Origin of the sequence: Rubrivivax gelatinosus, from assembly GCF_004340905.1 — a bacterium.
GTDB lineage: Bacteria > Pseudomonadota > Gammaproteobacteria > Burkholderiales > Burkholderiaceae_C > Rubrivivax > Rubrivivax gelatinosus.
This window is the reverse complement of sequence record NZ_SLXD01000014.1, coordinates 111,735-167,767: the sequence shown is the minus strand read 5'-3', so window position 1 is coordinate 167,767 and position 56,033 is coordinate 111,735. Positions and strand designations below refer to the sequence as shown.

Annotated in this window: 51 protein-coding genes (2 of these 51 cut by a window edge); 28 read left to right on the top strand and 23 right to left on the bottom strand. The window is 73.0% G+C overall.

Going from position 1 to position 56,033, the window contains the following annotated elements:
* A protein-coding gene (locus EV684_RS20270; RefSeq protein WP_132649162.1) for a vWA domain-containing protein crosses the window boundary here: on the top strand, positions 1-1,028 show its 3' portion. It extends 331 nt beyond the left edge of the window; 1,028 of the gene's 1,359 nt are visible here — the last part of the coding sequence; its start codon lies off the left edge, out of view; it ends in the stop codon at positions 1,026-1,028.
* On the opposite strand, the gene EV684_RS20265 is transcribed toward EV684_RS20270, so the two are convergent.
* The 7 genes from EV684_RS20265 to EV684_RS20235 all read right to left on the bottom strand — a co-directional run bounded on the left by EV684_RS20265 (position 1,029) and on the right by EV684_RS20235 (position 8,669).
* A complete protein-coding gene (locus EV684_RS20265; RefSeq protein WP_132649161.1) occupies positions 1,029-1,367 on the bottom strand; it encodes a thioredoxin family protein in 339 nt (112 codons plus the stop codon).
* A gap of 13 nt (positions 1,368-1,380) precedes the next feature.
* Positions 1,381-2,169, bottom strand: a complete 789-nt coding sequence (locus EV684_RS20260) for an SDR family NAD(P)-dependent oxidoreductase (RefSeq protein ID WP_132649160.1) — start codon at positions 2,167-2,169, stop codon at positions 1,381-1,383.
* 19 nt (positions 2,170-2,188) lie between these two features.
* Positions 2,189-3,094, bottom strand: coding sequence for a DMT family transporter (locus tag EV684_RS20255; protein WP_132649159.1), 906 nt, complete (start codon positions 3,092-3,094; stop codon positions 2,189-2,191).
* Complete coding sequence (locus EV684_RS20250) at positions 3,094-4,731, bottom strand: gamma-glutamyltransferase family protein (protein WP_132649158.1); 1,638 nt, start codon at positions 4,729-4,731, stop codon at positions 3,094-3,096. Before EV684_RS20250 ends, EV684_RS20255 begins: the two co-directional genes overlap by 1 nt.
* A gap of 61 nt (positions 4,732-4,792) precedes the next feature.
* Positions 4,793-6,385: an MFS transporter gene (locus EV684_RS20245; RefSeq protein ID WP_132649157.1), complete on the bottom strand. Its 1,593-nt coding sequence runs from the start codon at positions 6,383-6,385 to the stop codon at positions 4,793-4,795.
* Positions 6,386-6,679: 294 nt separating this feature from the next.
* A complete protein-coding gene (locus EV684_RS20240) occupies positions 6,680-8,194 on the bottom strand; it encodes a tripartite tricarboxylate transporter permease (RefSeq protein ID WP_132649156.1) in 1,515 nt (504 codons plus the stop codon).
* A gap of 13 nt (positions 8,195-8,207) precedes the next feature.
* Complete coding sequence (locus EV684_RS20235; protein WP_132649155.1) at positions 8,208-8,669, bottom strand: tripartite tricarboxylate transporter TctB family protein; 462 nt, start codon at positions 8,667-8,669, stop codon at positions 8,208-8,210.
* A gap of 210 nt (positions 8,670-8,879) precedes the next feature.
* On the opposite strand from EV684_RS20235, the gene EV684_RS20230 reads away from it, so the two are divergent.
* The 7 genes from EV684_RS20230 to EV684_RS20200 all read left to right on the top strand — a co-directional run bounded on the left by EV684_RS20230 (position 8,880) and on the right by EV684_RS20200 (position 15,270).
* Positions 8,880-9,839 carry a LysR family transcriptional regulator gene (locus EV684_RS20230; protein ID WP_132649154.1) on the top strand — a complete coding sequence of 320 codons (960 nt, stop codon included), beginning with the start codon at positions 8,880-8,882 and terminating at the stop codon, positions 9,837-9,839.
* Positions 9,840-9,956: 117 nt separating this feature from the next.
* Entirely contained in the window at positions 9,957-10,931 is a 975-nt protein-coding gene (locus EV684_RS20225) for a TRAP transporter substrate-binding protein (RefSeq protein WP_165908550.1), read from the top strand.
* 23 nt (positions 10,932-10,954) lie between these two features.
* Positions 10,955-11,461 (top strand): TRAP transporter small permease, encoded by a 507-nt coding sequence (locus tag EV684_RS20220; RefSeq protein ID WP_132649153.1) that lies wholly within the window; start codon positions 10,955-10,957, stop codon positions 11,459-11,461.
* Positions 11,462-11,486: 25 nt separating this feature from the next.
* A complete protein-coding gene (locus tag EV684_RS20215; protein WP_132649152.1) occupies positions 11,487-12,785 on the top strand; it encodes a TRAP transporter large permease in 1,299 nt (432 codons plus the stop codon).
* Positions 12,786-12,791: 6 nt separating this feature from the next.
* Complete coding sequence (pxpB, locus tag EV684_RS20210) at positions 12,792-13,511, top strand: 5-oxoprolinase subunit PxpB (RefSeq protein ID WP_132649151.1); 720 nt, start codon at positions 12,792-12,794, stop codon at positions 13,509-13,511.
* The gene (locus EV684_RS20205; RefSeq protein ID WP_132649150.1) at positions 13,508-14,512 is read left to right on the top strand and encodes a 5-oxoprolinase subunit C family protein; all 1,005 of its coding nucleotides are present in this window, start codon (positions 13,508-13,510) and stop codon (positions 14,510-14,512) included. Before pxpB ends, EV684_RS20205 begins: the two co-directional genes overlap by 4 nt.
* Positions 14,509-15,270, top strand: a complete 762-nt coding sequence (locus tag EV684_RS20200; protein ID WP_132649149.1) for a LamB/YcsF family protein — start codon at positions 14,509-14,511, stop codon at positions 15,268-15,270. Before EV684_RS20205 ends, EV684_RS20200 begins: the two co-directional genes overlap by 4 nt.
* A 7-nt stretch (positions 15,271-15,277) precedes the next feature.
* On the opposite strand, the gene EV684_RS20195 is transcribed toward EV684_RS20200, so the two are convergent.
* The 5 genes from EV684_RS20195 to EV684_RS20170 form a co-directional block, all read right to left on the bottom strand.
* Positions 15,278-17,056: a GspE/PulE family protein gene (locus tag EV684_RS20195; protein WP_132649148.1), complete on the bottom strand. Its 1,779-nt coding sequence runs from the start codon at positions 17,054-17,056 to the stop codon at positions 15,278-15,280.
* Positions 17,053-17,835 carry a class I SAM-dependent methyltransferase gene (locus tag EV684_RS20190; RefSeq protein ID WP_132649147.1) on the bottom strand — a complete coding sequence of 261 codons (783 nt, stop codon included), beginning with the start codon at positions 17,833-17,835 and terminating at the stop codon, positions 17,053-17,055. The genes EV684_RS20195 and EV684_RS20190 overlap by 4 nt, the downstream gene beginning before the upstream one ends.
* An 8-nt stretch (positions 17,836-17,843) precedes the next feature.
* Positions 17,844-20,627, bottom strand: coding sequence for a DUF3857 domain-containing protein (locus tag EV684_RS20185; RefSeq protein WP_132649146.1), 2,784 nt, complete (start codon positions 20,625-20,627; stop codon positions 17,844-17,846).
* A gap of 74 nt (positions 20,628-20,701) precedes the next feature.
* Positions 20,702-21,199: a DNA-deoxyinosine glycosylase gene (locus EV684_RS20180; protein WP_132649145.1), complete on the bottom strand. Its 498-nt coding sequence runs from the start codon at positions 21,197-21,199 to the stop codon at positions 20,702-20,704.
* Positions 21,196-22,098 carry a TatD family hydrolase gene (locus EV684_RS20170; RefSeq protein WP_165908549.1) on the bottom strand — a complete coding sequence of 301 codons (903 nt, stop codon included), beginning with the start codon at positions 22,096-22,098 and terminating at the stop codon, positions 21,196-21,198. Before EV684_RS20170 ends, EV684_RS20180 begins: the two co-directional genes overlap by 4 nt.
* Positions 22,099-22,186: 88 nt before the next feature.
* Here EV684_RS20170 and EV684_RS20165 point away from each other — a divergent pair, with 88 nt between their 5' ends.
* From EV684_RS20165 to EV684_RS20150, 4 genes are read left to right on the top strand one after another with little or no spacing between them, the layout of a single operon-like run.
* Entirely contained in the window at positions 22,187-23,119 is a 933-nt protein-coding gene (locus tag EV684_RS20165) for a S1C family serine protease (RefSeq protein WP_132649143.1), read from the top strand.
* A 58-nt stretch (positions 23,120-23,177) separates the two neighbouring features.
* Complete coding sequence (locus tag EV684_RS20160; protein ID WP_132649182.1) at positions 23,178-24,155, top strand: AAA family ATPase; 978 nt, start codon at positions 23,178-23,180, stop codon at positions 24,153-24,155.
* Positions 24,148-25,101, top strand: coding sequence for a DUF58 domain-containing protein (locus tag EV684_RS20155; RefSeq protein WP_132649142.1), 954 nt, complete (start codon positions 24,148-24,150; stop codon positions 25,099-25,101). The genes EV684_RS20160 and EV684_RS20155 overlap by 8 nt, the downstream gene beginning before the upstream one ends.
* On the top strand, positions 25,098-26,129 hold the full coding sequence (locus EV684_RS20150; RefSeq protein WP_132649141.1) for a VWA domain-containing protein: 1,032 nt from the start codon (positions 25,098-25,100) through the stop codon (positions 26,127-26,129). The genes EV684_RS20155 and EV684_RS20150 overlap by 4 nt, the downstream gene beginning before the upstream one ends.
* A 15-nt stretch (positions 26,130-26,144) precedes the next feature.
* Here the strand turns inward: EV684_RS20150 and EV684_RS20145 are convergent, their stop codons facing one another.
* The 4 genes from EV684_RS20145 to EV684_RS20130 form a co-directional block, all read right to left on the bottom strand.
* Positions 26,145-26,915 carry a lysozyme gene (locus tag EV684_RS20145; RefSeq protein WP_132649140.1) on the bottom strand — a complete coding sequence of 257 codons (771 nt, stop codon included), beginning with the start codon at positions 26,913-26,915 and terminating at the stop codon, positions 26,145-26,147.
* Between the two features lie 67 nt (positions 26,916-26,982).
* Entirely contained in the window at positions 26,983-28,062 is a 1,080-nt protein-coding gene (locus EV684_RS20140) for a PQQ-dependent sugar dehydrogenase (RefSeq protein ID WP_132649139.1), read from the bottom strand.
* Between the two features lie 49 nt (positions 28,063-28,111).
* The gene (gene recJ / locus EV684_RS20135) at positions 28,112-29,821 is read right to left on the bottom strand and encodes a single-stranded-DNA-specific exonuclease RecJ (protein WP_132649138.1); all 1,710 of its coding nucleotides are present in this window, start codon (positions 29,819-29,821) and stop codon (positions 28,112-28,114) included.
* Positions 29,818-30,753 carry a hypothetical protein gene (locus tag EV684_RS20130; RefSeq protein ID WP_132649137.1) on the bottom strand — a complete coding sequence of 312 codons (936 nt, stop codon included), beginning with the start codon at positions 30,751-30,753 and terminating at the stop codon, positions 29,818-29,820. Before EV684_RS20130 ends, recJ begins: the two co-directional genes overlap by 4 nt.
* 52 nt (positions 30,754-30,805) lie before the next feature.
* On the opposite strand from EV684_RS20130, the gene EV684_RS20125 reads away from it, so the two are divergent.
* The 7 genes from EV684_RS20125 to EV684_RS20095 all read left to right on the top strand — a co-directional run bounded on the left by EV684_RS20125 (position 30,806) and on the right by EV684_RS20095 (position 39,906).
* A complete protein-coding gene (locus tag EV684_RS20125; RefSeq protein WP_132649136.1) occupies positions 30,806-32,062 on the top strand; it encodes a lipoprotein-releasing ABC transporter permease subunit in 1,257 nt (418 codons plus the stop codon).
* A complete protein-coding gene (locus EV684_RS20120) occupies positions 32,055-32,729 on the top strand; it encodes an ABC transporter ATP-binding protein (protein WP_132649135.1) in 675 nt (224 codons plus the stop codon). The genes EV684_RS20125 and EV684_RS20120 overlap by 8 nt, the downstream gene beginning before the upstream one ends.
* Positions 32,730-32,760: 31 nt before the next feature.
* The gene (locus tag EV684_RS20115) at positions 32,761-33,618 is read left to right on the top strand and encodes a 3',5'-nucleoside bisphosphate phosphatase (protein ID WP_132649134.1); all 858 of its coding nucleotides are present in this window, start codon (positions 32,761-32,763) and stop codon (positions 33,616-33,618) included.
* A 58-nt stretch (positions 33,619-33,676) separates the two neighbouring features.
* Positions 33,677-34,600 (top strand): DMT family transporter, encoded by a 924-nt coding sequence (locus EV684_RS20110; RefSeq protein ID WP_132649133.1) that lies wholly within the window; start codon positions 33,677-33,679, stop codon positions 34,598-34,600.
* Between the two features lie 76 nt (positions 34,601-34,676).
* Complete coding sequence (locus EV684_RS20105) at positions 34,677-35,957, top strand: sensor histidine kinase (RefSeq protein WP_132649132.1); 1,281 nt, start codon at positions 34,677-34,679, stop codon at positions 35,955-35,957.
* A gap of 11 nt (positions 35,958-35,968) precedes the next feature.
* Complete coding sequence (locus EV684_RS20100) at positions 35,969-36,733, top strand: LytR/AlgR family response regulator transcription factor (RefSeq protein WP_132649131.1); 765 nt, start codon at positions 35,969-35,971, stop codon at positions 36,731-36,733.
* 104 nt (positions 36,734-36,837) lie between these two features.
* Positions 36,838-39,906 carry a PAS domain-containing hybrid sensor histidine kinase/response regulator gene (locus EV684_RS20095; RefSeq protein ID WP_132649130.1) on the top strand — a complete coding sequence of 1,023 codons (3,069 nt, stop codon included), beginning with the start codon at positions 36,838-36,840 and terminating at the stop codon, positions 39,904-39,906.
* Positions 39,907-39,928: 22 nt separating this feature from the next.
* Here the strand turns inward: EV684_RS20095 and EV684_RS20090 are convergent, their stop codons facing one another.
* Both EV684_RS20090 and EV684_RS20085 read right to left on the bottom strand, forming a co-directional pair.
* A complete protein-coding gene (locus EV684_RS20090; protein WP_243651230.1) occupies positions 39,929-42,004 on the bottom strand; it encodes a M3 family metallopeptidase in 2,076 nt (691 codons plus the stop codon).
* Positions 42,005-42,012: 8 nt separating this feature from the next.
* Entirely contained in the window at positions 42,013-42,723 is a 711-nt protein-coding gene (locus tag EV684_RS20085; RefSeq protein ID WP_132649128.1) for a hypothetical protein, read from the bottom strand.
* A 163-nt stretch (positions 42,724-42,886) separates the two neighbouring features.
* Between EV684_RS20085 and EV684_RS20080 the strand changes: the two genes are divergently transcribed.
* From EV684_RS20080 to EV684_RS20065, 4 genes are read left to right on the top strand one after another with little or no spacing between them, the layout of a single operon-like run.
* Complete coding sequence (locus EV684_RS20080) at positions 42,887-43,444, top strand: YaeQ family protein (protein WP_132649127.1); 558 nt, start codon at positions 42,887-42,889, stop codon at positions 43,442-43,444.
* Positions 43,445-43,457: 13 nt separating this feature from the next.
* Positions 43,458-45,569, top strand: a complete 2,112-nt coding sequence (locus EV684_RS20075) for a prolyl oligopeptidase family serine peptidase (RefSeq protein ID WP_132649126.1) — start codon at positions 43,458-43,460, stop codon at positions 45,567-45,569.
* Between the two features lie 11 nt (positions 45,570-45,580).
* Positions 45,581-46,318, top strand: a complete 738-nt coding sequence (gene aat / locus EV684_RS20070; RefSeq protein ID WP_132649125.1) for a leucyl/phenylalanyl-tRNA--protein transferase — start codon at positions 45,581-45,583, stop codon at positions 46,316-46,318.
* Between the two features lie 27 nt (positions 46,319-46,345).
* On the top strand, positions 46,346-47,074 hold the full coding sequence (locus EV684_RS20065; RefSeq protein WP_132649124.1) for an arginyltransferase: 729 nt from the start codon (positions 46,346-46,348) through the stop codon (positions 47,072-47,074).
* Here EV684_RS20065 and EV684_RS20060 read toward each other — a convergent pair.
* A complete protein-coding gene (locus tag EV684_RS20060) occupies positions 47,026-48,702 on the bottom strand; it encodes an MBL fold metallo-hydrolase (protein WP_132649123.1) in 1,677 nt (558 codons plus the stop codon). The two genes, EV684_RS20065 and EV684_RS20060, sit on opposite strands and share 49 nt — an antisense overlap.
* Entirely contained in the window at positions 48,699-49,070 is a 372-nt protein-coding gene (locus tag EV684_RS20055; RefSeq protein WP_132649122.1) for a thioredoxin family protein, read from the bottom strand. The genes EV684_RS20060 and EV684_RS20055 overlap by 4 nt, the downstream gene beginning before the upstream one ends.
* Positions 49,071-49,197: 127 nt before the next feature.
* Between EV684_RS20055 and EV684_RS20050 the strand changes: the two genes are divergently transcribed.
* Positions 49,198-49,971, top strand: a complete 774-nt coding sequence (locus tag EV684_RS20050; RefSeq protein ID WP_132649121.1) for a ferredoxin--NADP reductase — start codon at positions 49,198-49,200, stop codon at positions 49,969-49,971.
* Between the two features lie 112 nt (positions 49,972-50,083).
* On the opposite strand, the gene petA is transcribed toward EV684_RS20050, so the two are convergent.
* The gene (gene petA, locus EV684_RS20045; RefSeq protein WP_132649120.1) at positions 50,084-50,698 is read right to left on the bottom strand and encodes a ubiquinol-cytochrome c reductase iron-sulfur subunit; all 615 of its coding nucleotides are present in this window, start codon (positions 50,696-50,698) and stop codon (positions 50,084-50,086) included.
* Between the two features lie 195 nt (positions 50,699-50,893).
* Between petA and EV684_RS20040 the strand changes: the two genes are divergently transcribed.
* Positions 50,894-52,246 carry a sigma-54 interaction domain-containing protein gene (locus EV684_RS20040; protein WP_132649119.1) on the top strand — a complete coding sequence of 451 codons (1,353 nt, stop codon included), beginning with the start codon at positions 50,894-50,896 and terminating at the stop codon, positions 52,244-52,246.
* On the top strand, positions 52,243-53,298 hold the full coding sequence (locus EV684_RS20035) for an RNA methyltransferase (protein WP_132649118.1): 1,056 nt from the start codon (positions 52,243-52,245) through the stop codon (positions 53,296-53,298). Before EV684_RS20040 ends, EV684_RS20035 begins: the two co-directional genes overlap by 4 nt.
* On the opposite strand, the gene EV684_RS20030 is transcribed toward EV684_RS20035, so the two are convergent.
* Together EV684_RS20030 and EV684_RS20025 are read right to left on the bottom strand one after the other, a co-directional pair.
* Positions 53,299-54,486: an NnrS family protein gene (locus tag EV684_RS20030; RefSeq protein WP_132649117.1), complete on the bottom strand. Its 1,188-nt coding sequence runs from the start codon at positions 54,484-54,486 to the stop codon at positions 53,299-53,301. It abuts the gene before it with no gap.
* Positions 54,483-54,950 (bottom strand): RrF2 family transcriptional regulator, encoded by a 468-nt coding sequence (locus tag EV684_RS20025; RefSeq protein ID WP_132649116.1) that lies wholly within the window; start codon positions 54,948-54,950, stop codon positions 54,483-54,485. Before EV684_RS20025 ends, EV684_RS20030 begins: the two co-directional genes overlap by 4 nt.
* Positions 54,951-55,145: 195 nt before the next feature.
* Between EV684_RS20025 and EV684_RS20020 the strand changes: the two genes are divergently transcribed.
* Positions 55,146-55,580: a Fur family transcriptional regulator gene (locus EV684_RS20020; RefSeq protein WP_132649115.1), complete on the top strand. Its 435-nt coding sequence runs from the start codon at positions 55,146-55,148 to the stop codon at positions 55,578-55,580.
* A gap of 51 nt (positions 55,581-55,631) precedes the next feature.
* Positions 55,632-56,033: the 5' portion of a GFA family protein gene (locus EV684_RS20015; RefSeq protein ID WP_132649114.1), read on the top strand. Its footprint extends 114 nt past the window's final position; the window shows 402 of its 516 coding nt (coding positions 1-402); it begins with the start codon at positions 55,632-55,634; its stop codon lies off the right edge, out of view.

Sequence of the window (56,033 nt, the reverse complement as noted above, 5' to 3'; positions counted from 1 at the left end):
ACAGCACGCTCAGCCACCTGAGCTGGCTGGAGCTTGCGGCCGGCGCGGTGACGCTGGATCGGCTGCTCGCCACCTCGCTGGGCATCGAGACGACGCTGGAGAAGGCGCTGCTCGAATGGGACGTCGAACGCCTGTACCGCGAGATCGACGATCGCCGCCAGGACGGCCGCGACGGCAGGCGCCAGGGGCACAAGCAGCAGGAAGGCGGCGACGACGGCAAGGCCTCCAGACGCAGCAGCGCCACGTCCTCGAAGGAGAGCGAGGACGGCCGCGGCGAACGCTCCGACGGCCCGCGCTCGGGGCGTGCACGCGCGCTGGCGCGCGGCCTGGTGCCCGACCTGCTGCCCGGCCGCCACGGCGCCGGCAGCCCCGAGGACGAGGCCGAAGCCTCGCGCGAGTGGCGCGAGCGCCTGACACGCGCCCACGCCGGCGACGGCGCGCACTCGATGCTGCGCACGCTGCTGGCCGACCTGCCCAAGACACGCACGCCCTGGGAGCAGGTGCTGCGCATGCAGCTCGGCCGCGCGCTGGCGCCCAGCGCCGAGACCTCGTGGTCGCGCCCCTCACGCTCCTACATCGCCAACCAGGGCCGCATGGGCTCGCGCCGCATGCCCTTCGAACCCGGCCGAGCGCAGAGCAAACGCGTGCCGCGGCTGGCGGTCGTCGTCGACGTCTCGGGCTCGATCGAGGACGCGCTGATGGAACGTTTCGCGCGCGAGATCGAGGCCATCACGCGGCGGCTGGAAACCGGGCTGGTGCTGATCGTCGGCGACGAACGCGTGCAGCGTGTCGAACGTTTCAAGCCCGGCCAGTCGGACCTGCGCAGCATCGAGTTCCAGGGCGGCGGCGGCACCGACTTCACGCCGCTGCTGGAAGAGGCCGACAAGCACCTGCCGGACATCGGCGTGGTGCTGACCGACCTGGACGGCCCGGCGCGTTTTCGCCCGCACTGGCCGGTGGTCTGGGCGGTGACGGCCAAGGACGCGCACGCCCAGGCGCCGTTCGGCCGCAAGCTCGTGCTCGACTGATCAGGCTGCCGCGTCGGCCAGCGCCTGCCAGGCGCGGCGCAGCTCGTCCTCGGCTTGCGGGCGCACGACCCGCGCCACCTCGCGGCCGCGGTGCAGGAACACGAGCGTCGGCCACAGCTTGACGGCGAACGAGCGCCCCAGCGGCCGGCCGCGGCCGTCTTCGACCTGGCGGTGGGCGATCTGCGGGAACTCGGCGCGCACGGCGCCGATGGCCGGCTGCGCGCCCAGGCAGTGCGGGCACCAGCCGGTGCCGAACTCGAGCACGACGGGTGCATCCAGCGCGTCGACTTCGGCGCGTGTCGGTTCACGGTCGACGGGCAGGGTGTCGGGGGTCGTCATGGTGGCTCGGGGCTCAGAACGTGCCCGGGTAGGCGCCGCCGTCGAGCAGCAGGTTCTGGCCGGTGAAGAAGCCGGCCTGGGCGCTGCAGACGAAGGCGCAGAAGGCGCCGAACTCGTCGGCGCTGCCGAAGCGCCCGGCCGGGGCCTGGCGCCGGCGGGCCTCGATCACGGCCTCCAGCGGCTGGCCGCTCTTGGCGGCGCCGGCGGCCAGCGTGCCACGCAGCCGGTCGGTGTCGAAGGCGCCGGGCAGCAGGTTGTTGATCGTCACGTTGCGCCCGGCCAGCGCCGGCTGGCGCGCCAGCCCGGCGACGAAGCCGGTGAGGCCCGAGCGGGCGCCGTTGGACAGGCCCAGCACGTCGATCGGCGCCTTCACCGCGCCCGAGGTGATGTTGACGACGCGGCCGAAGCCGCGCTCGGCCATCGCGTCGACGGTGGCGCGCATCAGCGCGATCGGCGCCAGCATGTTGGCGTCGATCGCGGCGATCCAGGCCTCGCGCTCCCACTGGCGGAAATCGCCCGGCGGCGGCCCGCCGGCGTTGTTGACGAGGATGTCGACCTGCGGCGCAGCGGCCAGCGCCGCGGCGCGGCCGGCTTCGGTGGTGATGTCGCCGGCCACCGCGCGCACCTCGACCGCCGGGTTCAGCACGCGCAGTTCGGCCGCGGTGGCCTCCAGCACCTCGGCGCCGCGGGCGGTGACGACGACGTTGACGCCCTCGCCGACCAGCGCGCGTGCGCAGCCCTTGCCCAGCCCCTTGCTGGCGGCGCAGACCAGCGCCCAGCGTCCTGCGATTCCCAGGTCCATGTGCTCTTCCTTCCCAAGTTCAGCGTGCGCGTGCCAGCAGCGTGATGCCGGCCAGCACCAGCGCGGTGCCGGCGACGATCCAGCCGTTGAACGGCTCGTCGAGCAGCACCACGCCCATCAGGATCGTCGACAGCGGCCCGATCATCCCGGTCTGCGCCGTCAGCGTCGGGCCGATGCGTTCGATCGCCATCATCACCATCAGCACCGGCGCCACCGTGCAGGCGGTGGCGTTGAGCACCGACAGCCACAGCACCGCCGGCGCCACCTCGGCCGCCGACAGCGGCCGCAGCACCAGGAACTGGGCGATGCACAGCACGCAGGCGACGCAGCTCGCCAGCCCGGTGAGCCGCATCGCGCCCAGCCGGCGCACCTCGGCGCCGCTGGCCACGAGGTAGATCGCGTAGCTCACCGCGCTGCCGAAGACCAGCGCCGCGCCCAGGGCCGTCTGCGGCCCCGACAGCGTCACCTCGTGGCCGAAGACCAGCAGCACGCCGGCGTAGCTGACCGCCAGCGCCGCGAGCTGGCGCCAGGTCACGCGCTGGCGGAAGAACACGACGCCCAGGAACAGCACGATCGTCGGGTTGAGGTAGAGGATCAGCCGCTCCAGGCTGGCGCTGATGTACTGCAGCCCGGCGAAGTCCAGCGTGCTGGCGAGGTAGTAGCCGCTGAAGCCCAGGCCCAGCACCACGCCCCAGTCGCGCCGCGCCAGCGCCGGCTTGCCGCGCCCGGCCCACCAGGCGATGGCCATGAACAGCGGCAGCGCGAACAGCATGCGGTACATCACCAGCGTGATCGCGTCGACGCCGTGGCGGTAGGCCAGCTTGGCGATGATCGCCTTGCCCGAGAAGGCCACCGAACCGGCGGCGGCCAGTGCCAGGCCGCTGCCGACGGCATGCGGCGCGGCAGCGCGCGGCAGGACACTCATCAGAAGCCGGCGACGAGGCCGTCGCGGCGCGGGTCGCTGGCGGCGACGTAGCCCTCGACCGCCGGGTCGCCCAGGCGCCAGATGAACTGGCCGGCGCCGAAGTCCTGGTAGCTGTCGTCGATGACGTCCAGGCGGTGGCCCAGCGCCGCCAGGCCCTGCACGACGGCCGGGTCCATCGCCGCCTCGACGTTGAGTTCCAGCCCGGCGTTGAAGCGCCAGCGCGGCGCGTCGCAGGCGGCCTGCGGGTTCTGGAACCAGTCGACCATGCGCAGCAGGGTCTGCAGATGGCCTTGCGGCTGCATGTTGGCGCCCATCACGCCGAAGCTCATCAGCGGCCGGCCGCCGGCGGTGACGAAACCCGGGATGATGGTGTGGAACGGGCGCTTGCCCGGCGCGACGACGTTGGCGCTGGCCGCGTCCAGGCTGAAGGCGTGGCCGCGGTTCTGCAGCGACAGCCCCCACTCGGGCACGACGACGCCCGAGCCGAAGCCCATGTAGTTGCTCTGGATGAAGCTGACCATCATGCCGCTCTCGTCGGCGGCGGTGAGGTAGATCGTGCCGCCCTTGGCCGGGTTGCCGGCGCGGAAGTCCTGGGCGCGTTTCGGGTCGATCAGCTTCGCGCGTTCGGCCAGGTAGCCGGGCGACAGCAGGTCGGCGGCCGACAGCGCCATCGCCGAGGGTTCGGCGACGTGGTGGTAGACGTCGGCGAAGGCGAGCTTCATCGCCTCGATCTGCAGGTGGCGGGCCATGACGCTGTCGGCGTCGTGCTCGGTCAGGTCGACGTGGCGCAGGATGCCCAGCGCGATCAGCGCCGCGATGCCCTGGCCGTTGGGCGGGATCTCGTGCAGCGTGACGCCGTGATAGTCCATCGCGATCGGCTCGACCCATTCGGGCCGGTAGCCGGCGAAGTCGGCCAGCGTGTGCGCCCCGCCCTGGGCCTGCGACTGGCGCACCAGGGCCGCGGCGATCTCGCCGCCGTAGAAGGCCTGGCCACGCGTCGCGCCGATCGTGCGCAGCGCACGCGCCGCGCCCGGCAGCGTGAAACGTTCGCCGATGCGTGGCGCGCGGCCGCGCGGCAGGAAGGTCTCGGCAAAACCGGGCTGCGAGACCAGCGAGCCGACCTGCGCCGCCGCGGCCCACTTCTCGCCGACGACCACCGGCACCGCGTAGCCGCGTTCGGCGATCTCGGCCGCGGGCTCGAGCAGCTGGGCCAGCGGCAGGCGGCCGAAACGTTCGGCCAGCGCGACCCAGGCCGACACCGCGCCGGGCACCGTCACCGCGTCCCAGCCGCGCACCGGCGGCGTCGCCGCGCCGTCGCCGTGGCGGCGGCGGAAGTACTCCGGCGTCCAGGCCGCAGGCGCGCGGCCCGAGGCGTTCAGCCCGTGCAGGCGCTCGCCGTCCCAGAGGATGCAGAAGGCGTCGGAGCCCAGGCCGTTGCTGCAGGGCTCGACGACGGTCATCACCGCCGCCGTCGCGACCGCCGCGTCGACGGCGTTGCCGCCGGCGGCCATGATGCGCAGCCCGGCTTGCGCGGCCAGCGGATGCGAGGTGGCGACGAGGTTGCGCGCGAACACCGGCAGCCGCCGGCTGGCGTAGCCGGCGTTCCAGTCGAAGAAGTCGGGCGAGGCGAAGTCCATCGGGTGATTGTCTCCAGCAGCGGCGGCGTGGCGCGAGCCGGGGGCTTCGCCAGTCGTCAAGTCAGGCGCGGTGCGGCGGCGCCTCGCGGTCGGCGACGAAACGCCGCAGCAGCGGCGGCTCGCCGCCGCGGTGCAGCGCCGTGCGGCGCGCACGCAGCCCGGCGTCCTCGGCGGTGAAACGTTCCAGCCGGCGCTGGTGCTCGATCCAGTTCTCGTCGACGAAGTGCTCGACCCAGCGGCCCGGTTGCGCGGTGTCGCGGAACAGCGCCCACGACAGCGCGCCCTGGCGCAGCCGCGCCGCGCGCGTGAGCTGCATCAGCGCGGTGAACTCGGGCACGTCGGCGTCGTCGACCTGGTACTCGACGGTGACCATCACCGGGCCGTCGCCGGGCTCGATGGCGATCGCCGGCTCGGCCGCGGCACGCGGCACGGCCGGCGAGAAGTCGACGTCGGGCCCCTCGACCGACCAGCGCCGCGACCAGGCCAGCACGAGCACGCCGAAGACCGAGGCCGCGGCGATCGACTCGGCCACGCCGACGAGGCCGGCCAGCTTGCCGAAGGCCATCGCACCGAAGGCCGTGCCGGCCATCAGCGCCATCTGGTAGACCGCCATGCCGCGCGCGCGCACCCAGTTCGGCAGCGCCAGCTGCGCCGAGACCGACAGCGTGTTGGCCGTCGAGATCCAGGCCATGCCGGCGACGAACACCGCGGGCACCGCGAGCCAGACCTCGGACACCCAGACCGCCAGCGCCGCGGCCAGCGCCTGGATCAGCGAGCCGGTGGTGACGAACTGGTCGCGGTTGAAGCGCCGGCGCCAGCGCGGGAACATCAGCGCGGCGAAGATCGCCCCGGCGCCCAGGCTGGCCATCAGCAGCGTGAAGGTGCCGGCGCCGCCGCCGTGCAGGCCCTTGGCCACCAGCGGCAGCAGCGCCAGCAGCGCGCTGGACTGCAGGAAGAACAGGAACACGCGAACGATGACCGCGCGCATGCGCGGCGACTGGCGCACGTGCTGCAGGCCCACGCGCATCGCGCCGACGAAACGTTCACCCGGCAGCGCGCTGATGCGCGGCACCGAGCGCCAGCGCAGGATCAGCACGAAGGCCACGCCGGCCAGGACCGCGTTGAGCACGAAGACCGAGGCCGTGCCGGTGCTGGCCAGCAGCGCGCCGGCGACCACCGGGCCGATGACACGCGACATGTTCATCGAGATGCCGTTGAGCGCCATCGCCGCCGGCAGGCGGTCGCGGTCGACGACCTCGGGCACGATGGCCGAGAACACCGGCCAGCGCATCGCCAGGCCGACGCCGTTGAGGAAGGTGAGCAGCAGCAGCATGGACGGCGTCAGCAGGCCGGCGACGGCCAGCGCGGCGATCAGCAGCGCCACCAGCGAGACCCACAGCTGCGTGGCGGCGAAGTACAGCCGGCGGTCGACGATGTCGGCCATCGCGCCGCTGGGCAGGCCGAGCAGGAAGACCGGCAGTGTCGAGGCGGTCTGCACCAGCGCCACCATCACCGGGCTGGCGGTGAGCGTCGTCATCAGCCAGGCGGCCGCGACGTCGTTCATCCACATCGTCATGTTGGCCGCCAGCCAGGCGAACCACAGCCCGCGGAAGACCGGGCCTTCCAGCGGGGCGAGTGCGGCGGGGAGTTTCAAGAGTCGGGAGACGGCAGCGAGGCGCCGAGGTTAACGGCCCTCGCCTTTCCGAGGCGCGTGCAGGGACGCGCGCCGAACGAAAACGAGGCCCCGCGGGGCCTCGTTGCTAGATCGGGTGAGCGCCCGAACTAATCGCCTTGCAGGCCGCGGGCTCGCGGAGCTCGCCCTCGGATTGAGGCGAGAAAGGGTCCGCAGGGACCCTTTCACGTCCTCAATCGCCTTGCAGGCCGCGGGCTCGCGGAGCTCGCCCTCGGATTGAGGCGAGAAAGGGTCCGCAGGGACCCTTTCACGTCCTCAATCCGCGTCCTGAAACGCCTCTTCGCGCTTGGACTTGATCGACGGCAGCATGACGACGATGACCATCAGCACCGCCGCGACCAGCAGGCCGGCCGACAGCGGGCGCGTGAAGAAGGTGCCCCAGTCGCCGCGCGACAGCAGCAGCGCGCGGCGCAGGTTCTCCTCCATCATCGGCCCGAGGATGAAGCCCAGCAGCAGCGGCGCCGGCTCGCAGCCCAGCTTGTAGAACGCGTAGCCGGCGACGGCGAAACCCGCCCCCATGAAGACGTCGAAGTTGTTGTTGTTCAGCGTGTACAGGCCGATGCAGCAGAAGGCCATGATCGCCGGGAACAGGAAGCGGTAGGGCACCGTCAGCAGCTTGATCCAGATGCCGATCAGCGGCAGGTTCAGGATCACCAGCATCAGGTTGCCGACCCACATCGACGCGATCAGGCCCCAGAAGAGCTGCGGGTCGCTGGCCATCACCTGCGGGCCGGGCTGGATGCCCTTGATCGTCATCGCGCCGACCATCAGCGCCATCACCGCGTTCGGCGGGATGCCCAGCGTCAGCATCGGGATGAACGAGGTCTGGGCGCCGGCGTTGTTGGCGCTCTCGGGGCCGGCGATGCCGCGGATGTTGCCGCGTCCGAACGGCACTTCGCCCGGCTTGACGCCCATCTTCTTCTCGACCGTGTAGGCCGCGAACGAGGCCAGCAGCGCGCCGCCGCCGGGCAGCACGCCGAGGATCGAACCCAGCGAGGTGCCGCGCAGCACCGCCGGCCAGGCGTCCTTGAAGTCCTGCTTCGTCGGCCACAGGCCCTTCACGTCCTTGGTGAAGACCTCGCGCTTCTCGGCCGGCTGGCCGAGGTTGGCGATGATCTCGCCGAAGCCGAACACGCCCATCGCGATGGCGACGAAGCCGATGCCGTCGGTCAGCTCGGGAATGTCGAAGCTGTAGCGCGGCACGCCCGAGATGACGTCGGTGTTGATCTGGCCGATCAGCAGGCCCAGCACGATCATCGCGATCGCCTTGACCAGCGAACCCGAGGCCAGCACGACGGCGCCGATCAGGCCCAGCACCATCAGGCTGAAGTACTCGGCCGGGCCGAACTTGAAGGCCAGCTCGGTCAGCGGCGGCGCGAAGGCGGCGATGATGATCGTGCCCACGCAGCCGGCGAAGAACGAGCCCAGGCCGGCGGCGGCCAGCGCCGCGCCCGCGCGGCCGCGGCGTGCCATCTGGTAGCCGTCGATCGCCGTGACCACCGAGCTGGACTCGCCGGGCACGTTGATCAGGATCGCGGTCGTCGAGCCGCCGTACTGGGCGCCGTAGTAGATGCCGGCCAGCATGATCAGCGCCGGCGTCGCGTCCAGCGAGTAGATGCTGGGCAGCAGCATCGCGATCGTCGCCACCGGGCCCAGGCCCGGCAGCACGCCGATCAGCGTGCCCAGCAGCGCCCCGCCGAAGGCGTAGGCCAGGTTCTGGAAGGTGAAGGCGACGCCGAAGCCGAGCGCCAGGTTGTTCAACAGGTCCATCTTGTCGCCTTCCTCAGCCCATGAACGCCGGCCACAGCGGGATCGTCAGGCTCAGGCCCTTGATGAAGATCGCCCAGCAGCCCACCGTCAGCACGACGGCGTTGATCAGCGCGTCGCGCCAGTGGAACTCGTCGCCCGCGGTGGAGGACATCAGCACCAGCAGCGGCAGCGCGATGAACATGCCCAGGTTCGGCAGCGTCCAGCCGAACACCGCCACCGAGCCGACGACGATGGACAGCGGCTTGAACGCCCAGCGCCCGATCGGGTCGCCGTCCTCGGTGGCGATGGTGAGCGCCTTGAACAGCACCATCGCACCCAGGATCGCGAGCAGGATGCCCAGCCCGAACGGGAAATACGCCGGCCCCGGGCGCGCGGCGCTGCCGAAGCTGTACTCCTGGGCACCCCAGGCGAAACCGACCCCGACGACGACGAACATCAGGCCCGACCAGAAATCTTTCTGGCTCTTGATCTTCAAGGCTTGTCTCCTCCAGCCAAAGCGTGGCGGATTCTGGCAGCCGGCCCTCGGTGCGCGGATGTGGATATCACGTAAGCTGGCGCGGCGGCGGCCCGCACGCGACTTGCTACCAGCGTGCGGGGCCCGGCCCTCTTCCCGGCCCTCTTCCCGGCCCTCTTCCCGGTCCTCTTCCCGGCCCTGACCGGCATCGCCGCGGCCGCACCGACGCCCATGAACACCCGCTTCCTCGAAACCCTGGTCGTGCTGTCGCGTGTCGGCAGCTTCCGCGAGACCGCTCAGGTCCTCAACGCCACGCAGGCGGCGATCTCGCAGCGCATCGCCAGCCTCGAGGACGAACTCGGCGTCGACCTGGTCGAACGCAGCTCGCGCCGGCTCGAGCTCACCGCCGCCGGCGAGCAGGTGGTGCGCCAGGCGCAACGCATCCTCGAACTCGAGCGCGCGCTGCTGGCCTCGACCCGGCCCGAGGCGCCGCCGGCCGGCCGCGTGCGCATCGGCGTCATCGAGTCGGTGGTGCGCACCTGGCTGTCGCCGCTGGTGCAGCAGCTGGCGCGCCAGCATCCGCAGATCGACCTGGACATCACCGTCGACACCGCGCGCAACCTGCAGGAGCAGCTGCGCCAGCACAAGCTCGACGTGATGGTGCAGAACGACCCGTACGCACCGGCGGTGGGCACGCTGGACCACCGCGTGACGCCGCTGTGCGAGTTCCCGCTGCACTGGATCGCACGGCCCGAGCTGCTGCGCCGCCACGGCCGGCTCACGCTCGACGACCTGGAAAGCGTGCCGCTGCTGACCTTCTCGCGCACGTCCAGCCCGCAGGCGCATGTGCGCGCGCTGTTCGCCGACCGCCGGGTCGAACCGCGGGTCTGCAACTTCCCGTCGGTCGAGTCGATCATCCAGCTGGTGCGCGACGGCTACGGCATCGCCGCGATCCCGCCGGTGTTCGTGCGCGAATGGCTGCACAGCGGCGAGCTCGAACAGCGCGCCGGGCCGGCGCTGCCGGCGATGACGGTGACCGCGATCAGCGCCGCCGACGCCTCGCCGGCAGTGCGCGCGGCGCAGCAGCTCACCGCCGAGGTCGTGCGCGCCTACTGCGCGCAGCAGGGTGCGCCGTGGGTGCGCTCGCTGGCCGAGCCTTTCGACGATCAGCAAATGTTGTCGCCGGGCTAAAGGATTTCTCGTTGGACAGCGGGCCGGGCTTGCCCGAGAGTCCGCGACAGCGCCGACGGCGCGTGCCGCAGGCCGGCCGCGAACGCCGGGTTCCACCCACCGACGAGGTTCTCTCCGATGATCCGACGCCAATTCGCCGTCGCGGCCGCCGCCGCTGCCGCCCTGCTGGGCCTGAACGCCCAGGCCGCCACGACCTGGAACGTGTCGGCCGAGCAGCCCGACGCCAACTACCTGACGCAGAACCTGCGCCAGTTCGCCGACGACGTGAAGACGGCCACCGGCGGCCGGCTCGAGTTCAAGGTGCAGTCGAACTCGGTGCTGCTCAAGCGCCCCGAGGTCAAGCGCGGCGTGCAGCAGGGCATCGTGCCGGTCGGCGAGGTGCTGATGTCGGCGCTGGGCAACGAGGACCCGATGTTCGAGGTCGACAGCATCCCCTTCGTCGCGACCTCGTTCGACGCCTCGGAGAAGCTGTGGAAGGCGGCGCGCACGCAGATCGCGCAGCGCCTGGACAAGCAGGGCGTGGTGCTGCTGTACGGCGCGCCGTGGCCGCCCCAGGGCATCTACACCAAGGTGCCGGTGGCGTCGATGGCCGACTTCAAGGGCGTGCGTTTCCGCGCCTATAGCGCCTCGACGACGCGCATGGTCACGCTGATGGGCGCGGTGCCGACGACGATCCAGGCCGCCGAGGTGCCGCAGGCCTTCTCCACCGGCGTCGTCGACATGATGATCACCTCGCCGGCCACCGGCGTGGACACCCAGGCCTGGGACTACGTCAAGCACTACTACGACGCCCAGGCCTTCATCCCGCAGAGCATCGTCATCGCCAACAAGCGTGCGCTGCAGTCGCTGCCGGCGGCCGAGCGCGAGGCGGTGCTCGCCGCCGCCCAGCGCGCCGAGGCACGCGGCTGGCAGGCCGCACGCGAGCGCACCGCGGGCCTGACCCAGACGCTGGCGAGCAAGGGCGTCAAGGTGCAGCCGGTGCCGCCGGCGATCGCCGCCGAGCTCGCCAAGATCGGCCGCACGATGGGCGAGGAATGGCTCAAGCGCGCCGGCGCCGACGGCGCCAAGGTGCTCGAGTCGGTGCAGCGCTGAGCCCGGCCGCGACCGAGCCGGCGATGAAGCTCCTGGACCGACTGTGCGCCGTCGCCGGCGCCGCGGCCGCCGTCGCGCTGGCGATGATCGGCGTCGTCATCACGGCGCAGATCGTCGCCCGGCTGCTCGGGCGCCAGATCCCGGCGGCCGACGACTTCGCCGCCTGGTCGATGGCGGCCTCGGCCTTTCTCGCCCTGCCCTACGCGATGCGCCACGGCGAGCACATCCGCGTGACGCTGGTGCTGCAGCGGCTGCCGCTGCGCGCCGCGCGTGTCCTGGACACCGTCTCCAGCGCCATCGGCTTCGGCCTGGCGGCCTGGGCGGCCTGGAACGCCGCGGTCTTCGTCTACGACTCCTGGCAGTACGACGAGGTCGCGCAGGGCATGCTGGCACTGCCGATGTGGATCCCGCAGCTGTGCATGCCGATCGGGCTGACGCTGCTGGCGGCGCTGCTGGCCGAGCGCCTGGTGCGACTGCTGCGCGGGCTGGACCCGACACCGGGCGGCGGCCCGGTTGCCGCCACCGAATGAAGCACGGGCCGCGCCCGCAACCGTCATGAACGAACTCTCCCAGGCAGCACTGCTGATGGTGCTGCTGCTGATCGCGCTCGGCCTGGGCGTCTGGGTGGCGCTGGCGCTGCTCGGCTGCGGCCTGGCCGGGCTGCTGCTGTTCACCTCGACGCCGCCGGGCCTGCTGTTCTCCACCACGGTCTGGAACTCGACCGCGAGCTGGGCGCTGACGGCGCTGCCGCTGTTCGTCTGGATGGGCGAGATCCTCTACCGCACGCGGCTGGCGGAAGACATGTTCGCCGGCCTGGGCCCATGGGTGCGCGGCCTGCCGGGGCGGCTGCTGCACGTCAACGTCATCGGCTGCGGCATCTTCGCCGCGGTCAGCGGCTCGTCGGCGGCGACGGCGGCGACGATCGGCCGCATCACGCTGCCCGAGCTGGCGCGCCGCGGCTATCCGCAGGCGATCGCCGTCGGCTCGCTGGCCGGTGCCGGCACGCTGGGGCTGCTGATCCCGCCGTCGATCGTGATGATCGTCTACGGTGTCGCTGCGCAGGTGTCGATCGTGCGCCTGTTCACCGCCGGCGTGCTGCCCGGGCTGTTGCTGATGGCGCTGTTCTCGGGCTGGATTGCGCTGTGGTCGCTGCGCCACCGCGACCAGATCCCCGACGAAGGCGAACGTGTGCCGCTGGCCGAGCGAATGAAGCGGCTGCGCCTGCTGCTGCCGGTGACGGTGCTGATCGTCGCCGTCATCGGCTCGATCTACGCCGGCCTGGCGACCGCGACCGAAGCCGCCGCGGTCGGCGTCATCGGCTCGCTGGCGATCGCCGCGTTCGGCGGCTCGCTGAACCGGCAGAGCTTCGTCGCCAGCCTGCTGGGCGCGACCCGCACCTCCTGCATGATCACCTTCATCCTGATGGGCGCGGCCTACCTGACCGCGGCGATGAGCTTCACCGGGCTGCCCTCGACGGTGGCAGCCTGGATCGGCTCGATGGGGCTGGCGCCCTGGCAGCTGCTGGTGGTGCTGACGCTGTTCTTCATGCTGCTCGGCTGCTTTCTCGACGGCATCTCGATCGTCGTGCTGACCGCGGCGGTGCTGATGCCGGCGGTGCAGGCCGCGGGCATCGACCCGCTGTGGTTCGGCATCTACCTGGTGCTGGTCGTCGAGATGGCGCAGATCACGCCGCCGGTGGGCTTCAACCTGTTCGTGATCCAGGGCATCACCGGGCTGCAGCTGCTGCAGCTGGCGCGCATGGCCCTGCCCTTCTTCCTGCTGCTGGTGCTGGCCACGGTGCTGATCACGGTGTTCCCGCAGATCGTGCTGGCGCTGCCGGGCGCGATGGGCTGAGCCGGCGTGACGAACCTGCGGATCGAACCCCTGGGCGACAGCGCGCTGATCCTGCGCCTGGGCGACGAGGTCGGCGCCGAGACGACGCGGCGCGTGCGCGCCGCCGCGCGCCAGATCGAACGCGACGCGCCCGCCGGCGTGCGCGAACTGGTGCCGGCCTACACCAGCGTCACCGTGCACTACCGTCCCGAGCACGTGCCGGGCGAAGCGGGCGACCTGCGGCCGCCGTACGAACGCCTGCGCGAGCGGCTGCAGCAGAGCCTGGCGCGGCTGCGCCTGCCACGCGCCGGCGCTGGGCGCGAGGTCGTGGTGCCGGTCTGGTACGGCGGCGAAGCCGGCCCCGACCTGGACGCGGTCGCGGCGGCCTGCGGCCTGGACGCCGACGAGGTCGTGCGCCGCCACCTGGCGTCGGCGCACGAGGTCTGCATGCTCGGCTTCGCGCCCGGCTTCCCGTTCATCACCGGGCTGGACCCGGCGCTGCGCATGCCGCGGCGCGCGACACCGCGCACGCGCATCGCGCCGGGCTCGGTGGCGATCGCCCGCGAGCAGACCTGCATCTACCCGCTCGAGACCCCCGGCGGCTGGCAGCTGCTGGGGCGCACGCCGCTGCGCCTGTTCGACCCACAGGCGGCCGCGCCCAGCCTGCTGCGCGCGGGCGACCGGATCCGCTTCGAGGCCATAGACGAGGCGCGCTTTCACGAATTGCAGGCGGCGCAGCGGAGATGAACATCGAAGTCGTGGAACCCGGGCTGCAGACCCTGCTGCAGGACGAAGGCCGCTGGGGCTGGCAGCACGAAGGCGTGCCGGTGGGCGGCGCGATGGACGGCTGGTCGCACCGGCTGGCCAACCTGCTCGTCGGCAACGCCGCGGACGAAGCGACGCTGGAGATCCTGCTCAAGGGGCCGACGCTGCGCTTCGAGTGCGCGGCGCGCATCGCCGTCACCGGCGCCGAACTCGGCCCCGTCGTCGACGGCCGGCCGGTGCCCTCGATGCAGGCGCTGGACCTGCCGGCCGGCGCCGTGCTCGGCTTCGGCGCGCGCGAAGCCGGGCTGCGTGCCTATCTGGCGGTGGCCGGCGGTTTCGACCTGGCGCCGGTGCTGGGCAGCCGCAGCACCTATGCACGCGGCGGTTTCGGCGGCCTGGACGGGCGCGCGCTGCGCGCTGGCGACCGGCTGCCGCTGCGCCGTGCGGCCCCGCCGCACGCCGGCAGCCGCCCGCTGGCAGCGGACCTGCTGGCGATGCTGCCCGACCCGGCCCCGGACGCCTGCGCCACGCTGGCGGTGCTGGCCGGCGAACACTGGGGCGCTTTCAGCCCCGAGGCGCAGCAGTCCTTCCTGTCGCAGGACTGGCGCATCGGCGCGCAGTCCGACCGCATGGGCTACCGGCTTCAGGGCCGGGCGCTGGCGCCGGCGCGCATGGACGAGATGCTGTCCGAAGGCGTCGCCTTCGGCACCGTGCAGCTGCCGCCCGACGGCCAGCCCATCGTGCTGATGGCCGACCGCCACGGCACCGGCGGCTACCCGAAGATCGCGCACGTCGCCGCCGTCGACCTGCCGATGCTGGCGCAGCTGGCACCGGGCCAGCGCGTGCGCTTCGAGCTGGTCACGCTGGACCTGGCGCAGGCGCTGATCGAAGACCGCGAGCGCCGGCTGCAGCGGCTGCGGCTGGCGCTGCTGGGCGCGAACGACGGCGGCGAGCCCGCCGCCACCGAGGAGACGAGACGATGAAGACCCTGGACCTGAACTGCGACATGGGCGAAGGTTTCGGCGCCTGGACCCTGGGCGACGACCTCGCGCTGCTGGAGCACGTGACCTCGGCCAACATCGCCTGCGGCTTCCATGCCGGCGACCCGCAGACGATGCGCCGCGTCGCCGGCGCGGCGGTGGCGCGCGGCGTGCGGGTCGGCGCCCACCCCGGGCTGCCCGACCTGCAGGGTTTCGGCCGCCGCACGATGCAGGTCTCGCCCGCCGACGCCTACGCGATGACGGTCTACCAGGTCGGCGCGCTGGCGGCTTTCGTGCACGCCGCCGGCGGCCGGCTGAACCACGTCAAGCCGCACGGCGCGCTCTACAACATGGCGGCACGAGACCGCGCGCTGGCCGACGCGCTGGCGCAGGCGGTGCACGACGTCGACCCGGGGCTCGTGTTCTACGGCCTGGCCGGCAGCGAGATGGTGGCCGCCGCCGCGGCCCGCGGGCTCCAGGTCGCCGAGGAGGTGTTCGCCGACCGCGCCTACGACGACGACGGTTCGCTCGCGCCGCGCGGCACGCCGGGCGCGATGATCGAGGACGAGCAGGCCGCGCTGGCCCAGGTGCGGCGGATGCTGGACGGGCACGTGCAGGCGCGCAGCGGCCGCCTCGTCGCGCTGCGCGCCGACACCTTGTGCCTGCACGGCGACCAGCCCGGTGCGCTCGCCTTCGCGCGCAGCCTGCGCCAGGCGCTGGCGGCCGACGGCGTGCGGTTCGAGGCGCCGGCGCGGCGCTGAAGCCGGCCTACTGCAGCGAGGGCGTGCTGCGCAGCACTTCCTCGATCGTCGTCACGCCCTCGGCGACCTTCATCGCGCCGGCCAGGCGCAGCGGGCGCATGCCGCCCTTGATGCCCTGGCGGCGCAGCGCGTCGGCGTCCAGTGTCGGATGCACGTGCGAGCGCGCGGCCTCGTCCATCACCAGCAGCTCGTAGAGCCCGGCGCGGCCGCGGTAGCCGGTGTGGCGGCACTCCAGGCAGCCCACCGGCTTGTAGGCGCGGATGCCGCCCGACAGCCGCCAGGGCTTGACCACGGCCTCCAGCGTCTCGCGCGTGCTGGCGTCGTCGGGCTGCCTGCAGGCCGGGCACAGCGTGCGCGTCAGGCGCTGCGCGAGCACGCCGATCACGGTGGCCGAGATCAGGTAGGGCGGCACGCCCAGGTCGGCCAGGCGCGTGATGGCGCTCGCGGCGTCGTTGGTGTGCAGCGTGCTGAAGACCAGGTGGCCGGTGAGCGCGGCCTGGATCGCCATCTCGGCGGTGGCCAGGTCGCGGATCTCGCCGACCATGATGATGTCCGGGTCCTGGCGCATCAGCGCGCGCAGGCCTTCGGCGAAACCCATGTCGATGGACTGCTGCACCTGGGTCTGGTTGAACGCCGGCTCGATCATCTCGATCGGGTCCTCGATCGTGCAGACGTTGACCGTCTCGTTGGCCAGCGCCTTCAGCGTCGCGTAGAGCGTCGTCGTCTTGCCGCTGCCGGTCGGGCCGGTGACGAGGATGATGCCGTGCGCACGGCCGGTCAGCTCCTGCCAGGCCCGGGCCTCGGCGGCGCCGAAGCCCAGCGCCTCGACGCCCTTGACCACGGTCTCGGGGTCGAAGATGCGCATCACCAGCTTCTCGCCGAAGGCCGTGGGCATGGTCGACAGCCGCATCTCGACCTCGCCGCCGCGGCTGCCGCCGGCATCGGGGCGCACGGTCTTGATGCGCCCGTCCAGCGGCCGGCGGCGCTCGACGACGTCCATGCGGCCGAGCAGCTTGATGCGCGCGACCATCGCGCTCATCACCGTCAGCGGCACCTGGTAGACGGTGTGCAGCACGCCGTCGATGCGAAAGCGGATCGCGCCCATGTCGCGCCGCGGCTCGAGGTGGATGTCGCTGGCGCGCTGGTCGAAGGCGTACTGCCAGAGCCAGTCGACGACCTGCACCACGCCCTGGTCGTTGGCGTCCAGCGTGCCCTTGGCGCGGCCGAGCTCGACCAGCTGCTCGAAGCTCGCCACCGCCGAGACCTCGCCGCTCTTCTGCGCCGCGCGCACCGACTTGGCCAGGGCGTAGAACTCGGTCGTGTAGCGGCGCACGTCCTCGGGGTTGGCGACCACCAGGCGCAGCGTGCGCCGGGTGTGGGCCTCGATCTCGCTCACCCAGTCGACGTCGAAGGGCTCGGCGGTGGCCACCGTGACCTCGGTCGGCGACACCGCCACCGGCAGCGCCCGGCGGCTCTCGGCGTAGTGCACGCTCATCACCTCGGCGACACGGCCGACGTCCACGCGCAGCGGGTCGATGCGCAGATAGGGCATGCCGGCGCGGCCGGCCAGCCAGGCGGTCAGCGCCTCGGTGTCCAGCGCCTCGCCGCTGCCGGCGCGCACCAGCCCCGCGCCGCCCAGACGCACCAGCGCATGCAGGCTGGAGGCGCCGGCGCCGAAACGCCGCACCACGCGCTCGGCATCGGCCGGCGTGATCCAGCCGTCCTCGCGCAGCCAGTCGAGCAGCTGGCGCCAGTCGAGCCTTCCACGCGGGGTCTTGCGGTTCATCGTGCCTCTCGTGCGGGTTGCGGCCCGGCGTAGGGCCTGAGCATGCGCAGCCACTTGCGCGCCGGCAGGCCGTAGGCGCCGAAACGCGCCTCGATTGTCGCGGCGCGTTCGGTCAGCACGTTGCGCGCCGGCATCTCGACATGACGGCCGGCGACGACGACGGTGTTGCCCTCCTTCGTCGGCCGCAGGCTCCAGACCTGGTCGGCGCCGAAGACCGCGGCGATGCGCGCGATGCTGCGCTCGAAGCTGGCGTCGCGGCCGAAGAGGTTCACGCTCATCAGGCCGCCGTCTTCCAGCACCGCGCGGCAGCCGGCGTAGAAGCCTTCGTCGTCGAGGACCGGCGCGGCGGCCTCGTGGTCGTAGAGGTCGACATGCAGCAGCTGCACGCTCTGCGGCTCGGCCTGCTCGTGCAGCCAGCGCCCGGCGTCGGCCACCACGACGTCGGCCTCGGCCGGCAGGTGGAACCAGTTGCGGCACACGGCGACGACCTGCGGGTTGAGCTCGACCACCGTCGTCGGCATGCGCAGCGCCTTGTGCGTGAAGCGCGTGATCGCCGCCGCGCCCAGCCCGAGCTGCAGCGCGCGCCCCTGGCCGATGGCCTCGGTGGGCAGCCACAGCAGGCTGGCGAGCATGCGCTGCACGTATTCCAGCTCGACGACCTGGGGCTTGCGGATGCGCATCGCGCCCTGCACCCAGATCGAGCCCAGGTGCAGGTAACGCACGCCGTCGGATTCGCTGAGCGTCGCTTCGGGCAGGGAGGAAAGGTCTTGATCGGCCATCGGAAACATCAGCGGGCGCCGTCCAGGCGCTGGAGCTCGAGCCGGGACAGGCCGTACTCGACGTATTCGGTGACGCCGGTGTCGACGGCGCGGCGGAAATGGCGCCGTGCCGCGGCACGGTCGCCGTCGAGCAGGGCCTTCTGTCCGGCGAAGAACTGCAGCTCGCACTCGCGCCCCGGGTCGCCACGGCCGCCCTCGCGCGTGGCGGCCAGCGCGTCGTCGAAGCTGGCCTCGCCGGCCAGCCAGCGCGCCACCGGATGCGGCCAGGCGCGCTGGCCGGCCGGCGCCACCTGGCGCAGCGCCGCGGCGCCGTCGGCGCCGGCGCGGCGCACCGCCAGGTACAGCCAGATCGGCGCGTAGCCGGCCTCGCGCACCGTGCGGTCCTTCAGCGCGGTCTCGAAGCCGGCACGCGCCGCGGCGCCGTCGCCGCGCAGGTAGGCGGCGCGGGCGCGGGTCTGCAGCGACTCGATGTCCGAAGGTGCACGGCGCAGCGCCTCGTCGGCGGCGTGTTCGGCCTCGCCGTAGGCGCCGCGGATCAGCGCGTTGACCGCCGCGGCGGCGTGCGTGGCCGCGGCCTCGCCGTCCAGCGCCAGCGCGGCCTGCAGATCGGCGCGTGCGGCGTCGGTCTCGCCCAGGTGGTCCAGCAGCATCGCGCGTTCGGTCAGCGTCTGGGCGCGCAGGCCCGGCGACAGGCGGTCGCCGGCGAGCACGGCGTCGAGCAGCACGCGGCGGCCGAGCGACTCGCGCTGCATCTCGGTGACGATGCGCAGCCGGCCCGAACGCAGCTGGGTGTCCAGCGCGGCGTAGCGCTGGCGCATCAGCTCGGCCTGCGCCGGGCTCACCGCCGGCACCTGCACCGTGCCGGCCAGGCGGCCGAAGGCGCGCACCAGGCGTTCGCGATAGGCCGGGAAGTCGGCCGCGGCGACGCGGTCCTGCAGCATCTCCAGCTCGGCGTCCAGGCGCTGCGACTGCGGCGCCATCTCGGCGCGCAGCTGCAGACGGAAGGCCGGCGCCGACTCCTCGGCGCGCGAGCTGCTGCTGCGCCCGAAGGTGGGCTCGGCGAACCGGAACTCCACGCTCTGGCGATAACGCCCGGGCAGCGCCAGGCGCAGGCCGCGCGGCCGATCCGAGCTGTCGGGCAGGCGCAGCACCGACATCGGCAGCGGCAGGCCGTAGTCGGCGGCGAAGACCCGCTGCTCGGGGAAACGCCAGGGCGGCGCCAGCGTGTAGCGCTGCACCAGCCGCAGCGCGTTGCGGCCCGGCACGTCGGCGACCTCCAGCGCGCCGTCGGCCACCAGTCCGGGGTACAGGCGCAGGTGGTCGGCGCGCGCGCTGCGCTCGAACTCCTCGGCCCCGCGCGCCGCGCGCTCGGAGCGCAGCGATTCGGCGATGTCGCCGTAATAGGTCTGCACCGATTCGAAGACCGCCGGCTGCGACAACGAGGCGAAACGCAGGGTGTCCTCGCCCTCGCCCTGCAGCTGGCCCTGATGCGAGGGAAGCTCGACCAGCGCCGCGGCGTCGGCGCGTGCCGGCAGGCCCCAGCCCAGGCCACGCGCGATGCGTTCGTCCAGGGGCCCGGTCTGCATCGAACGCGTGGGGTCGACGAGCAGGCTGCGCCCTTCGGGCTGCAGCTCGGCGACGACGTGGTCGAAGGCCAGCGGGCTGGGCAGCATCGCCGCGACGTCGCGGCGCATCGTGCTGGACACCAGCACCGGCGTGGCGCGCACGCCGGCCGCGCTGGCCAGCGCGCCGAGCAGCACGACCTTGTCCTTGCAGTCGCCGTAGCGCTGGGCCAGCGTCTGCGCGGCCGGCGCCGGGCGGTGCGAGCTGGCGCCGATCTCGGTGCCGAAGTAGCGCACCTGGGTCTGCACGAAGTCCAGCAGCGCCAGCAGCCGGGTTCCAGGGTCGGTGCCGCGCAGTGCCTCGGCCTGCGCCGAGACTTCGGCCGAGGGCCGCAGCGCGGGCGCGAACAGCGCCTCGGCCCAGCGCGCGACCTCGCCCCAGTCGGCGAACTCGCTGAGCTGCAGCATGTCGTCGAGCCAGCTGTCGGCCGGGGCGTACGAATCCTCGACGAAACGCGGCACCCCGCGGCGGCGGAACTCGGTGACGCGCAGGCCGTCGGCAGTGCGGCCGCCGTCGGCCACCTCGGCGGCGCCGGCGCGGTGGTGGATCGTGCGCTGCGCCGGCGCCAGCAGGCGGTAGCGGTACAGGCCGGTCGGCCCCAGGCCGTGGCGTGTCCAGTCGACCTGGACGAAACGGCCGTCGAACACCGGGTTGTCGCCGACGAGCGTGTAGGCGAACTCGATGCGGTCACCGACCCGCACGTCGTCCAGCACGATGGAGGCCGTGCGCCGGCCGTCCAGGCGCTGCTGTTCCAGCCCGGTCTCGCGGTCGAGCAGGCGCACGCGGCGCGCGGCGAGCTTGTCGATGCGCGCACCGCCGCGGCGCAGTTCCAGCCGGTGCAGCGTCAGGCGCTCGTAGCTCGGGTCGAACTCGATGCTGATCTGCGCCGCGTTCTCCAGGCCGCTGCCGTCGCGCACCTGGCGCACGATGTGGCGGTAGCGCTCGCTGGGCCCGCGCCCGGCCGGCAGGCGGGTCTGCTGGTCGACCAGCAGCACCTGCAGCGGCGCCGCCGGCAGGCCGGCGTCCAGACCGCTGGCCGACATCGGCTGCACCCAGGCCGGCTCGCGGCCGATCTCGAAACCGGCCGTCTTCGGCGCCGCCGCCGCCGTCCCGGCGGCCAGCAGTCCCGTCGCCAGCGCCGCCCACCAGCGCCTCCACCCTCGTGACATTTTCGGGATCTCCCTGCACTTGCTCTTGGCGCCGCATTGTGACCGGGCCCCGGCACGGGGCCGCAGGGCGCAGCTCAGGCCAGGCCGTGCGCGGCGAAGACCTCGCGCCAGGCGGCGAGCTTGCGCTCGAAGCTCCAGCTGGCGTTGGCCGGGCTGGTGGACGGCAGGCGCAGCGTCGTCAGCCCCAGCGCCTGCAGCCGCCGCATCGTGCGCGCCGACTCGCCGCCGTTGTGCGCCACCGCCTGCAGCGCCGGCGCCAGGCGGCGCAGCGCGGCGAAGTCGTTGAGCTCGGCGGCCTCGATCGCGGTGTCCAGGCTGCCTTCACGGCGGCAGGCGGCGTAGACGTCCCAGAGGCCCAGGCCGCGGCTCAGCATCTGCTGAAGCCGCTCGGGATAAGGCAGCGCGCGCAGGTCCAGCCCCCACAGCGCCGACAGGATGGGCCAGAAATGATTGCGCGGATGGGCGTAGTACTGCCCCGCGCCGAGCGAGGCGACGCTCGGAAAGCTGCCGAGCACGACCAGGCGGGTGCGTGCATCGGCCACCGGCGCCAGGCCGACGAGGCGCCCGGTCATGGCGACGGCTCGGTGCCCAGCGCCGCCAGGCGCGGCAGCGCCGCCAGGCGCGGCAGCGCCGCCAGGCGCGGCAGCGCCGCCAGGCGCGGCAGCGCCGCCAGGCGCGGCAGCGCCGCGAACGCGTTGGCCGTCGTGACCGCGGCGGTGTGCTCCGGCGTCCAGCCGCGCAGCGCGCCCAGCGTGCCGGCGATGCGGGGCAGCTCGCACGGCTCGTTGCGCCCCGGCGCGGCGCCGGCGGCACGCTCGGCGGCGCTGCGGTACAGCCACTGCGGCGGGATGTCGGGCGCGTCGGTCTCCAGCACCGGCACGGTGTCGGGCAGCGTCGCGGCCAGGCGGCGGATCTGCAGCGCACGCTCGAAGCTCATCGCGCCGCCGAAACCCAGCCGCAGGCCGAGCGCGGCGAACTGCGCCGCCTGGGCCTCGCTGCCATTGAAGGCGTGGGCGATGCCGCCGGCCACCTCGACGCGGCGCAGCCCGTGCAGCAGCAGGTCAGCCGAACGGCGCACGTGCAGGATCACCGGCAGGCCGGCGTCGCGCGCCAGCGCCAGCTGCGCGAGGTAGAAGCGGCGCTGGCGCTCGAGGTCCAGGCCAGGCACGAACAGGTCCAGCCCGATCTCGCCGACGGCCACCAGGCGCGGGTCGTCGCGGCGGCGGCGCAGTTCGTCGGCCAGGCGCTCCAGGTCCTCGTCGGCGGCGTGGCCGACATACAGCGGATGGATGCCCAGCGCGTAGGCCAGGCCGTGGCGCTGCGCGAGTTCACGCACGGCGTCGAAGTGGGCCGCCTGGACCGCCGGGATCACCTGCATCGCGACGCCCGCGGCGCGTGCACGTTCGACGACGGCGTCGCGGTCGGCGTCGAATTCCGCGGCGTCGAGATGGCAATGCGTGTCGATCCACATGGCGCGATGATGCCGCCGAAGCCGGGTTCGGGAGGTCGGCCGAACGTGTTACCGTCTCCGGCGGTTCCCGGTGCAGGAGCCCACGACGATGAAGAAGGCACCGCTCTACAGCCGTTCGCGCCGGCCCGCCGAGGCCGCCCCGCCTGCCGCCGCCCCGCCAGATGCCGAGACATCCCCGGCCGGCGCGCCCGTGGCTGGCGTGCCCGCACGTCGGCGCCGCGTGCCGGCCGAGGCGCTGTGGGCCGCTGCCGGCGCCGCCGTCGCGGTGGTCGCGCTGCTGGCCACCGGGCCGCTGCGCCCCGGCGCTCGCGTGCTGACCCAGGACGACATCGACGCCGCGGTGCGCGCCTCGCTCGAGAAGGAGCCGCTGCCTTCGGCGGCGGCCAAGGCCTACGAGGCCGTCGCGCCGTCGGTGGTGCGGGTCGTCGGCCTGATGGACGAGAACGACGACGGCCGCCGGCTCGACGACTCCGAACGCGCGATGCGGCGCAGCCTGGGCACCGGCGTGGTCGTCATCGACAACGGCACCATCCTCACCAACCTGCACGTCGTCTGGGGCGCGCACCGGGTGCGCGTGAGCTTCGCCGACGGCACCGAGTCGCGTGCCCGTCTGGTGGGGGTGCAGGCCGAGAACGACCTGGCGGTGCTGCGCGCCGACCACATCCCCGACGACCTCGCCGCGGCCACGATGCGCAGCACCGCCGACCTGCGCCCGGGCGAGCACGTGATCGCCGTCGGCCACCCCTTCGGCATCGGGCCGTCGACGAGCTACGGCGTCGTCTCGGGGCTCAACCGCGAGTTCCGTTCCGAGACGGGCAAACGCACGCTGACCAACCTGATCCAGTTCGACGCCGCCGCCAACCCCGGCAACTCGGGCGGCCCGCTGGTGACGATGGACGGCCAGGTCGTCGGCATCGTGACCGCCATCCTGAACCCGTCGGAGGAACGCACCTTCGTCGGCATCGGCTTTGCCGTGCCGATCGAAAATGCCGCGGCCGCCGCCGGCATGCCGCCGTTCTGAGCGGCGCCCTACGGAGAGTTTCGTGACAGCACCCGAGAGCGACACCCCCCCGGCGCTGATGGAGCGCCTGCTCTACGAAGTCAAGCGTGTCGTCGTCGGCCAGGACCGTTTCCTCGAGCGCGTGCTCGTCGCCCTGCTCGCGCAGGGCCACCTGCTCGTCGAGGGCGTGCCGGGCCTGGCCAAGACGCTGACCGTGAAGACGCTGGCGCGCGCGGTGCGCGGCAGCTTCAAGCGCATCCAGTTCACGCCCGACCTGGTGCCCTCGGACCTCGTCGGCACGCGCATCTACAACCAGAAGACCGGCGAGTTCACGACCGCGCTCGGCCCGGTGTTCGCCAACCTGGTGCTGGCCGACGAGATCAACCGCGCGCCGGCCAAGGTGCAGAGCGCGCTGCTGGAGGTGATGCAGGAGCGGCAGGTGACGATCGCCGGCGAGACCCACCGCGTGCCCGAGCCCTTCGTCGTGATGGCGACGCAGAACCCGATCGAGACCGAAGGCACCTATCCGCTGCCCGAGGCCCAGGTCGACCGCTTCATGATGAAGGTGCTGGTCGACTACCCGAGCGAGGAAGAGGAGTTCGTCATCGCCCAGCGTGTCACCGGCCCGGCCGTCGAGATCGACGCGGTGGCCGACACCTTCGCGCTGGCCGCGCTGCAGCGTCAGTGCCGCGAGGTCTACGTCGACCCGGCGCTGATCCAGTACGCGGTGAAGCTCGTGTCGGCGACGCGCACGCCGGCACGCCACGACCTCGCCGACCTCGGCCGGCTGCTGACCTACGGCGCCAGCCCGCGCGCGACGATCGGCATGATCGAAGGCGCCCGTGCGCTGGCGCTGCTGGCAGGCCGCCGCTACGCGCTGCCCGAGGACGTCGCCGGCATGGTGGCCGACGTGATGCGTCACCGCCTGGTGCTGAGCTACGAGGCGCTGGCCGAAGGCGTGACGGCCGACGCCATCGTGCAGCGCGTGATGAAGAAGATCACGCCGCCGGACAAACCCCTGGCGGCGGGCCGTTTCGACGGGAACGCCGGTGCCTGAGTCGGCCGAGCACCTGCTGCGCCGGCTGGAGTGGACGGTGCTGCGCCGCCTCGACGGCGTGCTGCAGGGCGACTGGCGAACGCTGCTGCGCGGCGCTGGCGTCGACCTCGCCGACCTGCGTGAATACCAGCTCTTCGACGACGTGCGCCACATCGACTGGAACGTCACCGCGCGGCTGCAGCAGCCTTACGTGCGCCAGTTCGTCGAGGACCGCGACCTGACGGCCTGGTTCCTGCTGGACCTGTCTCCCAGCGTCGACTTCGGCTCCGGCGCGTGCACCAAGCGCGAGGTCTCGCAGGCTTTTGTCGGCGCGCTGGCGCGCGTCTTCACGCGCCACGGCAACCGCGTCGGCGCGGTGCTCTACGGCCGCAAGGTCGAACACGTGCTGCCGCCGTCGGCCACGCGGCGCCACGTGCTGGAGCTGCTGCGCCGCATGCAGGCACCCGACAAACCGGTGCCCGGCAATTCGCCGACGACGCTGGCCGAGCTGCTGGACACCGCGGGCGGCATCCTGCGCCGGCGCTCGATGGTCTTCGTCGTCTCCGACTTCATCAGCACGCCCGGCTGGGGGCCGGCGCTGGGCCGGCTGGCGCGCCGCCACGAGGTCGTCGCGGTGCGCGTGCTCGATCCGGCCGAGATGGCGCTGCCCGACGTCGGCCTGGTCACCGTCGAGGACGCCGAAACCGGCGAGCAGCTGCTCGTCGACGCCGCCGACCCGGACTTCCGCGCCCGCCACGACGCACTGGCCGCCGAGCAGGAAGAAGCCCTGCTCGCGGCGCTGTTCGAGTCCGGCGCCGACGTGCTGGAACTGGCCACCGACGAGGACCTGCTCGACGCGCTGCTGCGTTTTGCCGACCTGCGCCGCCAGCGCGCGCGGCTGAAGGCCTCACCGCGGCTGCCGGCGCACCTGCGCCAGCGAGCCGAACCGTTGGAGGCCGGGGGATGAGCTTTTTGTGGCCGCAGATGCTGCCGGCGCTGGCCCTCCTGCCGGTGCTGGTGCTGCTGTACCTGTGGATCCTGCGCCGGCGCCGGCGCGCGACGGTGCGCCTGGCCAGCGTCGCGATCGTCAAGCAGGCGCTCGGCAAAGGCCCGGGCTGGCGCCGCCATGTGCCGCCGGCGCTGATGGCGCTGGCGCTGGCCGCGCTGCTGCTGGCGCTGGCACGGCCCACCGCGACGCTGACGCTGCCGATGGCCGAGCGCACGATCATCCTGGCGATGGACGTCTCGGGCAGCATGCGCGCCGAGGACGTCAAGCCCAACCGGCTGGTCGCAGCGCAGGAGGCGGCGCGGGCCTTCGTCGAGTCGCTGCCGCGCGAGGTGCGCGTCGGCGTGGTGTCCTTTGCCGGCACCGCCGCCGTCGTGCAGGCGCCGACGACCAGCCGCGACGACGTCTTCGCCGCGATCGACCGCTTCCAGCTCCAGCGCGGCACCGCGATCGGCAGCGGCATCGTGCTGTCGCTGGCGACGATCTTCCCCGACGCCGGCATCGACATCCAGCAGATCACCGGCCAGCGCACGATGCCGCGCATGCTCGGCGACCCGGAGAAGAAGGCCGAGTTCACGCCGGTGCCGGTGGGCTCCTACGGCTCGGCGGCGATGATCCTGCTGACCGACGGCCAGCGCACCACCGGCCCCGACCCCGTGGACGCCGCGAAGATGGCCGCAGACCGCGGCATCCGCGTCTACACCGTGGGCATCGGCACGACGCAGGGCGAGATCATCGGCTTCGAGGGCTGGTCGATGCGCGTGCGCCTGGACGAGGACACGCTGCGGCAGATCGCGCAGATGACGATGGGCGAGTACTTCTACGCCGGCACCGCCGAGGACCTGAAGAAGGTCTACCAGCGCCTGGGCTCGCGCATGGTCGTCGAGCGCAAGGAGACCGAGATCACGGCGCTGTTCGCAGGGCTGGGCGCGCTGCTGGCGCTGGCGGCGTCGGCGCTGTCGCTGTGGTGGTTCGGGCGCGTCGCCTGACGCGCCCGGCCCGGTTCAGGCAGGCGTCGGCTCGGAGCGTTTTTTTGCCCGCTTGGCGGTGGCGCGCCGCGGCTTGGCCGGCAGCTGAAGGCCCAGCGGATCCTGCGTGGCCAGCACCGCGCCGCGTGCGGCGCGCTGGCGCGGCGCGGCGTTGGCGGCCTCCTGCTCGCGCTCGACACGGCGCGCGATCGAGCGCGCGGGCAGCGGCAGCACCACCGCGCCGCGCACCGTGCGCACCCCGCCGGCGGCACGCCAGTTCTCGCCCAGGAACAGCGCCCGCTCGGCGCAGCGCCGCCGCGTCAGCCCCGGCAGCGGCTTGAGCACGCCGTCCACACGCGCCTTGTCCCAGACCAGGAACTGGTCGGCAGCGCCGGCGGCGTCGCCGGCATTGAGCTTCTTCAGCAGCGTGGACTTCATCAGGCTGCCGGCGCCGAGGTTGAAGACGAAGCTGACGAGGGCGCCGAACTGCGCGTCCGACAGCGGCAGCGTCACCAGGCGCTGCACGTCGCGGCAGGCATCGAGCAGGTCGGCGCGCAGCAGCGTCTCGGCCTGCTCGCGCGTGATGCCGCCCGGGTAGGCGGCGCGCGCCTGGTCCGCCGCCGCCGGCCCGCGCAGCCAGCGGCCGGCGTGGTCGGCGATCGCATGGCCCCAGCCGATGGTCCAGATGCCGACCGGGTCGAGATAGGCGTCGACCTTGACCGTGCGGGGGTCGCCGTCGGGGATGCCTTCGAAACTCTTGACCAGTTCCAGCCCCTCGTCGGGCATGTCGCGCAGCGTTGCCGGCATCGTCGCCTCCTTCCGAAGAAGGAAGTCATTGTTCGCGGCGCACCACGGGGCGCAATCCCCTGCAGCGTCAGCGTTCCAGGCGCCAGAGTTCGCCGTCCTGGCCGTCGGTCAGCAGGTAGAGCCAGCCGTCGGGGCCCTGGCGCAGGTCACGGATGCGCTGGCCCATCGGCAGGCGCTGCTCGTCGACGACGCGCCGCCCGTCCAGCGTCAGCCGCACCAGGGCTTCGCCGCGCAGCGCGCCCAGCACCAGGCTGCCGCGCCAGCCGGGGTAACGATCGGAGGTCACGAAGGCCATGCCGCTGGGCGCGATCGACGGCACCCAGACCTTCAGCGGCGGCTCGAAACCGGGCTTCGGGCCTTCCTCGCCGATGCGCGTGCCGAGACCGTAGTTGCGGCCGTAGGTCAGCAGCGGCCAGCCGTAGTTGCGCCCGCCCTCGACGACGTTGACCTCGTCGCCGCCCTGGGGCCCGTGTTCGCTGGCCCAGAGCTCGCCGGTCGCCGGGTGCAGCGCCGCGCCCTGCACGTTGCGGTGGCCCAGGCTCCAGAGCTCGGGCGCCCAGCCGGCGCGGCGCGGGTTGTCGGCCGGCGCCCGACCCTCGCGGTCCAGCCGCACGAACTTGCCGAGGTGGTTGCCCGGCTGCTGGGCGTCGTCGCGGCGCGAGAAGCGGTCGCCCAGGCCGACGACGAGCGTGCCGTCGCGCAGGAAGACGATGCGCGAGCCGCAGTGGGCGCGGCTGTCCACCGCCGGCTGCTGGACGAAGATCGTGCGCACCTCGGTGAGGCGTTCGCCAGCGAGCTTGCCGCGTGCCAGCGCGGTGGCGTTACCGCCGTCCGCGGGTGCGGCATAGGTCCAGAACACCAGCCCGTTGCGCTCGAACTCCGGGTCGACGGCGACGTCGAGCAGCCCGCACTGTCCGCGCACGTCGACCGCCGGCAGCCCGGCCAGCGCAGCCGACAGCGTGCCGTCGCTGCGCAACACACGCAGCCGGCCGACCTTCTCGGTGACCAGCGCCCGGCCGTCGGGCAGGAAGGCCAGCGCCCAAGGGTTGTCCAGCCCGCGCGCGACGACCACCGGGCGCAGCGCCTCGGCGGCGGACACGGGCAGGACGAAGGCGGCGAGAACGGCGCACAGGGCGAGCTTCTTCATCCGCCGGATGCTGCCGCGGGAGGCGGCAACCCTGGGCCGGAGGGGCCTCTCAGGCCGCTGCCTCGACCACCATCTGCACGCGCTGCTGGCCGTTCCACTCGTCCAGCGACAGGCGGTAGGCCAGGCGCAGCCGATCGGGCAGCGGCTCGGCGTGGCCGAACCAGATCGCGTCGCGCAGCGTGCTGCCGTGGCGCAGGCGGAGTTTGGTGTGCTTCTCGCCGACCAGGCGCTGCTGCACCACCTGCACCTCGTCGCAGAACACCGGCGCCTCGAAACCCTGGCCCCAGACCTGGGCCTCGAGCAGCGCCACCGTCTTCGTGTCGAACCACTGCGGCTCCAGCGGGCCGTCGACGGCCAGCCGGCGCTCCAGCGTCGCCGCGTCCAGCCATTCGCCGGCGACGGTGCGCAACGCCAGCTCGAAGGTCTCGAAACCGCCGGCGGCCAGCGTGCAGCCGGCGGCCATCGCGTGGCCCCCGAAACGCAGCAGCAGCCCCGGGTGGCGCTTGGCGACGAGGTCCAGCGCGTCGCGCAGGTGGAAACCCGGGATCGAGCGCCCCGAGCCCTTCAGCGCGCCGTCGGCGCCGCAGGCGAAGGCGAAGGTCGGGCGGTGCAGCCGGTCCTTGAGCCGGCCGGCGACGATGCCGACCACGCCTTCGTGGAAGCCGGGGTCGAAGAGCGCGACGGCCGGCGGCGTGTCGGCGCTGCCGTAGCGCTCGACGGTGGCTTCGGCGGCCTCGCGCATGCCGGCTTCGACCTCGCGGCGCTCGCGGTTGATGGCGTCGAGCTGCGCCGCCAGCTCGGCGGCGCGCATGGGGTCGTCGGTCAGCAGGCACTCGATGCCCAGCGTCATGTCGGCCAGACGCCCGGCGGCGTTGATGCGCGGCCCGAGCGCGAAGCCGAAGTCGAAGGCCGCCGCGCGTTCCGGCGCCCGGCGCGCGACGGCGAACAGCGCCGCCACGCCCGGCTGCATGCGCCCGGCGCGCACCCGCGCCAGGCCCAGGCCGACGAGGCGGCGGTTGTTGGCGTCCAGGCGCACGACGTCGGCGACCGTGCCCAGCGCCACCAGGTCCAGCAGCGACTCCAGCCGCGGCTGCGAAGCGGCGTCGAAGCGCCCGCGCGCACGCAGCTCGGCGCGCGCGGCCAGCAGCACGTAGAAGACGACGCCGACGCCGGCCAGCGCCTTGCTGTCGAAGCCGCAGCCGGGCTGGTTCGGGTTGACGATGACGTCGGCCGCCGGCAGCACGATGCCCGAGGCGTCCATCGCCGGCAGGTGGTGGTCGGTGACCAGCACCGCCAGGCCCAGCGAACGGGCATGCGCGACACCTTCGAGGCTGGCGATGCCGTTGTCGACGGTGACCAGCAGGTCCGGGCGCTTCTCGCGCGCGAGTTCGACGATCGCCGGCGTCAGCCCGTAGCCGTGCACCGCGCGGTCGGGCACGACGTAGTGCAGGTGTTCGCGGCGCGCGCCCAGCATCGCCAGGCCGCGCAGCGCGACGGCGCAGGCGGTGGCGCCGTCGCAGTCGTAGTCGGCGACGACGCAGATGCGGCCGCCGCCGGCGAGGGTGTCGGCCAGCAGCCGGCCGGCCTCGCCGGCGCCGCGCAGCGCGTCGGGGCGCAGCAGCCGCGAAGGATGGGTGTCGAGCTCGTCGGCGGCGCGCACGCCGCGGGCGGCCAGCAGCCGCGCCAGCAGCGGGTGCACGCCGCCCTGTTCGAGCGCGAAGGCCGCACGCGGCGGCACGTCGCGGGATTGCAGGATCACAGGGTCTCCAGAAGCTCGTGCGGCGCCGGGCGCGCCAGCCGGGCGCGCAGCGACTGCCAGGCGCCGCCGGCTTCGCAGGCCACCGACGAACGTTCGCCGCACAGCGTCAGCTTGACGGCCTGGCCGCGCGCGCGCGCCGCCAGCAGCTCGGCGACCGGGCCGGCGTCCAGCGTCTGCCAGGCGCGGCACCAGCCGGCCCAGTCCTCGTTGAGCGCCGGCGAGCACAGGCGCGCATCGACGCTCGGCACCCGCCCGCGCACCGGCTGCGCCGAGCCGCAGCCGCTGAGCCAGAAGGAGTTGACGGCGGGCAGGCCGCGCGCCTCGCGCTCCTCGTTCAGCGGGTGCGTGTACAGCAGCATCTGCACCTCGTTCTGCAGCCGGCGCACCAGGCGCACCTCGGGTTGTTCGGTCAGCCAGGGGTCGACGTGGCGGCCGATGACACGGTCGGGCGACGCGGTGCGCAGCTCGGCCAGGCTCTCGTGCGCGAGGTACCAGCGCAGCGGCGCGCCCCAGCGCAGCAGGCAGCCTTCGCTGGTGAACAGCGGCGCCACGGCCTCGAAGAAGGCCCGCGACGCGGTCTCGTCGAGCATCAGCCCGGCCGGGTCCAGGAAGCTGATCTGCTCGGTGCCCAGGTGCCAGTGCGCCGGCGTCAGCTCGCCCCAGGCGAGGTCGCCGAGGTCGGTGGCGCCGTCCTGCGCGGCATGCCAGGCGGCCCAGGGCAGCTGGCCGTCGCCGCCGGCGAAGCCGAGCGCGAGCGCCAGCGCACGTTCGTGCGGCGGGCTGAAGCTGGTCTCGACGCCGTCGTCGTGCACGCGCGCCGGCAGGCGGGCGAGCAGTTCACGCAGGCGCGGCAGCTCCAGGCTGCGCAGCGCGGCGCGTCCGGCGTCCGACAGCGGCGCCGCGAAGGGAACGATCAGGTGCACGGCGCGCATTATCCGGCGCCGCCCGAGGGGGACGGTGCCGCCGGGTTAGCATCGCCGCCCCATGAACCTGCCTTACGAGTGGCACGTCGGCTGGCGCTACACGCGCGCCGGACGGGCCGGCCGACGCAACGGCTTCATCTCGTTCATCTCCGCGATCTCGGTGCTCGGCATCACGCTCGGCGTGGCCGCGCTGATCATCGTGCTCAGCGTGATGAACGGTTTCCAGAAGGAAGTGCGCGACCGCATGCTGAGCGTGATCTCGGCCGTCGAGATCCACGACGCCGGCGGCGCCGCCCTGCCCGACTGGCAGGCCACGGCGGCGGCGGCGCGCCAGAACCCGCAGGTCGTCGGCGCGGCACCCTTCGTCGCGGCGCAGACCCTGGTCGGCCGCGGCGACGTGCTGCGCGGCGCGGTCGTGCGCGGCATCGATCCGGCGGCCGAAGCCGGCATCACCGAGCTGGCCCAGCGCCTGCGCGACCGCGAACTGGCGGCGCTGCAGCCCGGCCAGTGGAACGCCGTCATCGGCGCCGAACTCGCGCGGCTGCTGGGCGTGCGCGTCGGCGACACGATCACGATCGCCGCGCCGGGCGGCCAGTTCACGCCGGCCGGCGTGGTGCCGCGGCTCAAGCAGTTCACCGTCAGCGGCACCTTCGAGGCCGGGCACTACGAGTACGACAGCGCCCTGGTGCTGATCGCGCTGGACGACGCCGCGCGCCTGTTCCAGACCGGCGGGCCGACCGGCGTGCAGCTGAAGCTGGCCGACGTGCACCAGGCGCGCCGTGTCGGCGACGAACTCGCCCGCGCGCTGGGCCCGGCGGTCGTCGTGCGCGACTGGACGCAGACCAACCGCAACTGGTTCGACGCGGTGCAGGTCGAGAAACGCATGATGGCCATCATCCTGACGCTGATCGTCGCCGTCGCCGCCTTCAACCTCGTGTCGACGCTGGTGATGACGGTGACCGACAAACGCGCCGACATCGCCATCCTGCGCACGCTGGGCGCCAGCCCGCGCTCGATCATGGGCATCTTCATCGTCCAGGGCGCGACGGCCGGGATCATCGGCACCTTCGGCGGCATTGCGCTGGGCCTGCTGGTGGCCTTCAACATCGACGTCATCGTGCCGGCGCTGGAGCGGCTGCTGGGCGTGGCCTTCCTGCCCGGCAGCATCTACGTCATCAGCCGCATGCCCAGCGAGCCGATGATGGCCGACATCGTGCCGATCGCCGTCGTCTCGCTGCTGCTGGCCTTCGTCGCCACGCTGTACCCGAGCTGGCGCGCCAGCCGCGTGAACCCGGCCGAGGCGCTGCGTTATGAGTGAACACGATCCCGACCGCGTGCTCGAGGCCGTCGAGCTGCACAAGCGTTTCCACGAAGCTGATCTCGACGTCACGGTGCTGCGCGGCGTCAGCCTGCAGGTCAGCCGCGGCGACACGCTGGCCATCGTCGGCGCCTCGGGCTCGGGCAAGAGCACGCTGCTGCACCTGCTGGGCGGCCTGGAGCGGCCGACGTCCGGCCGCGTGACGCTGATGGGCCGCGACTTCGCCGCCATGGACGCCGCCGAACAGGGCCGCTGGCGCAACCAGCACCTGGGTTTCGTCTACCAGTTCCACCACCTGCTGCCCGAGTTCAGCGCGCTGGACAACGTGGCGATGCCGCTGCGCATCCGCCGCGAGAGCCCCGAGGCCGCACGCGACGCGGCGCAGCAGATGCTGGCCGCCGTCGGTCTGGCCGCACGCGTGGCACACCACCCGGCGCAGCTGTCCGGCGGCGAGCGCCAGCGGGTCGCGATCGCACGCGCGCTGGTCACGCGCCCGGCCTGCGTGCTCGCCGACGAGCCCACCGGCAACCTCGACCGCGGCACCGCCGGCGCCGTCTTCGACCTGATGATGGGCCTGTCACGCGAGCAGGGCACGGCCTTCGTCGTCGTCACCCACGACGAGTCGCTGGCGGCGCGCTGCGCTCGCACGATGACCCTGGCACGGTGAACACGCGCCCGGCTTCCTAGAATCCCGGGCGGTGCACCTGATCAACGCCGACCTCCACTCGCATTCCGACGTCTCCGACGGCACGCTGAGCCCCGAAGCCCTGGCCGAACGCGCCCACGCACGAGGCGTCGAGCTCTGGGCGCTGACCGACCACGACGAACTGGGCGGCGTCGCCCGCGCCCGCGAGGCGGCGCTGGACCTGGGCCTGGACTTCCTCGCCGGCTGCGAGATCTCGGTGACCTTTGCCGGCGAGTCGGTGCACGTCGTCGGCCTGGGCGTCGACCCGGCCGACGAGGCGCTGGTCGCCGGGCTGCAGGCGATCCGTTCGGGGCGCCGCGAGCGCGCCGAACGCATGGGCCAGGCGCTGGCGGCAGCCGGCATCCCCGGCGCCTTCGAGGGCGCGCTGCGCTACGTCGGCAACCCCGACCTGATCTCGCGCACCCACTTCGCACGCTGGCTGGTCGAGGCCGGTTACTTCGCCGAGACGCACGAGGTCTTCCGCCACTACCTCGCCGCCGGCAAACCCGGCCACGTGCCGCACCACTGGGCCGGGCTGGGCGACGCGGTGCGCTGGATCACCGGCGCCGGCGGCGTGGCCGTCATCGCCCACCCGGCACGCTACCGCTTCTCGCCGACGGCCGAGTACGCGCTGTTCAGCGAGTTCGTCGCCCACGGCGGGCGCGCCGTCGAGGTCGTCACCGGCAGCCACACCGTGGCCGAACAGCTGCAATACGCCGACACCGCGCTCGAGTTCGGCCTGCTCGCCTCACGCGGCAGCGACTTCCACTCGCCCGACGAAAGCCGCGTCGACCTCGGCGCCCTGCCCGACCTGCCCGGACGGCTGACGCCGGTCTGGCCGGCGCTGGCCGGGCGCATCCAGCGCGCATGAGACCTCCCGGGGCTCGTTCCCGCCTGGCGGGACCGGCCGGCAGGCCGAAGGCTGCCCAATGACCCGGCGCCGCCCCGGGCTGGGCATCGCGCTGGTGCTGGCGATGGCCGCGTGCTTCGCGGCCCTGGACAACAGCGTGCGCTGGCTGGGCGCGGCACTGCCGGTGCTGGTGATCCTGAGCGTGCGCTACGCCTTCCAGGCGCTGGCGATGACGGCCTGGCTGGCCGTCGACCCGAAACACGGTTTCCGCAGCGCGCACCCGCGTTTCCAGGCGCTGCGCGGCGCGCTGCTGCTGGCCACCAGCGGCTTCAGCTTCTTCGGCGTGCAGCACATGCCGGTGCCCGAGTTCACGGCGATCAACATGCTGACGCCGGTGCTGGTGACGCTGATGGCCGGCTGGTTCCTCGGCGAGCGCGTCTCGCGGCTGCGATGGCTGCTGGTGGTCGGCGCCTTTGCCGGCGCCCTGATCGTCATCCGCCCCGGCAGCGGCGTCTTCGGCTGGGCCGTGCTGTTCCCGCTCGGCGGCGCGCTGACCTATGCCTCGTTCCAGGTGCTGACGAGCCGCATGGCGGCGCTGGAGAACCCCTACACCACGCATTTCTGGACCGGGTTCACCGGCACCGTGATCCTGCTGCCCGTCCTGCTCGCCGGCCCGGTGGACGCCGTCGGCGCGCTGAACGCGGCCACGCCGGCGCAGTGGGGCTGGATGGCGCTGATCGGGCTGCTGGGCACCGGCGGCCACCTGATGCTGATCCTGGCGATGGGCATGGCGCCGACCTCGACGCTGATGCCTTTCGTCTACACGCAGATCGGCGCGGCGGCCTTGTTCGGCTGGCTGCTGTTTCGCCACCTGCCAGACGGCTGGGCCTGGGTCGGCATGGCCGTCATCGCCGCCTGCGGCGCCGGGAGCGCCTGGCTCAACCTGAAGGGCACGGCCCCGAAGCCGTCCTCGGCGGTGGGTGCCGACACGATCGCCGATTGACGGGCTTCGTCGCGGCGGGCACGGCGTTCGTCGCGTGCGCCGTGGAGGGCGGTCGCTGGCGCTACGCTCCCGGACCATGACGACGACCGTGCCGACGCTGGACCAGCCGCTGCCCGCCGAACTGACCGGCCTGCACCACGGCTGGTTCACGCGCTACCGCCGCTGGCCGGTGTTCAGCCCGAACTGGGTGCGCCAGCGCTGGCTGCACGTCGGCGTGGTGCTGCTGCTGTCGCTGTCGCCGATGTTCATCGGCGTCTTCTCGACCGACAACCCGGCCAACCGTCCCTGGCTGGGGCTGACCGAACTGGTGCTGGTGATGCTCACCGCCGCCACGGCCGGTCCGCTGCTGGGGCTGTGGGTGCGCCGCCGCGGCTGGGACGAGCGCCGCGAGTGGTGGGGCCTGGTCGCGGCGATCGCTTCGGTCGTCGCCGTGCTGCTGCTGTTCCAGGCCCACGCCGCCGAGCCGCTGAAGCAGTACATCGCCGAGCGCACCGGCGACGTCGACGAACACGGCAAGCGCCGGCGCATCGTGATGATGATCGGCATGACGATCCGCGCGCCGGACGACCCGGTGGCCGAGCAGCAGGAGCAGGAGGAGCAGCAGGACCCGGTCCGGACGACGCTGGACTACGTGCTGCGCGGCAGCATCGTCTTCCTGCTCGCCGGCGGCCTGGGGCTGCGCGGCTGGCGCCGCGAGCGCGAGGGCCTGGCCGCGCTGGCGCGCGAGCGTGCGCTGGCCGAGGCCCAGGCGCAGCGGCGCGAGGCCGAGCTGCGGCTGTCGGTGCTGGCGGCGCAGGTCGAACCGCATTTCCTGTTCAACACGCTGGCCGGCGTGCGCAGCGCGATCGCCACCGACCCGGCGCGTGCCACCGAGATGATCGAGCGCCTGGTCGAGTACCTGCGCGCGGCCATCCCGCGCCTGCGCAGCGACGGCTCGGCGCAGGCCACCGTCGGCGGCCAGTTCGACATCGTGCGCGCCTATCTCGGCCTGATGGCCGCGCGCATGCCGCGGCTGAGCTGGTCGGTGCAGGCCGACGAGGCGCTGCTGCGCCGGCGTTTCCCGCCGCTGATGCTGATCTCGCTGGCCGAGAACGCGATCAAACACGGCGTCGAACCCAAGATCGGCCCGGTTCGCGTGGACGTGCGCGCCGAGCGCAGCGACGACGGCCGGCTGGCGCTGGTGGTCGAGGATGACGGCGCGGGCTTCGGCGCCTCGGCGGCCGGCACCGGGCTGGGGCTGGCCAACATCCGCGAGCGCCTCGCTCAGCTGTACGGCGAGCGCGCCGCGCTCTCGCTCAAGGCGCGCCCCGGCGGCGGCGTCTCGGCGACGATCAAGGTTCCGCTGGAAGACGCCTGAAGGACCTGCCCATGACCACACCCACCGCCTTGCTCGCCGACGACGAGGACCTGCCGCGCGCCGAGCTGCGCCGCATGCTCGCCGCCGCCTGGCCCGAGCTGCAGATCCTCGCCGAATGCGAACACGGCCCGGCCGCGGTCGAGGCGATCGAGAAGCTGAACCCCGACATCGCCTTCCTGGACATCCGCATGCCGGGCCTGAGCGGGCTGGACGTGGCACGCGCAGCCAGCGGGCGCTGCCACACGGTGTTCACCACCGCCTACGACAGCCATGCGATCGAGGCCTTCGACGCCGGCGCCGTGGACTACCTGCTCAAGCCGATCGTCGCCGAACGCCTGGCACAGACGGTGGCACGGCTGCGCGAGCGCCTGGCCGCACGCGCCCAGGCGCCCGAACTGGACCACCTGCTGCAGCGCCTGGGCACGCAGTTCGCGCAGCGCGACCCGGCAACGCGGCTGCGCTGGATCAGCGCCAGCGTCGGCGACACGATCAAGATGTTCGGCATCGACGAGGTGCTGTTCTTCCAGAGCGACGAAAAGTACACGCGCGTCGTCACGTCGAACGACGAAGCGCACGTGCGCAAACCGCTCAAGGAGATCGCCGAAGGGCTGGACGGCGAGCTCTTCTGGCAGGTCCACCGCGGCTGCATCGTGCGCGCCAGCGCCATCGCACGTGCGCACCGCGACGAGCTGGGCCGCATCACGCTGCATCTGCGTGATCACGCCGAACGTCTGGCGGTCAGCCAGGCCTACGCCTGGCGCTTCAAGCCGATGTGAACGGCAGTCGCGCGGGCGCCGCAGCGTCGCCGCCGCGGCACTCCAAACCGATGTGACGGCGTCATACTGACGGCCCGACCGATCAGAACTCGCCAGCTGTCCGAATGCCGCGCCGTGAATCGACGCCCCCGTCCGCGCCCACGGCAGCGGATCTTGCCCCCGTCGACTGGTTCGAAGCCCTTCCCGCCGCGACGCTGGCGCTGGACGCCGACGGCCGCCTGCGACGGCTGAACGCCGCGGCCCGCACGCTGCTGGGCAGCGAGGGCGCCGCCCCCGGCACGCCGGCCGCCGAAGTGCTCGGCCTGGACGCCGACGCCGCGTCCCGCCTGGCACAGGGCTGGGACGAGCGCCAGAGCTTCGAGCTGCGCCGTGACGTGCCGGACGGCGCACGCTGGATCGCCGTCACGCCGGCCCGCCTGGCCGACGGCAGCCGGCTGCTGTCGCTGGTCTGGCGCGACGCCGAACGCGCCGTCGAAGCCGAGCGCGACGAGCTGCGCGCGCTGCAGGACGTGGCCGTGTCGGTCGGGCGCCTGGGCCGCTGGGAGCGCGACCTGAAGACCGGCCGCGGCTTCTGGGACCGGCGCGTGTTCGCGATGCGCGGCCTGGACGGCGAAGGCGAGGCGCCGCCGATGGAGGAGGCCGAACGCGCCATCGTCGCCGCCGACCACGAGGGCTTCGTCGGCTCGATCCGCCAGACGCTGCAGCGCCCCGGGCACCACCGCTACCGCTACCACGCGCGCACCCCGGCGGGCCAGCTGCGCTCGCTGCTGTGCGAGTGCGTCGTGCTGCCCGACGAGCAGGGTCGCGCCTCGCGCGCCGTCGGCTTTCTCGTCGACGACACGCTGGCCTGGTCGCTGGCCCATTCGCACGACTCGACGATGTCGCAGATCGCGATGGCCGCCGACATGACCGGCATCGCGCTGTGGCGCCACGACCTGTGCGACGACCGCGTGCACTACAACCCGCGCGCCGCCCAGGTGCTGGGCCTGCCGCTGGAGCCCCGCGGCCTGCCCGCCGCCCAGCTGCGCGAGCTCGTGCACCCGCAGGACCTGCCGCGCCTGGACGCGCAGCGCCAGGCCGTGCTGGCCAGCGACGAACCGGTGGACACCGAGCTGCGCTACCGCCGTCCCGACGGCGAGGTCTGGCGCAGCATGCTCGTGCGCCGAGCCGTCGAGCGTGACGGCCAGGGCCGGCCGGTGGCCTTCATCGGCGTGGCGATGGACGTCACCGAACGCGTCGACGAGTCGCGCCGCGTCGCCGAACTGGGCAGGCGCTTCGAGCTCGCCACGCGCGCCGCCGGCATCGGCTACTGGAGCGTCGAGCCGCCACAGGTCACCTGGAACGAGCAGCTGCGGGCCATCCACGGTCTGGGGCCGCAGGATCCGGCGCCGAGCTGGGCCGAGTGGCTGCAGCGTTTCGTGCACCCCGGCGACCGCGAACGCATCGACCGCCGCTTCGAGCAGTGGCGCCGCAGCGGACAACGCCAGAGCGACGTGCTGGTGCGCATCGTGCGCACCGACGGCGAGGTGCGCGAGCTGAGCGTGCGCGCCGGCTTCGACGGCCCGGCCGGCGACACGATGTTCGGCATCGTGCTCGACCTCACCGACCGCCGCCGCGCCGAGACCGCGCTGCACCAGGCCAGCGAACGCGCGATGCTCGCCGCCCGCGGCGCCGGCGTCGGCACCTGGGAGCTCGACGTGCGCGACGGCAGCGCGATCTGGGACGAGCAGATGTGGCGCCTGCGGGGCCTGCCGCCACGCGCCACGCCGCCCACCATCGACGAGCGCCTGGGGTACGTGCACCCTGCCGACCGCGACACGATGCAGCTGCACCTGCTCGAGCCGCTGCACCCGGACTCGGAGCCCGACCTCGAGTTCCGCGTCGTCTGGCCCGACGGCACGGTGCGCTGGATCGCCGAGCGCTCCACGGTGCTGCCCGGCCCCGACGGCCAGCCCCGGCGGCGCATCGGCGTCGAGTGGGACATCACCGACCGCCGCGCCGCCGACGCCGCACGCCAGGAGCGTGCGATCGCGCTGCGCGAAAGCCAGGCCAAGTCGCGTTTCCTATCGCGCATGAGCCACGAGCTGCGCACGCCGCTGAACGCGGTGCTGGGCTTCACCGAGCTGCTGCTCGCCGACTGCGGCCCCGATGCGGCGGAGACGACACGCCGGCGACACCTGCAGGCGGTGCGCGGCGCGGGCCAGCAGCTGCTGGCGCTGGTGGACGACGTGCTCGACCTCGCCAGCCTGGAGGGCGGCGAGATGCGCGTGGCCGCCGAACGCGTGGCGCTGCGCGCGCTCGTGGAGCAGACGCTGGAACTGGTCGAGCCGCTGCGCGCCGGGCGCGGCGTGGCCGTGGTCGCCGGGCCGATCGAGGGCGTCGCGCTCGCCGACACGGTGCGGCTGCGCCAGGTGCTGCAGAACCTGCTGACCAACGCCATCAAGTACAACCGCGACGGCGGCAGCGTCGAGCTGCAGGCGCGGCGCCGCGACGGCAAGGTGCTGCTGAGCGTGGCCGACACCGGGCGCGGCATGAGCAGGCAGCAGCTGTGCCACCTTTTCGAGCCCTTCAATCGCCTGGGGCTCGAGCGCGAGGGCATCCCGGGCACCGGCATCGGGCTGGTGATCGTGAAGTCGCTGGTCGAACGCATGGGCGGCTCCGTGGCGGTGCGCAGCACGCCCGGCGTGGGCACGGTGGTAGAGCTGTCGCTGCCCGACGGCGCGGCGTCGCCCGCGCCGGCCCCGGCCGAACCGCGCCCGCCGCGCCAGCTGCCGGCGGTGACGCCGGGGGTGCCGTCGGCCGTCGTGCTCTACGTCGAGGACAACCCGGTGAACGCGCTGATCATCTCGGAGCTGGTGGCGCGCCGGCCGGACCTGCGTCTGGTCGTCGCCGAGGACGGCGTCAGCGGGGTACGCTTCGCGGCCGAGCTGCGCCCGGCGCTGATCCTGCTGGACATGCAGCTGCCCGACATCGACGGCCACGAGGTGCTGCGCCGGCTGCGCGCGCAGCCGGCGACGGTGGCGACGCCGGTGGTGGCGCTGTCGGCCAACGCGATGCCCGAGGAGATCGAGCGCGCGCTGGCCGCGGGCATGGTCGACTACTGGACCAAGCCGCTGGACTTCCGCGCCTTCATGGAGGCGCTGAGCGCGATGTTCGGGCCGCCCCCGGCCTGAACGCCGGGAGCGGCCGCCGGCTTCAGGCCGGTTCGGCGGCGAGCAGGCCGCGCTTCTCGAGCAGCGGCCGCACCGTCGGCGCCCGGCCGCGGAACGCGGCGTAGGCCGCGCCCGGCTCCAGGCTGTTGCCCGCCGAGTAGACGTAGCGCTTGAGCGCCTCGGCGACCTTCGGGTCGAACGGGCTGCCGGCCTCGACGAAGGCGTCGTAGCCGTCGGCGTCGAGCACCTCGGCCCAGAGGTAGACGTAGTAGCCGGCGGCGTAGCCCGAACTCGAGAACAGGTGCTGGAAGTGCACCAGGCGGTGGTTCATGCCCACCGCGGCCGGCAGCCCCTGCGCGGCCATCAGCCCGGCCTCGAAGGCGCACAGGTCGGCCGGCGGCTCGGCGTCGTGCAGCGCGTGCACCGCCATGTCGACGATCGCGCTGGCGCAGTAGCGCACGGTCTCGTAGCCCTGGTTGAAGCGGCGTGCGGCCTGCAGCCGGCGCACCAGGTCCTCGGGGATCGGCGCGCCGGTGTCGACGTGGCGCGCGTGGCGCGCCAGCACCTCGGGCACGGTGGCCCAGTGCTCGAAGAGCTGCGAAGGCAGCTCGACGAAGTCGCGCAGCACCTGCGTGCCCGACAGGCGCGAGTAGCGCACGCTGGACAGCAGGCCGTGCAGGCCGTGGCCGAACTCGTGGAACAGCGTGCGCACGTCGTCCATCGACAGCAGCGTCGGCCGGCCGGGCTCGCCCTTGGCGAAGTTGTTGTTGTTCAGGATCACCGCCAGCTCGGCGCCGCCGTCGGGCGCGTTGCGGCTTTGCCAGCGCAGCGGGCTCATCCAGGCGCCGCTGCGTTTGCTCGGGCGCGCGAAGTTGTCCTGCAGGAACACGCCGATCGCCGTGCCCGCGGCGTCGCGCACCTCGTAGGCGTGCACGTCGGGGTGGTAGACCGGCAGGTCGGCGCGGCGCACGAACTGCAGGCCAAAGAGCCGGCCGGCGCAGTCGAAGGCCGCGGCGACCACGTTCTCCAGCGCGAAGTACGGCTTGACCTCGGCGTCGTCGACCGCGTAGCGCTGCTGGCGCACCTTCTCCGCCCAGTAACGCCAGTCCCAGGCCTCGATCGTGCCCGGCACGCCGGCGGCGGCCTTGACCTCCTCCAGCGCGGCACGCTCGCGCGCCACCGCGTCCAGCGCACGCGGCCAGACCTCGTCGAGCAGTTGCTGCACCGCCTGCTGGCGGCCGGCCATCGTGTCGGCCAGCGCGTAGTCGGCGTAGCAGGCCTGGCCGTGCAGCGAGGCCTGCTCGCGGCGCAGGCGCAGGATGTCGCGCGCGACCTCGCGGTTGTCGTGCTCGCCGGCGTGCTCGCCGCGCGAGACCCAGGCGCGCCAGGCGGCTTCGCGCAGGTCGCGGCGCTCGGAGTAGGTCAGGAAGGGCACGACCAGCGAACGCGACAGCGTCACGACGTGGCCGTCCAGCCCGCGGTCGGCCGCGGCCTGGCGCGCGGCGGCGCGCACGAAGCCGGGCAGGCCGGCGAGGTCGGCCTCGGTCTTCAGCTCCAGGCGGAACGAGGCCTCGTCGTGCAGCACGTTCTGCGCAAAACGTGTCGTCAGCGCGGCGAGCTCCTCCATCACCTCGGCGTAGCGCTTCTGCGCCGCGCCCTGCAGGCGCGCGCCGGCGCGCACGAAGTCCAGGTGGATGCGCTCGAGCAGGCGCAGCTGCTCGGGCTCCAGGCCCAGCGCGGCGCGGCGCGCGTGCAACGCGTCCAGGCGCGCGAACAGCGCCGCGTCCATGTAGACGGCGTTGTCGTGCGCGGCCAGCGGGCCGGCCATCTCGCGCTGCACGGCCTGCAGATCGGCCGAGGTGTGCGAGGCCGTCAGGTTGTAGAAGACGGCGTCGATGCGCGCGAGCTGCCGGCCGCTGCGGTCGAAGGCCGCCACGGTGTTCTCGAAGCTCGGCGCCTCGGTGCAGGCGCCGATCGCGGCGAGCTCGTCGCGGTGGGCCTGCATCGCCGCTTCGAACGCGGGGCGGAAGTGCGCCGGATCCAGGGCGTCGAAAGGCGGCAGGCCGAAGGGCGCGGTCCAGTCCTGCAGCAGCGGGTTGCCCGCCACGGAGGTCGACACCGCGGCGCTCACTTGGCGCCCTTCTTCAGCAGGATCTCGTCGTCTTCGCGGTAGCGGCGGTTGGCGCACTCGCCGGCCCACAGGTCGCGCTCGGCGGCCAGCTTCTCGCTGCGCTTGAAGATCTCGTCGTTGCGCTGGTTCCAGTCCTTCACGCGGCCGTCCAGCGCCGTGGCTCGATCGTTGTAGCTGTTGACGGCGGCCTCGTTGCCGCTGGCGATCTTCTCGCGCTCGGCGTCCAGCGCGGCCTGCGTCTTCTCCATGTCGACACGCTCGCGCTCGAGGCGGCGGCGCTCGCGGTCGCCGGACGGGCCGCTGCGGTCCTCGGCCTCCTTGCGCTGCGCGTTCCAGGCCTCGACGCGGGCGTTCAGATCCTTGTAGCGCTGGTTCAGGCTGACGGCGGCGGCCTTGGTCTCGTCGATCTTGACGCGGTCGGCCTTGATCTGCTCCTGCTCGACCTTGATCGCCTCGCGCTCGGCGTCCAGCGCCTGGCGGTCGGTGTCGAGCACGGTGCGCGCCTTGGCGATGGCGTCCTGGCGATCGAGGCACTCGCGCAGTTCCTTGCGCGTCAGCACCGGGCCGCCGGCACCGCCGCTGCCGCCCAGCGTCAGCGTGCGGCCTTCGGCCTTGTTCTGGGCGATGGCACCCGGGGCGACGGCCAGCGTGCCGCCGCAGACGATCAGCAGGGCCGCGGCAATGCGCGGCGCAAGGTTGCGGTTCATGAACGATCCTCGTGAATGGGGTGGCCGGCGACCGCCGGCCGAACCCGGGATGATGCCACCCGCGACGAGCCCCGTCGCCGGCCCGGGACAGCCCGGCGCCTCGGCCGTCGCCGCTGTGGCACAGTGCGCGGCGCGGCGACGTTGCCGCCTCCCCCGGGCCTTCATGGCGCTCAAATCGACGATCTACAAGGCTGCCGTCGCGGTGGCCGACATGGACCGGCCGCTGTACGCGGACCATTCCCTGACCCTCGCCCTGCACCCCTCGGAGACCGAGGAGCGCCTGATGGTGCGCCTGCTGGCCTTCGCGCTGCAGGCCGGCGCCGGCGACGCCGCCGACAACCTGCAGTTCACGCGCGGCCTGTCCGACGCCGACGAGCCCGCGCTCTGGCAGCGCGACCTCGACGGCCGCCTGCGCCACTGGATCGAGATCGGCCAGACCGATGATCGCCGGCTCACCAAGGCCTGCGGCCGCGCCGACCTGGTGACGCTCTACGCCTACGGCCAGTCGGTGCCGGTGTGGTGGAGCGGCCTGCAGGGCAAGATCACGCGGCTGCGCAACCTGCGGGTGTGGCAGTTGCCGGCGGCGCAGACGCAGGAGCTGGCCCGGCTCGCCGCGCGCTCGATGCAGCTGCAGGTGACGGTGCAGGACGGTCACGTCTGGGTCGGCGACGCCGGCACCAGCGTCGAGATCGCCCCCGTCAGACTCTGGCCCGCCGACTGAAAGACCCGCCCCGATGATCTCCCGCCGTGACTTCTCCTTCGTGCTGCCGCTGGCAGCCGCGCTGCCGACGATGACTCTTGCCGACACCCCTCCCGACGACGAACTGCTGTGGCTCGAGGACGTGCAGGGCGAGCGCGCGCTCGCCTGGGTGCGCGAACGCAATGCCGAGAGCGAGGCGCTGCTGCAGAAGCAGCCCGGTTTCGAGGCCACGCGAGCGCGCATCCGAGCCATCCTCGACTCGCGCGACCGCATCCCCGCCGTCGTGCGCCGCGGCCCCTGGCTCTACAACCTCTGGCAGGACGAACACAACCCGCGCGGCATCTGGCGGCGCACGACGCTGGCGGAGTACCGCAAGCGCGAACCGGCCTGGGAGACCGTGCTCGACGTCGACGCGCTGGGCCGCGCCGAAGGCGAGAACTGGACCTGGGGCGGCGCGGTCGCCTTCGGCCCCGAGTACCGCCGCGTGCTCGTCAAGCTCTCGCGCGGCGGCGCCGACGCCCACGTCGTGCGCGAGTTCGACACGGTGGCCAAGCGTTTCGTCGACGGCGGCTTCGTGCTGCCCGAGGCCAAGAGCGAGGTCGACTGGATCAGCGAGAACGAGATCGCCGTCGGCACCGACTTCGGCCCCGGCTCGCTGACCGACTCGGGCTACCCGCGCGTCGTCAGGCGCTGGCGCCGCGGCACGCCGCTGGCGGCGGCGACGACGATGTTCGAGGGCCGCAAGACCGACGTCGCCGCGGGCGTCTCGATCGACCACACGCCGGGCTACGAACGCACGGTGTTCCAGCGCGCGGTGGACTTCTACCGCAGCGAGATGTTCCTGCTGCAGGGCGAGCGGCTGGTGCGCCTGGACAAGCCCGACGACGCCGAACTGAGCTTCTGGAAGAGCCGCGTGCTCGTCACGCTGCGCAGCGACTGGACGGTGGCCGGGCGTACCTGGAAGAGCGGATCGCTGCTGGTCGCCGACGCCGAGGCCTACCTGCGCGGCGATCACCGCTTCGAGGCGCTGTTCGAGCCGACGGCGACACGTTCGCTGGCCGGCATGACCGCCACGAGCGACACGCTGATCGTCGAGATCCTCGACAACGTCGCCGGCCGCCTGGAGGAGTGGCGCCCGGTCGACGGCCGCTGGCAGCGCCGCGAGGTCGCCGCGCCCTTCCCCGGCACGCTGTCGGCGGTGGCGCTGCACGACCCGGAGCTCGCCGAGGACCCGCTGGCCGACGCCTACCTGCTGCAGTACACCGACTTCCTGACGCCGGACACGCTGTCGCTGGGCCACGTCGGCCGCGACGAGCGCGAGGTGCTGAAGTCGCGGCCCTCGTTCTACGACGCCGCCGGCATGCGCGTCGAGCAGCGTTTCGCCACCAGCCGCGACGGCACGCGCGTGCCCTACTTCGTCGTCTGGCCGCGTGACGCCAAGGCCGACGCGGCCAACCCGACGCTGCTCTACGGCTACGGCGGCTTCGAGGTCTCGATGCAGCCCTACTACTCGGGCGTCGTCGGCTCGAGCTGGCTCGAACGCGGTGGCGTCTTCGTGCTCGCCAACATCCGCGGCGGCGGCGAGTTCGGCCCGGCTTGGCACCAGGCCGCCGTCGGCGCCAACCGCCAGAAAGCCTACGACGACTTCGCCGCGGTGGCCGAGGACCTGATCGCCACGCGCGTCACCAGCCCGCGCCACCTCGGCATCGAAGGCGGCAGCAACGGCGGCCTGCTGGTCGGCGCGGTGATGGTGCAGCGCCCCGAGCTGTTCAACGCCGTCGTCTGCCAGGTGCCGCTGCTGGACATGAAGCGCTACACCCAGCTGCTGGCCGGGGCCTCGTGGATGGCCGAGTACGGCGACCCGGACGACCCGGCGCAGTGGAGCTTCATCTCGCGCTACAGCCCGTTCCAGAACGTGCGTGCCGGCGTGAAGATGCCGCGCGTGCTGTTCGTCACCTCGACACGCGACGACCGCGTGCACCCGGGCCACGCGCGCCGCATGGCCGAGCGCATGCGCCGCCAGGGCCACGAGGTGCTGTACTGGGAGAACATCGAGGGCGGCCACGGCGGCGCGGCCGACAACGGCCAGCGCGCGCAGATGACGGCGCTCGAATACGCCTTCCTGCGGCTGCAGCTGGGCCGCTGACGCCGGGCGCGATGCTGCCGATCGCCTGGATCGACGAGGACACGCCGCTGCCGCCGGCGCGGCACGCGCTGGGGCCGGACTCCGACGCGCCGGGGCTGGTGGCCGCCGGGGGCCGGGTGACGCCGGGGCGGCTGGAGGAGGCCTACCGCAAAGGCATCTTCCCCTGGTACGGCCCCGGCCAGCCGGTGCTCTGGTGGAGCCCGGACCCACGCATGGTGCTGCCGACGGCGGAGTTCCGCGTCTCGCATTCGCTGCGCAAGACGCTGCGCCGCTTCGCGCGCACGCCGGGCCACGAGATCCGTGTCGACCACGCCTTCGACCGCGTCATCGCGGCCTGCGCGAACACGCCGCGCGACGGCCAGGACGGCACCTGGATCGTGCCGCAGGTGATGAACGCCTACCGCGAGTGGCACCGCCTGGGGCGCGTGCACAGCTTCGAGACCTGGGTCGACGGCGAACTCGTCGGCGGCCTGTACGGCGTCGGCATCGGCCGCATGTTCTTCGGCGAGTCGATGTTCGCGCACCGTACCGACGCGTCGAAGATCGCGCTGGCGGCGCTGGTCGCGTTCGCGCGTGCCAACGACATCACGCTGATCGACTGCCAGCAGAACACGCGCCACCTCGCGTCGCTGGGCGCGCACGAGATCGACCGCGAGGCCTTCGAGCGCCACCTGTCGATCGCCTGCGCCCAGGAGGACATTGGGCGTTGGACCTATGATGCTTCGCTGTGGGAGCGGCTCGCACCGTAGCCGCCCCCGGCGCCGGAACGACACCCCGTGACGCATCCGAAGGAGCTCCCCCTCTCGTCGCTGCAGTTCTACGCGACCGCGCCCTACCCGTGCAGCTACCTGCCGGGCATGCAGGCGCGGTCCCAGGTCGCCACGCCCAGCCACCTGATCCACGCCGACGCCTATTCGGCGCTGGTCGCCGCGGGCTTTCGCCGCAGCGGCATGTTCACCTACCGCCCGCATTGCGACGGCTGCCGCGCCTGCGTGCCGCTGCGCGTGCCGGTGGAGCGCTTCGTGCCGTCGCGCAGCCAGCGCCGCGCCTGGCGGCAGCACGAAGACCTGAAGGCGCGCGTGCTGCGCCTGTGTTTCGTGCCCGAGCACTACCAGCTCTATCTGCGCTACCAGTCAGGGCGCCACGCCGGCGGCGGCATGGACCACGACAGCGTCGACCAGTACACGCAGTTCCTGCTGCAAAGCCGCGTCAACTCGCGCCTGGTCGAGTTCCGCGCGCCCGACGGCGCGCTGAAGATGGTGTCCATCGTCGACGTGCTCAACGACGGCATCTCGGCCGTCTACACCTTCTACGAACCCGACGAACGCGCCAGCTACGGCACCTACAGCGTGCTCTGGCAGGTGGAGCAGACACGCCAGCTCGCGCTGCCGCACCTGTACCTGGGCTACTGGATCGCCGAGAGCCCGAAGATGGCCTACAAGAGCCTGTTCCGGCCCTACGAGCTGCTGGTCGACGGCGCCTGGCGCGAACCCGGACCGACGTAGCGCCAGGCGAGGCCGTCGTCGCTGGCGGCGACGCCGTCGGCGGCCAGCTTGAGCAGGTGCGCCAGCAGCGAACGCCGCGCCGGCGCGTGCAGCTGCGCCGGCACGTCGGCGTAGACCTCGGGCAGCAGCGCGTCCAGGTCGCCTTCGCCGTGCCGGGCGAGCGCCCGCACGACCCGCTGCTCGCGCCGCAGCCGGTGGTGGATCAGCGCGTCGAACACCGCCTGCGGCTCGGCGACGAGGAAACCGTGCCCCGGCGCCAGCCAGGCCGGCGGCGCCGCGCGCAGCCGCTCCAGCGAGGCCAGGTAGGCCGCCATGTCGCCGTCGGGCGGGTTGATGACCACCGTCGAGCCCTGCATCACGTGGTCGCCGGTGAACAGCAGGTCCTCGTCCTCGAGCAGGAAACACAGATGGTTGGACGCATGGCCCGGCGTCGCGAGCACGCGCAGCACGGCGCCGCCGCAGTCCAGGCGCTCGCCGTCGGCGGGTTCGTGCCCGGGCCTAAAGCTCGTGTCCTGGCCGTCGCCGAACTCCGCCAGGCGCCCCATCACCGCGGCGCCGGTGGCCGCGGCCAGCGCCGCCGCGCCGGGCGAGTGGTCGCGGTGGGTGTGGGTGACGAGGATGCGTTCGATGCGCCCCGGCGCCGCCGCCATCAGCGCCTGCAGATGGCGCTCGTCGGCCGGGCCGGGGTCGATGACGGTCCAGGCCTCGCCCGCGCCGACGAGGTAGCTGTTGGTGCCCGGGCCGGTCATCAGCCCGGGGTTGGGTGCGGTGACACGCAGGACCCGCGGCGACAGCCGCACGGCGCGGCCGGCCACCAGTTCGGCGAGCACGTCGCCGCGGCCCTCGGGGTCGAGGCGGCCGACCTCGGCCCAGGCCGGATGTTCGGGCATCAGCACCGTGCGCCGGCCGTCGGCCAGGCGCGCGCTGCGCGGCATCGTCAGGCGGATGTCGCGGCGCGCCGCCGAGTCGGCCAGCGCCGACGCGGCATCGGCAAACGGCGTCAGCTCCTGCAGCGTGCGCTCGGTCACCGGCAGCAGCTTCAGGCCGCGCGCCGGGTCCAGCGCGGCCTGCGGCGTCAGCCACATCAGCTCGACCGCCTCGCCGCCATCGACCTCGGCCTGCTGGCCGACGGGCGCCGCCGCGGCGAAGAAACGCGTGTCGAAGCGTTTGGACACGCCCGGCGGCGTCAGCCAGTGGCTGTGGCAGCTCAAGGCGCGCAGGTCCAGCTTCACGCCCAGCGCGGCGCAGACCTCGGCGATGCCGACCTCGCCGGCGTGCAGCCTGCGCCGCCACGCGGCCGCGGCGACGGCGTCGAACGGGCGGTCGGCGAGCAGCAGGCCGACCTCCTCGAAACACTCGCGCAGCGCGGCGACGGCGTAGTCCAGCCCGCCCTCGGCGACACCCAGACGGGCCGACCAGGCGGCGTCGCCGTCGCCGGCGACCCAGGCGTGGGCCTCGCGGTCGCGAGCGTCGAGCACGCCGCCGGGAAAGACGCACAGGCCGCTGCGGTAGTCGCCGTCGCGCTCGGCGCGGCGCATCAGCAGCACTTCGGGACCGGCGGCACCGTCGCGCAACAGCAGCAGCGAGGCCGCGGCGCGGGCGTCGGCCGGCACGCGGTAGGCGCTCAAGCGAAGACCTCGCCGCGCAGGCGCCCGGCCAGCGCGGCCGCCTCGGGCGCCAGCGCCCGCGCCGGCCGCGGGTCGTCGAGCGCGGCGCGCAGCACGCGGCGCAGCGTCTCGGGCTGCGGCGTCAGCGGGCCGCAGAAACGCACCGCATGGCGGTCGAAGACGAGCACCGTCGGGAAGGTCTCGACGTCGAGGTCGCCGAGCAGATCGGCCTCGTCCTCGATGTCGATCCAGCGCCGCGCCAGGCCGGGGAACTCGGCGGCCACCGCGTCGAGCACCGCCGCATAGGCATCGCAGGTGCGGCACCAGGCGGCGCAGAGCACCACGACGCAGACTTCGTCGGCGCCCGTGGCGCCCGGGGAATCATTCATCGGCCGCGACTTTAGCCGCCCTCAGAAGGCCTCGGACGGCGGGAATTCGCCACGTCGCCGGCAAGGGGGAGCGCATCAGGGTATTCGCGAATGTGTAGCATTTGATCTGGTTCAACCTCGCCCGGTTATGAGTGCATTCAACGAAGAGCGTGTCCTGAGCGTCCACCACTGGACCGACCGCCTGTTCACGTTCACGACGACGCGCGACCAGTCGCTGCGCTTTTCCAACGGCCACTTCACGATGATCGGGCTGCGTGTCGAGGGCAAGCCGCTGCTGCGCGCCTACAGCATCGTCAGCCCCAACTACGAGGAACATCTCGAGTTCCTCAGCATCAAGGTGCCCAACGGCCCGCTGACCTCGCGGCTGCAGCACATCCAGGTGGGCGACAGCATCATCGTCGGCCGCAAGCCGACCGGCACGCTGCTGATCGACTACCTGCTGCCGGGCAAGCGCCTGTACCTGTTCTCGACCGGCACCGGGCTGGCGCCCTTCATGTCGATCATCCGCGACCCCGAGACCTACGAGAAGTTCGAGAAGGTCATCCTCGTGCACGGCGTGCGCCAGGTCGACGAGCTGGCCTACCACGACCTGCTCACGCGCAACCTGCCCGAGCACGAGTTCCTGGGCGAGATGATCCAGAGCCAGCTGCTGTACTACCCCACGGTGACGCGCGAGAACTACCACAACCGCGGCCGCATCACCGAGCTGATCCAGTCCGGCAAGATGTTCGACGACCTGGACCCGCCGATGCTCGACCCGATCCACGACCGGGTGATGATCTGCGGCAGCCCGGCGATGCTGCGCGACCTGAAGCACATGCTCGAGGGCATGCGCTTCAAGGAAGGCAACACGACGACGCCGGGCGACTTCGTCATCGAGCGCGCGTTCGCCGACCAGTGACGAAAAAACGCCCGGCGGCGGCCGGGCGTGTCAAGGTGGCCTGCAGGCGTCCGGCATCCGAGGCGGTGTCACCCGCGGCAGGCGCCGGCGGCCGTCAGGCCGAACGCTGGGATCAGGCGGCGGCGCTCTTGTCCTCGCCGATCAGCAGCCGGTTCTCCGCGACGTAGACGTGCGGCGGAATCTCCAGGTTCGTCGGCGCGGGCTTGTTCTTGAACACCCGGCCGGCACCGTCGAAGGTCGAGCCGTGGCAGGGGCAGAAGAATCCGCCCGGCCAGTCCGCCGGCACGCTCGGGTTGCCGCTGCCCTTGTTCACCTTGCTCGGCGAGCAGCCCAGGTGGGTGCAGATGCCGATGGCGACGAAGACCTCGGGGTTGATCGAACGCGCCGTGTTCTGCGCATACGCGGGTTGCTGCTGGCGCTCGGACTTCGGGTCGACGAGCTGGTCGTCGTGGCCTTCCAGCGACGCCAGCATCTCCGGCGTGCGGCGCAGGATCCACACCGGCTTGCCGCGCCATTCGACGGTCCTCAGCTCGCCCGGGGCGAGCGAGGAGATGTCCACCTCCACCGGCGCGCCGGCGGCCTTGGCACGCTCGCTGGGCGCGAGCGTCGAGACGAACGGAATCGCGGTGGCGACCGCGGCGGCACCACCGGCCGCGCTGGTCACCATGATCCAGGTGCGGCGTTCGGCGTTGGCGGGCGATCCCGGGGCGGGCAGCGTGATGTCCATTGAAACAGATCCTTCTCGCAGAAATTGCGTGTCAGACAATCTCTATCAAGTGCCGTGCCAACCTGACAGAAGACGGAAACACGTTTCCGGATAAGCACTTACGCTCGATTCCCTGATGCGGACAGGGGGATGAAGCTGCCATTTTCGGCAGTCGAGTCTGCCAGCGGAGGCAGAAGCGCGAGCTACACTGCCATGATGCCACCCAAGCTCCGCGTCGCCGAACGGGCGACGGCGCCCCCCGAACTCGCCAGTTATCTCGAAGGCCTCGAAGAACCTCACATCGTCTTCGACCGGCGCTACCGCATCGTCGCCGCCAACGCCGCCTACCGGCGCCAGTACAGCCCGTCGGCCAGCGTGCTGGGACGCACCTGCTACGAGGTCTCGCACCGGTTCGACGTGCCCTGCGACCAGGCCGGCGAGTCCTGCCCGTTCGCCAAGACGCGCGACTCGGGGCAGCGCGAACGGGTGCTGCACCTGCACCACACGCCGCAGGGCGAGGCCTACATCGACATCGAGCTGACGCCGCTGGCCGACGCCAGCGGCGAGGCGGTGCTGTTCGTCGAGCGCATGGCGCCGCTGCGCACGGTCCAGGGCCAGCCGGCCCAGCAGGGGCTGATCGGGCGCTCGCCGGCGTTCCGCGAGATGCTGGAGCAGGTCGCGCGTGTCGCGCCGTCGGAGGCCAGCGTGCTGCTGCTCGGCGAGTCGGGCACCGGCAAGGAGCTGATCGCGCGCGCGGTGCACGAGGCCAGCGAACGTGCGGCGCAGGCGCTGGTCGTCGTCGACTGCGCCAGCCTGCCCGAGACGCTGTTCGAGGCCGAGGTCTTCGGCCACGAACGCGGCGCCTTCACCGGCGCCACGAGCACGCGTACCGGCCTGGCCGAGACCGCCAACGGCGGCACGCTGTTCCTCGACGAGGTCGGCGACATCCCGCTGGCGATGCAGGTCAAGCTGCTGCGGCTGCTCGAAAGCGGCACCTTCCGCCGCGTCGGCAGCAGCGAGCTGCGGCGCACCGACGTGCGGGTCGTCGCGGCGACGCACCGCGACCTGGGTGCGATGGTCGCCGACGGGCGTTTCCGCGAAGACCTGTACTACCGCCTCGCGACCTTCCCGATCCGGCTGCCGCCGCTGCGCGAGCGCGAAGGCGACCTCGCGCTGCTGGCCGAGGCGCTGCTGGCGCGCGTCGCGCCGAAACGCCGTCTGGCGCTGTCGCCGGCAGCGCTGGCGCGGCTGGCCGGCCACCGCTTCCCCGGCAACGTGCGCGAGCTGCGCAACGTGCTCGAGCGCGCGGCGCTGTTCTGCGACGGGCCGGTGCTGGAGGCGCTGCACGTCGAGCGCGCGCTCGCCGCCGGGCTGCCGCTGTCGCGCCCGCTGCTGGCGGCCGAGGCGCCGGCACGTTCGCTGCGCGAGATCTCGCGCCAGGCGCTGCGCGAACGCCTGGCCGCGCACGGCGGCCGGCGGGCGGACCTCGCGCGGGAACTGGGCATCAGCGAACGCACGCTGTACCGGCGGCTGCGTGAACTCGAGGCCCCCGAGGGAGAGGCGCGATGAGCCCCGCCCACGCCGCGGCCGCGCCGCGCGCCGTCGCCGAGCTGCGCCAGCGCCTGCGGGCGCTGGGTGCCGGACCCGCCCACGAGGAACGGCTGCTGCGCAACTGGGTGCAGTGCCGCGCACCGACGGCCGGCCGCGGCCAGGCCGAGCACTTCTACCCGCGCGCGCTGTACGAGGCGCTGCCGGCGCTGTTCGACTCGCTCGGCGCGCTGGCGGCGCTGCAGTCGGCGCACCCGGGCGAAGACGGCGCCGAGCGCCTGCTCGTCGGCCTGGGCGACGGCCAGACGGTGGAGAGCGTGCTGCTGCCGCGCGACGGGCTGTGCGTGTCGACCCAGGTCGGCTGCGCGGTCGGCTGCGTGTTCTGCATGACCGGGCGCGACGGCCTGCTGCGCCAGCTCGGCAGCGCCGAGATCGTCGCCCAGGTCGTGCTGGCAAGACAGCGGCGCAGCGTCTCCAAGGTGGTGTTCATGGGCATGGGCGAGCCTTCGCACAACCTCGACGCGGTGCTGGAAGCCATCGACCTGCTGGGCACCGCCGGCGGCATCGGCCACAAGAACCTGGTGTTCTCGACCGTCGGTGACACGCGCGCCTTCGAGCGCCTGCCGCAAGGCCGCGTGAAGCCGGCGCTGGCGCTGTCGCTGCACACCACCAAGCCCGAGCTGCGCGAACGACTGCTGCCGCGCGCGCCGAAGATCGCGCCCGAGGAGATCGTCGAGGCCGGCGAACGCTACGCGCGCGCCACCGGCTACCCGATCCAGTACCAATGGACGCTGCTCGACGGCATCAACGACGGCGACGACGAGGTCGACGCGATCGCCCGGCTGCTGGCCGGGCGCTACGCGATGATGAACCTGATCCCGTACAACGAGACCGAGGGCGACGCCTTCCGCCGCCCGCCCTGGGAACGTGCCGCCGAGATGGCACGTGCACTCGGCCGGCGCGGCGTGCTGACACGGCTGCGGCGCTCGGCCGGCCAGGACGTCGCCGGCGGCTGCGGCCAGTTGCGCGCGCGGGCCGGCGCGGCCCAGCCGATGCTCGTCACGCGGCGCTGATCAGCCCGGCTGGCCGTCGGCGCGCACCCGCCACAGCGAGGGCGCATAACGCCAGGCGTAGATCGCGAAAGCCGCGGCCCAGCAGGCCCCCGAGACGACGATCTCGGCCTGCATGAAGGCCGGCAGCAGCAGCGGCCCCAGCACGCGCACCAGACCGCCGGCCAGCACCAGGGCGTAGGCGGCGATGTCCCAGCGGTCGGCGCGCAGCGGCCGGCCGGTGTGGCCGCGTGCGGTGCGCGTCATCATGCCCAGCGTCAGCGCGCCGATCGCGCCGGCCGTCAGCGCGTGCGTCGCCAGCGAGGCCTGGGCCCAGCCGAGTTCGGCCGCGGCGCGCAGCGCCAGGTGCAGAGGGATCCAGGCGTAGGCCGCGTGCAGGATCCAGACCAGCGGGTTGGGCCGCGTGCGCTGCGGCCGCCACAACGCCAGCCGCAGCGTGTGGGCCACGGCCGCGCCCCCCGCGACGGCGGCGACGGCCACGCCCGGCAGGCCCAGCACGTCGGCCGCCAGCAGCGCCAGCACGCTGCCCAGCGCCGCCTGCTCGACACGCGGGCGGCGTTCGGCGCCGGTGCCGGGCACGCCGTTGTTGGTGAACATCGGCACCACGCGGCCGGCAACGACGGCCATCACGAACAGCACGACGTCCAGCCCGATCTGGATGCCGGCGCGCAGCGGCAGCTCCAGCAGACCCAGCAGCGTCAGGTGGAACAAGGCCTGGGCGCCGGCCATCGCGACCAGCAGCGCGACGAAGAAGTAGTTGCGCCGGTTGCGCCCGGCGTAGAGCGCACGCCCCAGGCCGACGGCGGCCAGCAGCGGGAAGGCGACGTTGACGACCGCCGCCGCCAGCCCCCAGGGCGTCAGCACCAGCAGCCGGCCGGCCAGCCACACGGCCGCCAGCGCGGCCAGCGCCGCGCCGGTGGGCGTCGGCTGGCCCGACCAGTTGCGCCCGGCGGTGAACAGGAAACCGACCACCACCGCCAGCGTGAAGCCGAACAGCATCTCGTGCGCGTGCCACAGCGGCCCGGCGAGATAGGCGGCGCCGGGCAGGCCGGCGTACTGCAGCGCCCACGCGGCGATCGACAGCGCCGAGAACCCGGCGGCCAGCAGGTAGAACGGGCGAAAACCCAGGCGCCAGAGGCCGAAACCGCGCACCGGCTCGCGCGGGGTGAAGTGCAGCGGGATGGTCGTCATGCGCGCAGCTCCATCGCGACGGCCGGCACCCTCTCGCCGATGCGCAGGATGGCGTCGAGCTGGTCGCGGTTGGCGACCAGGTCTTCCAGCGTGTAGCGGTCGAGCACCGCGTAGAAGGCGTCGACCGCCTCGCCGAGCACGCCACGCAGCCGGCAGCACGGTGCGATCGCGCAGGCGCTGCCGCTGCCGAAACACTCGGCCGGCATCGCCTGGCCCTCGGTGCGGCGCACGATGTCGCCGACGACGATGTCCTGCGGCGCCCGCGCCAGCCCCAGGCCGCCGCCCTTGCCGCGCACCGTCGCCAGCACGCCTTCGGTGGCCAGGAAGTGCACGACCTTGGTCAGGTGGTTCTCGGAGGCCGAGAACTTGGCCGCGATCTCGCCGATCGTCGCGCGCCGCCCCGGGCGCGTGGCCAGGTAGATCAGCACACGCAGGCTGTAGTCGGTGAAGCTGGTGAGTTTCATCGCCCGCTTAAAAGATGCATTATGAATGCACCAATCATAGTCGGCCCCGACGTCCGGAACAAGCGCCGCTGCGCGGCGCCTTCACGGCCCCGGCTTGACCCAGCGCAGCTCGGGCGGCGCCGCAGGGGGTTGAAATCCTGCCGACATCTGGACTGAGTCCAGTTCTCGGACGCCGCAACCCGAAGAGAGAACACGATGGACCTGACCCGTACCGCCTCGATCCAGCAGAAGCTGCGCGACGCCGACATCCTGCCGACGCTGCAGCGCGTGGCCGTCGGCACCGTGCTGTTCTCGGGGCCGGTGCACATGACGGCCGAGCAGGTGCTGCGCGCCGCGCGCGAGCACCTGCCCGGGCTGTCGCGCGCCACCGTGTATGCGGTGCTGCAGCTCTTCGTGCGCCAGCGCCTGCTGAAGGCGCTGCCGATCGAGGGCTCGGCCACCGTCTACGACTCGACCGTCACGCCGCACCACCACGTCTACAACGTCGACACCGGCGAGGTCACCGATCTCACCGGCCCGGCGATCCAGGTGCTGGGCCTGCCCGAACTCGGCGACGGCCTGGAGCTGAGCGAGGTCGACGTCATCGTGCGCGTGCGCACCCGTCGCCCGGCGGCGGCGCTCAACGCCTGAGCGGCTAGCATCCGAACGCCGGGCTCCCACCCACCGGGCGCCGGCGCGCCGATGAACCCACCGACGATGCTCGAAGGCGGCTGCGACTGCGGCCGCGTGCGCTACCGGCTGCACGGCGCGCCGCTGGTCGTGCACGCCTGCCACTGCCGCTGGTGCCAGCGCGAGAGCGGCAGCGCCTTCGCGCTCAACGCGATGATCGAACGCGACCGGCTGGCGCTCACGGCCGACGAGCCGGAACAGGTGCTCACGCCTTCGGCCAGCGGCCAGGGCCAGCGCATCGCCCGCTGCCCGCACTGCCGCATCGCCGTCTGGAGCCACTACGCCGGCAGCGGGCCGCTGGTGGCTTTCGTGCGTGTCGGCACGCTCGACGACCCCGACCGGCTGCCGCCGGACATCCACATCTTCACGTCGACGAGACAGCCCTGGCTGGCGCTGCCCGACGGTACGCGCGCC

Excerpts from the sequence above, each read along its gene's own strand:
- EV684_RS20265 (WP_132649161.1), bottom strand. The coding sequence starts at position 1,367 with ATGACGACCCCCGACACCCTGCCCGTCGACCGTGAACCGACACGCGCC.
- EV684_RS20260 (WP_132649160.1), bottom strand. The coding sequence starts at position 2,169 with ATGGACCTGGGAATCGCAGGACGCTGGGCGCTGGTCTGCGCCGCCAGC.
- EV684_RS20255 (WP_132649159.1), bottom strand. The coding sequence starts at position 3,094 with ATGAGTGTCCTGCCGCGCGCTGCCGCGCCGCATGCCGTCGGCAGCGGC.
- EV684_RS20250 (WP_132649158.1), bottom strand. The coding sequence starts at position 4,731 with ATGGACTTCGCCTCGCCCGACTTCTTCGACTGGAACGCCGGCTACGCC.
- EV684_RS20240 (WP_132649156.1), bottom strand. The coding sequence starts at position 8,194 with ATGGACCTGTTGAACAACCTGGCGCTCGGCTTCGGCGTCGCCTTCACC.
- EV684_RS20230 (WP_132649154.1), top strand. The coding sequence starts at position 8,880 with ATGAACACCCGCTTCCTCGAAACCCTGGTCGTGCTGTCGCGTGTCGGC.
- EV684_RS20225 (WP_165908550.1), top strand. The coding sequence starts at position 9,957 with ATGATCCGACGCCAATTCGCCGTCGCGGCCGCCGCCGCTGCCGCCCTG.
- EV684_RS20220 (WP_132649153.1), top strand. The coding sequence starts at position 10,955 with ATGAAGCTCCTGGACCGACTGTGCGCCGTCGCCGGCGCCGCGGCCGCC.
- EV684_RS20215 (WP_132649152.1), top strand. The coding sequence starts at position 11,487 with ATGAACGAACTCTCCCAGGCAGCACTGCTGATGGTGCTGCTGCTGATC.
- EV684_RS20205 (WP_132649150.1), top strand. The coding sequence starts at position 13,508 with ATGAACATCGAAGTCGTGGAACCCGGGCTGCAGACCCTGCTGCAGGAC.
- EV684_RS20200 (WP_132649149.1), top strand. The coding sequence starts at position 14,509 with ATGAAGACCCTGGACCTGAACTGCGACATGGGCGAAGGTTTCGGCGCC.
- EV684_RS20195 (WP_132649148.1), bottom strand. The coding sequence starts at position 17,056 with ATGAACCGCAAGACCCCGCGTGGAAGGCTCGACTGGCGCCAGCTGCTC.
- EV684_RS20190 (WP_132649147.1), bottom strand. The coding sequence starts at position 17,835 with ATGGCCGATCAAGACCTTTCCTCCCTGCCCGAAGCGACGCTCAGCGAA.
- EV684_RS20185 (WP_132649146.1), bottom strand. The coding sequence starts at position 20,627 with ATGTCACGAGGGTGGAGGCGCTGGTGGGCGGCGCTGGCGACGGGACTG.
- EV684_RS20180 (WP_132649145.1), bottom strand. The coding sequence starts at position 21,199 with ATGACCGGGCGCCTCGTCGGCCTGGCGCCGGTGGCCGATGCACGCACC.
- EV684_RS20170 (WP_165908549.1), bottom strand. The coding sequence starts at position 22,098 with ATGTGGATCGACACGCATTGCCATCTCGACGCCGCGGAATTCGACGCC.
- EV684_RS20165 (WP_132649143.1), top strand. The coding sequence starts at position 22,187 with ATGAAGAAGGCACCGCTCTACAGCCGTTCGCGCCGGCCCGCCGAGGCC.
- EV684_RS20160 (WP_132649182.1), top strand. The coding sequence starts at position 23,178 with ATGGAGCGCCTGCTCTACGAAGTCAAGCGTGTCGTCGTCGGCCAGGAC.
- EV684_RS20150 (WP_132649141.1), top strand. The coding sequence starts at position 25,098 with ATGAGCTTTTTGTGGCCGCAGATGCTGCCGGCGCTGGCCCTCCTGCCG.
- EV684_RS20145 (WP_132649140.1), bottom strand. The coding sequence starts at position 26,915 with ATGCCGGCAACGCTGCGCGACATGCCCGACGAGGGGCTGGAACTGGTC.
- EV684_RS20140 (WP_132649139.1), bottom strand. The coding sequence starts at position 28,062 with ATGAAGAAGCTCGCCCTGTGCGCCGTTCTCGCCGCCTTCGTCCTGCCC.
- EV684_RS20130 (WP_132649137.1), bottom strand. The coding sequence starts at position 30,753 with ATGCGCGCCGTGCACCTGATCGTTCCCTTCGCGGCGCCGCTGTCGGAC.
- EV684_RS20125 (WP_132649136.1), top strand. The coding sequence starts at position 30,806 with ATGAACCTGCCTTACGAGTGGCACGTCGGCTGGCGCTACACGCGCGCC.
- EV684_RS20120 (WP_132649135.1), top strand. The coding sequence starts at position 32,055 with ATGAGTGAACACGATCCCGACCGCGTGCTCGAGGCCGTCGAGCTGCAC.
- EV684_RS20110 (WP_132649133.1), top strand. The coding sequence starts at position 33,677 with ATGACCCGGCGCCGCCCCGGGCTGGGCATCGCGCTGGTGCTGGCGATG.
- EV684_RS20105 (WP_132649132.1), top strand. The coding sequence starts at position 34,677 with ATGACGACGACCGTGCCGACGCTGGACCAGCCGCTGCCCGCCGAACTG.
- EV684_RS20100 (WP_132649131.1), top strand. The coding sequence starts at position 35,969 with ATGACCACACCCACCGCCTTGCTCGCCGACGACGAGGACCTGCCGCGC.
- EV684_RS20095 (WP_132649130.1), top strand. The coding sequence starts at position 36,838 with ATGCCGCGCCGTGAATCGACGCCCCCGTCCGCGCCCACGGCAGCGGAT.
- EV684_RS20085 (WP_132649128.1), bottom strand. The coding sequence starts at position 42,723 with ATGAACCGCAACCTTGCGCCGCGCATTGCCGCGGCCCTGCTGATCGTC.
- EV684_RS20080 (WP_132649127.1), top strand. The coding sequence starts at position 42,887 with ATGGCGCTCAAATCGACGATCTACAAGGCTGCCGTCGCGGTGGCCGAC.
- EV684_RS20075 (WP_132649126.1), top strand. The coding sequence starts at position 43,458 with ATGATCTCCCGCCGTGACTTCTCCTTCGTGCTGCCGCTGGCAGCCGCG.
- aat (WP_132649125.1), top strand. The coding sequence starts at position 45,581 with ATGCTGCCGATCGCCTGGATCGACGAGGACACGCCGCTGCCGCCGGCG.
- EV684_RS20055 (WP_132649122.1), bottom strand. The coding sequence starts at position 49,070 with ATGAATGATTCCCCGGGCGCCACGGGCGCCGACGAAGTCTGCGTCGTG.
- EV684_RS20050 (WP_132649121.1), top strand. The coding sequence starts at position 49,198 with ATGAGTGCATTCAACGAAGAGCGTGTCCTGAGCGTCCACCACTGGACC.
- petA (WP_132649120.1), bottom strand. The coding sequence starts at position 50,698 with ATGGACATCACGCTGCCCGCCCCGGGATCGCCCGCCAACGCCGAACGC.
- EV684_RS20040 (WP_132649119.1), top strand. The coding sequence starts at position 50,894 with ATGCCACCCAAGCTCCGCGTCGCCGAACGGGCGACGGCGCCCCCCGAA.
- EV684_RS20035 (WP_132649118.1), top strand. The coding sequence starts at position 52,243 with ATGAGCCCCGCCCACGCCGCGGCCGCGCCGCGCGCCGTCGCCGAGCTG.
- EV684_RS20030 (WP_132649117.1), bottom strand. The coding sequence starts at position 54,486 with ATGACGACCATCCCGCTGCACTTCACCCCGCGCGAGCCGGTGCGCGGT.
- EV684_RS20025 (WP_132649116.1), bottom strand. The coding sequence starts at position 54,950 with ATGAAACTCACCAGCTTCACCGACTACAGCCTGCGTGTGCTGATCTAC.
- EV684_RS20020 (WP_132649115.1), top strand. The coding sequence starts at position 55,146 with ATGGACCTGACCCGTACCGCCTCGATCCAGCAGAAGCTGCGCGACGCC.